The organism is Arthrobacter sorbitolis, assembly GCF_054510995.1.
This window is the reverse complement of sequence record NZ_JBTNDM010000013.1, coordinates 1-56994: the sequence shown is the minus strand read 5'-3', so window position 1 is coordinate 56994 and position 56994 is coordinate 1. Positions and strand designations below refer to the sequence as shown.

Genomic DNA, 56994 nt, shown 5'->3' with positions numbered 1-56994 from the left:
GATGTCGGCGAGGGTCACGGGGAGGGGGGCGCCGTCCGGGAAGTCGGGCGCCGGCGGCGTGCTCGGGTCCGGCGTCACGCTCGCGCTCGGGGTGGAAGGGGTCACGACGGTCTGCTCGGTCACTGGGAGGTCTCTCTGTGGAGGGCTGGCGCCGACGCGGCGGCGGGAGGTCCCGGGGTGCTGGCCGGCGACGCGGAGTCCTGCTCCGCCGTCGCCGGCCCGCTAATGACCCTCGTTCCGGGCCAGCCCTCCCGCGCCACGACCGGGTCGTACTCCCACGCCCGCTGCGCGATGTAGCGCACGGAGGTGTTGAGGACCGCGAGGAGCGGGACCGAGAAGAGCGCACCCGGGATCCCGGCGAGCAGTGTCCCGCCCGCGACCGCGAGGACGACCGCGAGGGGGTGGAGGGCGACGGCCGGTCCCATGATGAGCGGCTGGAGGATGTGCCCCTCCACCTGCTGGACCACGAGGACGATCGCGAGCATCACGAGGGCATTGACCCACCCGTTGGCGACGAGCGCCAGCAGGACGGCCACGGAGCCCGTGGCGAGGGCCCCGACGATGGGGATGAAGGATCCGAGGAACACGAGCACGCCGAGCGGCAGCGCGAGCGGCACACCGATGATGGCCGCCCCGACGCCGATCCCGACGGCGTCGACGGCGGCGACGAGCATCTGCACCCGGACGTAGCTGGCCATGGACGTCCAGCCGCGCCGCCCCGCGCCGTCGACCGCCGCGCGTGCCCGGGGCGGGGTGAGGCCCACGAGGAAGCGCCAGATGCGGCCGCCGTCGAGGAGGAAGAAGATCAGGGCGAACACCGTGAGGAGGGTGCCGGCGGCCACGTGACCGGCCGTCGTGCCGAAGGAGAGCGCCCCGCTGAGGATCGAGGCACTGTTGTTCTGCACGGCGTTGCCGATGTCCCTGAGGTACTGGTCGATCTGCGACGTCGTGAGCTGCAGGGGACCCTGCGACAGCCAGTCCAGCACCTTCTGCACACCGTCCTGCGCCTCACCTCCGAGGCTGGTCACCCCGAGGGCGAGCTGACGGCCGACGAGCAGCAGCGCCCCCGTGATGACGCCGAAGAAGCCCACGAGCGTGATTGCGACGGCGAGCCCGTTGGGGACCTTCCGGCGCCGCAGGGCCTTCGTGAGCGGCATGAGCAGCGCGGCCACCAGGCCGGCGATCATGAGCGGGATGACGAGGAGGGAGATACGGCTCAGCAGGTAGATCAGCACACCGCTGATGGCGAGGACGAGCCCCAGCCGCCAGGACCAGGACGCGGCGATCCGCAGGGCGAGGGGGACGTCCGAGCGGTCCTCCGTGGCGTCCCCGCGCCCGGCTGCGCCGCCGGTGCCGCCCGGCGGACGCAGGCCGACGGGGTGCGGGGGCAGCGGTTCGGGCAGGGCGGCGGCGCCGCGGCTCACGACGCGCTGGATGGCGCGCTGAGGTTTCGCTCCGGGGAGACGCTGCATGGGCCAATCTTTCCATAGAAGGCCCGGGCGCCCGCTATCCGAGACGGGGCAGGATGCCCCACCTCGCCGAGAAGGAAGCACCCGGCGCCAGCCACTGCAGGCCCTCCCCCGAGTTGAAGGCATCGGCGGGGGCCGTCATCGGCTCGATCGCCACGGCCCTGCTGACCCCGGGGTAGATCGTGCTGATGTACACGTGGGCGTACGCGAACGCCGCGTCGGCCCAGAGGGTCACCCGGCGGCCGTCCGGCGCCGAGAGCACGTGCTCGTGGCGGCCGTCCACGAGGGCGAGGCCCGTGAAGGCGGAGTCGAACCGGATGTCGCCGATCCTCCGGCCGTCCCGCAGGTCGTGCTGCCCCGAGACGGCGGCCCGGCCGGTCGGGATCGACCGGTCGTCCGCCTCGAACACCTCGTCCGCCAGGAGGGTCAGGGTCAGCTCCTCGGTGGGGACGTCGGAGATCTTCAGGTAGGGGTGCGCGCCGAGCGCGAAGGGCGCGGGATCCGCCGAGAGGTTCGAGAGCTCCTGGGTCACGGTGAGCTGCTTCTCCGTGAGCTCGTACGTCGCCCGGTGCACCAGGTGGAAGGGATACCCGTGCTGCGGGAAGATCTCGGCATCGAGGACCACGCGGGAGTCCCCGATCGCCACGGCCCGGTAGCCGGTGTTCCGGAGGAGCCCGTGGATCGCGTTGCCCTTCGACGGCTCCGTGATGTCGAGGCGCTGCTCCTCGCCGTGCAGCGTCCAGCGCCCGTCGGCCACCCGGTTGGGCCAGGGGGCGAGCAGGATGCCGCCGCCGCCCGCGGGGATGTCGGCGTCGCCCCAGGTCTCGGTCAGCTCGACGCCGCCGTACTCGTAGGACCTCAGGGCGGCCGCGAGGCTCGCCACGACGGCGGTCGCGGAGCCGGCCCTCAGCGTGTAGTTGGTGCCGCTTGCCGGTCGGGTCTCCGAAGTCATGCTGCGATGCTACCGCCGGCCGGGAACCCGCCATCCAGGGCCCGACGGATGGCGCCGAGGCATATGATAGGTTTTGTTCGTTTTGGTGCGGACTCGTTCGAATACTCCGGCCATCCGCTGACAGGAGGACCATGCTCGCAGCAGAACGCCATGCGGCGATCCTCGACCGCCTGACCCGCCAGCCCGCGGTCCGCGTGAGCGGCCTCGCGGTGTCCCTGGGGGTCTCCGAGATGACGGTCCGCCGCGACATCGACATCCTCGAGGCCCGGGGCGCGCTCGTCCGGGTGCACGGCGGCGCGGTCCGCCCCGGCAGCCTCAGCTCGGTCGAGGCCGGCTTCGACGCGAACCGGACGCGGGGCGGCGAGGCGAAACGCAGGATCGCGGCCGCCGCCGTCTCCCTTCTGGCACCCGGCATGACGGTGTCGATCACGGGCGGCACGACCACCTATGCGCTGGCACCCCTCCTCCCCGGCATCGAGGGGCTGACCGTCATCACCAACTCCCTCCCGCTGGCCGACGAACTGCACCGGCTGCGCGCCGCATCGCCGCGCGACGCCGCACCGCAGGTCCTGCTCTCGGGCGGCCAGCTCACGCCGTCGAAGGCCCTCGTCGGCCCCCTGGCCACCGGCGCCATCGCGTCACTGCGTGCCGACCTGTGCTTCATGGGGGCGCACGGCGTGGACGCCGACGCCGGCATCACCACCCCCAACCTCGCGGAGGCCGAGACGAACCAGGCGTTCGCCCGGACCTGCGGGCAGCTCGTCGTCCTCGCCGACGCCACCAAGATCGGCGTCGTGAGCCTCGCCCGCGTCTCCCCCCTCGACGCCGCCGCCGCCCTCGTCACCGACCGGCAGCCGGGCGACGACTACGCGGCCCGCACCCGCATCCTCTGCGACCCCGTCCCCGACCCCCACCTGGAAGAGCGACCATGACCCTCATCACCCCCACCCGCCTGTCCGACGGGCGCGAGCTGATCTACTTCGACGCACGGGAGGAGAGCGCCGCGCTGCACCGGGACGCCGCGGCGACATCCGACACGCGCGGCCTGCCCGCACGGGGACCGGCGGGCACCGCACGCTACGACGCCCTGACCGGCGAGTGGATCGCCGTCGCCGCCCACCGGCAGTCGAGGACGCACCTCCCGCCCGCGGACCAGTGCCCCCTCTGCCCCACGACCCCCGCGAACCTCTCGGAGATCCCCACCGACTACGAGGTCGTCGTCTTCGAGAACCGCTTCTCGTCCTTCGGACCCGACCTCGGCGAGCTCCCGGCGGCCCCGGAGTGGGGTACGACGGCGACGGCATTCGGACGATGCGAGGTGGTCGCCTTCGACTCGGCGCACGAGGGCTCCTTCGGCTCGCTCACCCCCGAGCGTGCCAGGACCGTCATCGACGCCTGGGCCCAGCGCACCGAGGCGCTGTCGGCGATGCCCGGCATCAAGCAGGTGTTCTGCTTCGAGAACCGCGGGGCGGACATCGGCGTGACCCTGCTCCACCCGCACGGGCAGATCTACGCCTACCCGTTCATCCCGCCGCGCGCCGCGACGCTCGCGGCCAGGGCGTCGGAGTTCTTCGAGGCGTCCGGCGGCACGCGCACCCTCATGGGCTCCGCACTCGCCTCCGAGCGCGCGTCCGGGGACCGCATGGTGATCGAGGGAGAGCACCTCAGTGCCTTCGTGCCGTTCGCGGCCCGGTGGCCGCTCGAGGTGCACCTGGTCCCCCACCGCCAGGTCGCCGACATCACGGGCCTCACGGGTGAGGAGCGCGACGAGCTGACCACGGTCTACCTCGAACTCCTCGGCCGGCTCGACGCCCTCTACCCGACCCCTACCCCGTACATCGCGGCCTGGCAGCAGGCCCCGATCGACGACCTGCTGAGGCCCGCGAGCTACCTCCACCTCCAGCTGACCTCGCCCCGCCGCGCCGCGGACAAGCTCAAGTTCCTCGCGGGCTCCGAGGCCGCGATGGGCGCCTTCATCAACGACACCACCCCGGAGAAGGTCGCTGAAGCACTCCGCAACGCGACTCCCGCTCCAGCACCTAAGGACCAGGCATGAACTCCACACCCCTCGACCTCGCGGCGGCCTTCGCCGAGCGCTTCGGCACCGAACCGGACGGCCTCTGGTCTGCTCCGGGGCGCGTCAACGTGATCGGCGAGCACACCGACTACAACGACGGCTTCGTGCTGCCCTTCGCCATCAAGCACTCGACGACGGTCGCGGCCGCCGTCCGGCCGGACCGGATCGTCCGGGTGGCGTCCACCTTCGCGCCCGACGACGCCCCCGTGACCGCCGACCTCGACACGCTCGAGGAGGGTGCCGTCGACGGGTGGGCGGCGTATCCGCTCGGCGTCCTGTGGGCCCTGGAGCAGTCGGGCTACCGCTGCCCCGGCATGGACCTCCTCGTCGACTCCTCGGTGCCCGTCGGCGCCGGCCTCTCCTCCTCTGCCGCGCTCGAGTGCTCCGTGGCCGTCGCCGCGAACGACCTCTCGGAGGCCGGCGTCTCGCGCCGCGAACTCGCGGCGATCGGGCAGCTCGCCGAGAACCGGATGGTGGGCGCCCCGACGGGCATCATGGACCAGTCCGCGTCCCTCCTCGGCGAAGTGGGCCACGCCGTCTTCCTCGACTGCCGCTCCGGGGACTCCCGGCTCGTCCCCCTCGACCTCGAGGGTGCCGGGCTCGAACTCATGGTCATCGACACGCGGGTCAGCCACTCGCATTCCACCGGCGGGTACGCGGCCCGACGACGCTCGTGCGAACTGGGTGCGGAGCTGATGGCCGTGCCGGCCCTCCGGGACCTCTCGGTCGAGGACCTCGCGGAGGCCGCGGGCGTACTCGACGAGGAGACCTTCCGGCGCGTGCGGCACATCGTCACCGAGAACGCACGGGTCCAGGACGCGGTGAAGGTGCTGACCAGCACGGGGCCGGCGGACCTCGGCCCGCTGCTCGTGGCCAGCCACGCCTCGATGCGCGACGACTTCGAGATCTCCTGCGCGGAACTGGACGCCGCCGTGGACGCCGCGCTCGACGCGGGCGCCCTCGGCGCCCGCATGACGGGCGGCGGCTTCGGCGGCGCGGCGATCGCCCTCGCGCGGGTCGGCGACGTCCCCGCCATCCGGTCGGCCGTCGAGAGGGCCTTCGCTGCCGCGGGCTTCCGCGCGCCGGTCGTCTTCAGCGTCCTGCCCGGCGCGGGAGCGGCACGCATCGCCTGACCGGACGCGACGACAGGAGAGGCCCGCAACCGGACGGTTGCGGGCCTCTCCTGTTCGGACACCGGGCGGGGCCCGGTGATGCCGGTGCTGGTTGCTGCTAGTCGCTGCTAGTCGCTGCTAGTCGCTGCCGCGGATGATCGCGATGATGCGGAGGATCTCGACGTAGAGCCAGACCAGCGTGACGGTGAGCCCGAACGCGGCGGTCCACGAGTACTTCTGCGGAGCGCCGTGGCGGACGCCGTCGCTGATCGACGTGAAGTCGATGATCAGCGAGAACGCGGCGAGGCCGATGGCCAGGATGCCGATGACGACACCGAAGGGGATGCCCGTGCCGAGGAAGTCGGCCCCGCGCAGTCCCCAGGGGTCGTCGTTCACGCCGAAGACCATGAGGCCGAGGTTCAGCAGCGAGAAGGCCGCGTAGCTGATCATGGCGATCATGAAGAACTTCATGGCCTTCGGGGTCGCGCGGACCTTGCCGCTCTTGAAGAGCGCGAGGGTCACGCCGAAGACGACCAGCGTCCCGAGGACGGCCTGCACGGCGATGCCCGGGAACATGGCCTCCAGGTACATCGTGATGCCGCCGAGGAACAGGCCCTCGAGTCCCGCGTAGGCGAGGATCAGCGCGGGCGACGGCTCGCGCTTGAAGGAGTTGACGAGGCCGAGCACGAAGCCGCCCAGTGCGCCGACCACCATGAGGGGGAGGGCGAGGCCCGGCAGGAGGAACGCCGGGACGGCCGCCCCGACGAGCACGACACCGAGGCACAGGAGCGTCTTGACGATGACGTCGTCGAAGGTCATGCGGCCGGTCTGCGCGGGCCCGGCCGACGGCTGGTTGTACATGTGCTCCAGCTGCTGCTGGTTCGCGACGGCCGTGCCGCCGTAGGTCATCGTCCCGAAGCCCGCGGTCTCGTTGCCGCGGGTAGCGGAACGGAAGTTCTTCCCGTTGAATACCGGATTGCCGCCAAGTGCCATTGTGAGTTCGTCCTCCATTAGGGGGCTGAGTGTTCGTCCAACCCTATCAATCCCAACGGTCCCGGCCGGGTTTCGTTCCCGGACGGCCTGTACACCACAGGGCCTACCGGACGCGGAATTTCAACTGGAAAGGCCCCTTGGTAAAACATTCGTTACCGAATCGCTACCTTGGCGGGATGCTTTTGCGGAAAGCCGAAACATGCCGCTAGTAACATGATCCCCACGTCCGTGACACTCGTCACAACTCTTGATCCCGGCGCCCGCCGCCGGGCCTGCCCCCACCGTGGAGGTTCCCATCTTGATCACCCTATCGACGCCTGCACGGATCAGGAGGTCGCTGCTCCTGGTGCTCGGCTTCCTGAGCATCGTGCTGCTCGGCGCCCCCGCGGCGCAGGCGTCCCCCGAGCTCCCCGATCCGGCACAGCACAGCACCGTGCTGCAGGCCCGGACCGCCGGGACCATCCAGGCCTCAGAATTCGACAACCGGATCGGCGGTGTCCTGCGCGGGGCCGACGGTCCCATCGCCGACGTCACGGTCACCGCGACGGGCAACGGCTTCGAAGGCGAAGCCACCTCCGGCCCCAACGGCGCCTGGAGCATCGGCGTGCCCGAGCAGGGCACCTACGAGGTGGCCATCGACGAGGACACCCTCCCCGAGGGCATCGCCCTCGCCGAGGGGCAGGAGAACCCCCGTCAGGTCACCTTCGCGAACACCTCCAGCGCCACGACGCTGTTCCTGTTCGGCGAAGGCATCGTCACGCAGCAGACCTCGTTCCTGGAGACCCTCGCCGAACGTGCCCTGGCCGGATTCAGCTTCGGACTCCTCCTCGCCCTCAGCGCCGTCGGGCTCTCCCTGATCTTCGGCACCACGGGCCTCACCAACTTCGCCCACGGCGAGATGGTGACCCTGGGCGCCGTCCTGGCGTTCGCCTTCGCGGGGGCGGGCCTCCCGATCGGCGTCGCTATCGTCCTCGCGGTCGTCGGCGGCGGGCTCCTCGGCTACGTGCAGGACGCCGGGCTCTGGAAGCCCCTCCGACGGCGCGGCACGGGCCTGGTGCCCATGATGATCGTGAGCATCGGCCTCGCCCTCGCCCTGCGGTACATCATCCAGTTCTTCTTCGGTGGGGCCACGCAGCAGCTGCCGGGCTCCCAGAGCGAGATCATCGACCTCGGGTCGGTGTCCATCTCCCGCAACAATCTGACGTCGCTCATCGTGAGCCTCGTGATCATCCTCGTGGTCGCGTTCCTGCTCCTGCGTACGCGCATCGGCAAGGCCACCCGCGCGGTCGCGGACAACCCCGCCCTCGCGGCGGCCTCGGGCATCGACGTGGACCGCGTCATCCGCATCGTGTGGGTCATCGGCGGCATGCTCGCGGCCCTCGGCGGCATCCTCTGGGCCTACTACCGGCCGGGCGTGTCCTACAACATGGGCCAGCAGATCCTGCTGCTCATCTTCGCCGGCGTCACCCTCGGCGGACTGGGCACCGTCTTCGGCGCGCTCGTCGGTTCCATCATCGTCGGGCTGTTCGTGGAGATCTCCACGATCTGGCTCGAGGCAGACCTCAAATACGTGGGAGCGCTGCTGATCATGATTCTCGTGCTCCTGTTCCGGCCGCAGGGTATCCTCGGCCGCCGAGAGCGCATAGGTTAGGGGCTCCCCATGGACTTCGGAAACATCCTCGTCAACGCCTTCGGCGAACTGATCAGCCCGACCACGGCGGCCTACGCGCTCGCCGCGCTCGGCCTCGCCGTCCACTTCGGCTACTCCGGCCTCCTGAACTTCGGCCAGGCCGGGTTCATGGCCGTCGGCGCCTACGGGTACGCCATCTCCACCCTCAGCTTCAACGCACCGCTGCCCGTGGCGGTCCTCGTCGCACTGCTGGCCTCGGTGGTCTTCGCGATCGTGCTCGGCATACCCACGCTGCGGCTCCGGGCGGACTACCTCGCCATCGTGACCATCGCGGCCGCCGAGATCATCCGCTACATCGTGACCACCAACGGCCTCACCGACGTCACGGGCTCCGCCAACGGACTCGCGGCGTTCGAGGGCGGCTTCTACGGCCTCAACCCGTTCCCTCCCGGCACCTACAACATCGGCCCGCTCGGGATGAACGAGCGCGACTTCTGGATCCGCATCGTCGGCTGGAGCGTCGTCATCATCGCCTGCCTCGTGGTCTGGCTCCTCATGCGCAGCCCCTGGGGCCGCGTGCTGAAGGGCATCCGCGAGGACGAGAACGCCGTGCGCTCCCTCGGCAAGAACGTCTACGCCTACAAGATGCAGGCCCTCGTGATCGGCGGTGTCCTCGGGTCGCTCGCGGGCATCATCTTCACCCTGCCCCGCGGGGCCGTGCAGCCGGCGAACTACGCGACGGAGCTGACGTTCTTCCTCTACACCTGCCTCCTCCTCGGAGGCATGGCCACCGTCCTCGGACCGGTCATCGGCGCGATGATCTTCTGGGTGGTGCTCTCGTTGACGCAGGGGCTGCTGTACGGCGCGATCGAGGTCGGCGCCATCACGTTCCTGTCCAACTCACAGGCGGGTCAGCTCCGCTACATCCTCGTGGGTGTGGCACTGATGCTGCTCATGGTCTTCAGGCCGCAGGGCGTCCTGGGTAACAAGAAGGAGTTGGCGTTCGCATGACCGGCAGCCACAGCAACAGCAATCCCGACGCCGCCGCGACACCGGGCGACGACGGACGGGCGGGCGGCGCGCACGCCGTCGGCGACGCGTCCACCGCGTCCACCGCGTCCGCCCGGTCCACCGGGCCGGCCGCCGCGCCGGTCGCATCCGCCGCGCCGGCAGCGCCGGCAGCGGCCGCGGTGCCCGCAGGGCACGACCACATGACGGACTCCGAGCCCATCACCACGGGCGAGGCGGGCCCGGGGTGCCCGAAGCGGGATCCCATCGTGATCGCCAAGAACGTGACGCGCAGCTTCGGCGGCATCAACGCCGTCGACGTCGAGCACCTCGAGATCCCCCGGCACAAGATCACCGCGCTGATCGGCCCCAACGGCGCCGGGAAGACGACCCTGTTCAACCTGCTGACCGGGTTCGACACCCCGAACAGCGGCGACTGGGAGTTCGACGGCAAGCCCCTCGCCAAGGTCGCCTCGCACAAGGTGGCCCGCATGGGCATGGTCCGCACGTTCCAGCTGACCAAGGTCATGGGCAAGCTCACCGTCATGGAGAACATGCGCCTGGGTGCCACGGACCAGCCGGGCGAGAGCCTCGCCCGGGCCCTGTTCAAGGGCATCTGGGGTGGCCGCGAGCGTGAGATCACCGAGCAGGCCGAGGTGCTGCTGACGAAGTTCAAGCTCGACACCAAGCGGGACGACTACGCGGCCTCGCTCTCCGGCGGCCAGCGCAAACTCCTCGAGATGGCGCGCGCGCTCATGGTGCGGCCCCGGCTCGTGATGCTCGACGAACCGATGGCCGGCGTCAACCCGGCGCTGACGCAGTCGCTCCTCGACCACATCAAGAACCTCAAGGCCGAGGGCATGACCGTCCTGTTCGTGGAGCACGACATGCACATGGTCCGGCACATCGCGGACTGGGTCGTGGTCATGGCCGAGGGCAAGGTCGTCGCGGAGGGCCCGCCGGACATCGTCATGAAGGACCAGGCCGTCATCGACGCCTACCTGGGGGCCCACCACGACGTGGACCTCGGCGACTCCACGGGCATCGAACGCCTCGAGGAGGAACTGGCCAACGACGAGGAGTCGGTGGTCGGCACCGAGAACGAGGGGATCCTCGGGCACGGCGTCACGGAGGTCGGCGGAACGCACGCCGCCGGTGCCGCACACAAGGATGAGGAGACGAAGTAATGGATGAATTCGAGGGCGACTCCGTCGTCAAGGTCACCGATCTCGTCGCCGGTTACCTCCCGGGGGTGAACATCCTCAACGGGTGCAGCATCGAGGCGCGCCGTGGCGAGCTCATCGGGATCATCGGCCCGAACGGGGCGGGCAAGTCGACGCTCCTGAAGGCGATGTTCGGTCTGGTGAAGGTCCACTCGGGAACCGTCGTGGTGCGCGGGCAGGACCTCACGGGGCTGAAGGCCAACAAGCTGGTCAGCCGGGGCGTCGGGTTCGTGCCGCAGAACAACAACGTCTTCAGCACGCTGACCATCGAGGAGAACCTCCAGATGGGCATGTACCAGCGGCCCAAGGACTTCAAGGAGCGCTTCGACTTCGTCGCGAGCCTGTTCCCCGAACTGGGCAAGCGGAAGGCGCAGCGCGCCGGTTCGCTCTCCGGCGGCGAGCGGCAGATGGTCGCCATGGGCCGGGCCCTCATGATGGACCCCGCCGTGCTGCTGCTCGACGAACCGTCGGCGGGCCTCTCCCCCGTCAAGCAGGACGAGACGTTCCTGCGCGTCCACGAGATCAACCGGGCCGGCGTCTCGGTGATCATGGTGGAGCAGAACGCCCGCCGCTGCCTGCAGATCTGCGATCGCGCCTACGTTCTCGACCAGGGCAAGGACGCCTACACGGGGACGGGCCGCGAACTGATGAAGGACCCGAAGGTCATCCAGCTCTACCTCGGCACGCTCGCGGACACCGCGTGAGGCAGCAGGACTGAGCCGGGAGTGACCCGGGAGTGACCCGGGAGTAGTCGGGGCGCGGAGCGCAAGGGATGGGCGGGGCCGGCAACGGGTCCGCCCATCCGTGCGTCCGGGCCGCTACGTTGGCAGGAGGGACGCCGGACGGCGGACCGCGAGGAGGGACGCCCCATGGCAGGACTGGCCAGCAGCGCGATCGGCACGGGCTTCGAGGTCGTGTTCCGCGGCATCAAGCGCGTGCGCCGGCACCGCCCGATCCACTCGCGGGGCCTGAGGCTGGCAGGGACCGCCGTGGTGCACGACCACGGCCTCACCAGCGGCATCCCGTGGATCGACCGGCCGGGCGAGGGTGCGGTCACGGCGCGGATCTCACGGTCCGCGGGGACCCCGGACGGGCTGCCCGACGTCGTCGGGCTCGCCCTGCGCCTCCACCATGCCGCTGGCGGGCCCGCCCCGTCGACGTTCTCCGACGTCCTGCTGTCCTCGACCGGCTGGTCCTTCCCCGGCCGGTTCGTGCTGGTGCCGAGGCTCGGCGTCTCGCGCGCGCCGCTGGGCACCATGATGCCGTACCGCGGCGAGTCCGGACCGGTGCTCCTCGCCGCGCGGACGCTGCGTCCTACGGGGCTCCCCTCGTCCCTCCGCGGCTTCGCCCGCACCCTCGGCGACGCGCCGTGGCAGCTCGGGCTGTACTTCGCCACGCCGCGCGGCCGCTGGCAACACTTCGGCACCCTCACGCTGCGCCTCGACCCGACCGGCGAGGAGAAGGACCTGCGGTTCGACGCCGTCCTCCACCCCCTCGCGGGCGCCGGGACCTACGACTGGGCACGGAGGGTGCGCGAGCCCTCCTACGCCCTCGCCAGGCGCGCGCCGGGCGACTCCTGACGGACCGCGGCTCTCCCCGACCCGGTTCTCCCCGAGACAGCACGAGGCCCCGGTCGCTCCCTCTCGAGGAGGGGCGGCCGGGGCCTCGTGCTGGAGTGCTCGCCCGGGACGTGCTCACCGCCGGCCGGAATGGCCGGCAGCGGCCCTAGAGCTTGCCGACCTCGGAACGGCTCGGCTGGGGCTTGTTGTCGGCGTCGTACTTGTAGATGCCGATGGCGGCCTCGGTGGGATCGCCCTTCTCGTCGAAGGAGACGGGACCGGAGATGCCGTCGTAGTCGATGTCCTCACCGTTGCGGAGCAGGGTCACGCAGCCGGCGAAGTCGAAGCACTTGGTGCCGTCCTTCGACACCGACTCGAGCTGCGCGGCGATCGCGGTACCCTCGACGCTTCCCGCGGCCTCGGAGGCGAGCGAGATGAGGTTCACGGCGTCGTAGCTCTCACCGGCGTAGGCGTAGCTGGTCAGCGCGGGATCGACGGTGGCGAGGGCTTCCTGGAACCCGGTACCGGTGAAGGGGCCGGGGATGGTGCCCTGCGCCCCCTCGAGCGTACCCGGATCCAGGTCCTTGCTGTAGTCGGAGGTGTTGCCGTCGACCATGAAGATCGAGCTGGCCTCGAGGCCCTTCGCGACGAGCAGCGGGACGATGCTCTTGGCCTCGTCGAAGCTGATCAGCACGATCGCGTCGGGCTTCGCCGCGGCGATCGCGTCCACCTGGCTGGAGAACTGCGAGTCGCCGGTGTTGAACATCTCGTTCGCGACGACCTGGCCGCCCGCACCCTCGACGGTCTCCTGGATGTTGCCCTGCAGGCCGGTGCCGTAGGAGTCGTTCAGCGTGATCATGCCGACGGTCTGGGCGCCGCACTCCATGATGTAGTTGCCGAGCGTACGGCCCTGGAGGACGTCGGACGGTGCGGTGCGGAAGTACAGTCCCTTGTCGTCCCAGTCGGTGAACTCCGGCGACGTGTTGGCGGGCGAGAACTGCACCACGCCGGCGCCGGTGATCTGGTTGATGACGGTCTTGGAGACGCCCGAGGACGCGGCGCCGACGATCGCGCTGACGTTCTGGGACAGCAGGTCCGTCACGGACTGGGTGGCGATGTCGGTGGTGGTGTCGCCCGAGTCGCGGTGCGTGATCGAGATGTCCTGGCCGAGGACGCCTCCGGCCTCGTTGACCTCGTTGACGGCGAGGTTGACGCCCGCGATCTCCGGCGGGCCGAGGAACGCGAGGGTTCCGGTCGTCGGCAGGATGGAGCCGAGCTTGAGCGGTTCGGGGCTGGTGGTCTTGCTGGCGGGCACGGCGGCGGGGTCACCCTTCTCGCCCTGCTCCTCACCTGCGCCCCCTTCGCTCTCCGGGCACGCCAGCGCGGACGTCGCCGCTGCGGCGCTGGTCTCGGCGTCGCCGCCTTCGGCCTCGGAACCGGTGGAACCGCCGCCGCCGCAGCCGGAGGCGAAGAGCGCGATGCCCAGACCCAGGGCCGCGACCTTGGCCGCTCGCGGGGCACTCTCCCCGATGCCGAAACGCACCGAGTTGCGTGTTGCAGTCATGAATTAGTCTCCTCGACCGAAAGGCTCTTACTGCCTTTGATGCTGTCGCCAGGTATTCCTGGCCTGTAGGAAAAGCTAATCCAAATTTGTGTCTGAGATAAGGGAATCGGGTTACATCCTTGTAACGCTCGTCACAGGGATCCCGTCGGACCCTTGACACCGGGCGCTGCACAGCTCCCTGAGTATTCCGGCCCGTGTCCGGCCGCCCGTGCCCCAGCAGGGACTCGAACCCTGACTGAACAGATTTTAAGTCTGCTGCCTCTGCCATTGGGCTACTGGGGCGGTTCCGCCGGATCAGCCTACCGCGGCCGGGCCGCCGTCCGGCGGGGAGATGCAGGACGACGGCGACCCCGGGGGGTCGCCGTCGTCGCTTCTGCGGTTCCTGGTGTCAGGCGGACGCCTTGGCCCCCGAGGCCTGTCCGGCCGGCGTCGGCGGTGCGCTCTGCAGGGCCGTGTCCTTCTTCGGCGGCGGGGTGGCCGCTTCGCGGAACTGGCGCTGCGGGGTCTGCAGGTCGGACAGCGGAGCGAGGTCGCGGCCGAACAGGAAGCTCATGCTCCAGTTGACGATGACGCGGGCCTTGCGCTCGTACATGGGCATCGCGAAGCCGTGGTAGCCGCGATGCGCCAGCCAGGCCGGGAAGCCCTTCATGCCGAAGCCCATGATGTTCGCGACACCCTTGAACTGGCCGAAGCCGGCGACGGCTCCGAGGTTGGTGTGGCGGTATTCCTTGACCTCACCCACGCCGTAGTTCTCGGCGAGGATGTTGGCGGCCAGGAGCTTCGCCTGGCGGACGGCGTGCTGGGCGTTGGGGACGCAGAAGCCTCCCACTCCCCCGCCGGTGAGGTCGGGCACGGCCGCGACGTCGCCGGCGGTCCAGGCGTGCCGGACGGGTCCGTCGTCGCCCGTGATGCGGAGCTCGGGGGTGGCGCGGACCCGGCCGCGCTCGTCGACGGGGAAGTCGGTGGACCGCACGACCGGGTTCGCCTGGACCCCTGCGGTCCACAGGAGCGTGTCGGTCTCGAACTCGTCGGCCGCGCTCTTGTCCGGCATGTTGATGAGCTTGAGGGTGCCGTCCTTCGCGCTGGAGAGCGAGGTGTTCAGCAGGACCTCGATCTCGCGGGAGCGGAGGTGCTCCACGACCCACTCGGCCTGCTCGGCGGTGACCTCGGGCATGATGCGGCCCATGGCCTCGACGAGGACGAAGCGGAGGTCGGAGCGGCTGAGGCGGCCGTTGGCCTTCACGGCGTCGCGGGCGGCGTCCTCCATCTCGGTGATGGCCTCGATGCCGGCGAATCCGCCGCCGACGACGACGAAGGTCAGCGCGCGGTCGCGTTCGGGGCCCTCGGGCATGACGGAGCCGGTCTCGATGCGCTCGAGCATCCTGTCGCGCAGCGCGACGGCCTCCTCGATGGTCTTCAGGCCGATGCCCTGGTCCTTGAGGCCGTCGATCGGGAAGGTGCGGGTGATGGAGCCGGCGGCGACGACGACGTCGGTGTAGCCGAGCTCGAAGGACTCGCCACCGCCCGTGGGCTCGATGGTGGCCGTGCGGCCGGCGTGGTCGATCGAGGTGACCTTGCCCGAGATCAGCTCCGTCTTGCGGAGGTGCTTGCGGTGGGACACGATCGCGTGGCGCGGCTCGATGCTGCCGGCGGCCACCTCGGGGAGGAAGGGCTGGTAGGTCATGTAGGGCAGGGGGTCGACCAGCGTGACGATGCCGCCGTGGTCCTTGACCTGTTTCTGCAGCCGGTGCGCGACGTACAGGCCGACGTAGCCGCCGCCGACGACGAGGATGCGCGGGCGGTCGGAGAAGTGTGGGTTCGATGCCATGCCCACGATGTTACCGGACTTTGTGAAAATCTTCACTAGCTCGGGAGGCATCCCGGAACCCGCCGGCGACCCCGCTCGTTCAGGCCCCCGGCGGGGAGGCCGGGCCCTCCGAGGGGCGGGCCGCGGCGTCCCGGGCAGGGTCCCGGACGGGGGTTCCGGAAGGGTCCGTGGAGAGGTCCGCGGGCGCCCCGGCACGCCGGTGCACACGTGCCACGTGCGCGGCTCCGCCCAGCAGCATCGCGAGCAGGAGGCCGCCGAAACCGAGCACCACGAACGCGGGGAGGTTGTGCACGGAGGTGAGGGGGTCCTCGGCCTGCGGGGCCGCCGGCGGCGGGATGACCTCCGCGGGTGGTTCGGCGGGGGCCGACGGTGCGGGGGCGGGCGTCTGCCCTCCCCGCCGGTAGAGCTCGATCCATTCGGCCATGCTGCCGAGCCGGTTCTCCGCCGGGACGGCCACGTCCTTGCCCACGGCGGCGGCGACGTCGAGGATCCCGTAGCCGTAGAGCGTGTCGAAGCCGGGGGTCCCGGCGTCCCGGGCCGTCCCGACGATCCGGTTCACGACCTGCGCCGCCGAGAGCTCGGGGTACCGCGCGCGGATCAGGGCGGCCACGCCCGACACGAGGGGCGCGGCGCCGGACGTGCCGGACCAGTCGGCGTAGAAACCGCCGGGGAGCCCGCCGACGAGGTTCTCGGACGGCGCGGCGACGGCGATGCTGATGCCCTCGCTGGAGGCCTCCGCGCTGGCGACCCCGGACCGGTCCAGCCCGGCGACGGCCAGGACGCCGGGGATGGTCGCGGGGGCGCCGACCTGCGTCAGGCCGCCGGCGCGGTTGCCCGCCGCCGCGACGACGACGACGTCGTTCTCCTCCGCGTACAGGAAGGCGTCGTCCCAGCTCTCCGGCCAGGCGGTGCTGGTGCTGCCGAGCGACATGTTGATGACCTCCGCGCCGTTGTCGACCGCCCAGCGGACGGCGTCGGGCACCTGCTGGTCGACCGAGACGCCCGCCGGGTTGGGGCCGCTGTTCTGGCCCTCGATGAAGACGGAGACGGCGAGCAGGTCGGCCTTCGGTGCGACGCCGACGATGCCGTCGGGACCCTCGCCGTACTGGCCGAGGGGCCCGTCTCCCGGGTCGGCGGGCGGGCTCGCGGGGGGCGTCGCCCTGCCGCTGCGCGCCGCGGAGGGGGCGGGGGCCGGTTCGGCGTCGGTGTGTCCGCGCCCGGCGAGGAGCGTGCCCACGAGGGTGCCGTGGCCGGCGACCTCCCCGATGCCGCGCTGCCCGCCGGGGTCGCCGGCGCCGGAGGCATCGGTGCCGCCGACGACGGCCCCGACGAGGTCGGGGTGGGTCCCGTCGATCCCGCTGTCGATGACCGCCACGGTGACGCCCTCGCCCTGCGTGCTCTTCCAGGCCTCGGTGATCCCGTAGTCCTCGAGCCAGTACTCCTTGTCGCGGACCTCGTCCGCGGCTGCGGGCACCGCCCCGGGCAGCAGGACGGCGAGGGCGACGGCGAACCCCACCCCGGCCCGGACCGACCGGCGCGCTCGACTGCGCATCAGCTCAGCCGACCCGGTCCGCGACGCTCAGCGCGATCCCGTCCAGGATGTCGTGCTCGCTGGCGAGCGCCGTCGTGACGCGTCCGTCCGTGACCGCGGCGACGCGCTCGACGACGGACGCCCAGATCAGGGCGCCCGCGCCGATCACGTCGACGCGCCCGGGGTGCATGTAGGGCAGCGCGGCCCGGGCGGCGCGGGGCAGGTGCAGGAGGTCCGTGGCCGCGGCCGAGATCGCGGCGATGGGGAGCTCGGCGCCGTGGATGCTCTCGGGCCGGTAGCCGGGCAGGTCGAGGGCGTGGGCCGTCACGGTCGTGACGCTGCCCGCGACGCCCACGATCTTCGTGATGCGGTCGAGGGGGACCTCGGCCGCGGCCTCGTCGATGAGGCGCCCCACCTCCGCCGTCATCGCCGTGATCTGGGCGTCGGTGGGCGGATCGTCCCGGAGGAAGCGCTCGGTGTAGCGGACGCAGCCCATGTCGGTGCTGCGGGCCGCGATCAGCCCCGCCGTCGTGCCCGCGACGAACTCGGTGCTGCCGCCGCCGACGTCGACCACGAGGACGGTCTCGTCCACGGCGGTCGCGAGGACGCTCACGGCCCCGTCGAAGGAGAGGCGCGCCTCCTCGTCCCCGGAGACGACCTCGGGCTCCACGCCGAGGCGCGCCCGGATGCCGTCGACGAAGTCCTGGCGGTTCTCGGCGTCGCGCGAGGCGGAGGTCGCGACGAACCGCAGGGGCGGATTGCCGTGCGCCTCGATGAGTGCCGCGTACTCCTCCGCCGCGGTGAAGGTGCGTGCGAGCGCCGCCTCGGACAGGCGCCCTGTCGCGTCGACGCCCTCGCCGAGGCGCACGACGCGCATGAGCCGGACGACGTCGGTCAGGGCGCCGTCCTCGCTGTCGGCGATCAGGAGGCGGATGGAGTTGGTGCCGCAGTCGATGGCAGCTGTGCGCATCAGGTCTCCTCGATGGGTACGGAGCGGCGCGGGCCGGCGGCGCCGGCGGGTCCGTCCGCGGTCGGTGGTGCGTGGGCGGCGTCGCGGCGGGCCGCGCGCTTGGCGTCGAGCTCCTCGGCGCTGAGGCCCTGCGTCCGGGTGTGCCTGCTGAGATCGGCGGAGGGTGCCTGGCCCGTGGTGTCCCACGCCCCCTCGCAGGAGCAGCGGTCGGGCGTCCACCACGTGGCTATCCGCGCGATCGCCTCGTCACCCAGCGGATTGACGCCGGGACCCGCGGCGAGGGAGTGCCCCACGAGGACGTGGAGGCATTTGACGCGCGTCGGCATCCCGCCGGCCGACACGCCGGCGATCTCGGGGACGTCGCCCGTCCCCGCGCGCTCCCCGACCGCGGCACGTGCGGCGAGGTAGGCCTCGTGTGCCGCGCGGTAACGGCCGGCCAGGGCCGGGTCGTCAGCGAGCCGGTCGGTCATCTCGGTCATGACCCCCTCGGCCTCGAGGCGGGACACCGCGGACGTGACGACGGGGTGGCTGAGGTAGTACGTGGTGGGGAAGGGGATGCCGTTGGACAGCCGCGGGGCGGTCGTGGCGACGAGCGGGTTCCCGCAGACGCAGCGGGCCCCGATCTCCACGACGTCGCGGACGGGACGGTTCAGCTGCCGGCTGAGGACGTCGAGGTCCCGCTCGCTCGGGGTCCTCGGGTCGGCTCCCGGGTGCCGGGGATGGTCGTGCTGGTCCTGCTGGGTCACGCTGTTCCTTCCTGGGACACCTCTCCGGGTGTCCTGGTCACGGCGGGCGCCCTGCCGGCTGCCGGCCGCTGTTCGCTCAATCCGTTGCCGCGCGCACGACCGAGCTCCAGAGGGAGTCGACCCAGGGCAGGTCCGCGGGTTCGGCGGCCGAGCCCTCGCCGGTGCCGTCCTCGATGCCCTCCCCGCCCTTCACCAGGTAGCGGGTCTCCCCCGGCATCACCAGGAAGATGCGCTCGCGTGCCTGCTGCTTGACGAAGGCCGGGTCGTCCCAGCGCGCCAGTTCGGACTGGTAGTCCGCCTGTTCCTGCTGCTGGCGGGCGATGTCCGCGCGCAGCGCGTCGAGCTCGCCCTGCTGCTGCAGGTACCGGCTGACCGACGGCGCGAGGAGCACGATCACCGCCACGAGGACGACGGCGAGGGCCAGCAGCCGCCCGGAGAAGGTCTTCGCCGGGATGGGGGTGGCTTCCTCGGCCGGCTGGATCGGGGACTCGGCGCGTTTCGAGCCGAGCCGTCCCCGGCGGATGCTCCCCGCCAGCTGGGACCGCTCGGCGGCGCGTGCCTCCGACGGGGAGGACGCGGCGGTGGGCCGGGACGCGTCGGGCCGGTGGGTCCCGGCGGTGCGTGGGTCCTTCGTGGCGGAGGGACCGGCGGCCCGCGGTGCGGAGGGCTTCCGCGGGGCTGCCCCGCCGGCGCGGGCCGGGGACGGGGTCGAACCGGACCGCGACGGAGCCGGCGCGTGGCCGGCTCCCCTGCCGTGGTCGGGGGTCGGGCCCTTGGCCGGTCCGGGGGCCGGCCGTTCCTCCGCCGCAGGCGTCGGACGGCCGGCTCGCGGCACGTTAGGGCGGCGGGCAGTCATGGAGCTCCTCGTCAACGCTTTCGCGTGTTGTCGCGTCGGGTCCCTCGCGGGGCCCGTTTAACGAGGGTAGCCGCCCTCCTGATCAACTGCCGATCAACTACGCCGTGAAACGCGGGAAGGCGCTGCGGCCGGCGTAGCGTGCGGCGTCGTCGAGCTCCTCCTCGATGCGCAGCAGCTGGTTGTACTTCGCCACGCGCTCGCTGCGGGCGGGCGCGCCGGTCTTGATCTGGCCGGCGTTGGTGGCCACGCAGATGTCGGCGATGGTGGTGTCCTCGGTCTCGCCGGAGCGGTGCGAGGTGATCGTCGTGTAGCCCGCGCGCTGGGCCATCGAGATGGCGTCGAGCGTCTCGGTCAGGGTGCCGATCTGGTTGACCTTGACGAGCAGCGAGTTCGCCGTCCGGGTCGAGATGCCCTTCGCGAGGCGCGTGGGGTTGGTGACGAACAGGTCGTCGCCCACGATCTGCACCTTGTCGCCGATCGACTCGGTGAGGTGCTTCCAGCCCTCCCAGTCGTCCTCGTCGAGGGGGTCCTCGATGGAGACCAGCGGGTAGTCGCGGACGAGCTCCTCGAAGTAGGCGCTCATCTCCTGCGTGCTGAGGGACCTCCCCTCGAACTGGTAGGCGCCGTCCTTGTAGAACTCGGAGGCGGCGACGTCGAGGGCGAACGCGATGTCCGTCCCGGGCGTGTACCCGGCGCGCTCGACGGCGGTGGTGATGAGGTCCAGCGCGTCGCGGTTGGACGGCAGGTTCGGGGCGAAACCGCCCTCGTCGCCGAGGCCGGTGGCGAGGCCCTTCTCCTTCAGCACGGACTTGAGCTCGTGGTAGACCTCGACGCCCCAGCGGAGGCCCTCGGAGTAGGACTGCGCGCCGAGCGGCACGATCATGAACTCCTGGATGTCGACGTCGGAGTCGGCGTGCGAGCCCCCGTTGAGGATGTTCATGAGGGGGACGGGCAGCACGTGCGCGTTCGGGCCGCCCAGGTAGCGGTAGAGCGGCAGGGCCGAGGACTCGGCGGCTGCGCGGGCGATGGCGAGGGAGACACCGAGCATCGCGTTGGCGCCCAGGTTGGACTTGTTCTCGGTGCCGTCCAGGTCGATCATCGCCTGGTCGATGGCGCGCTGGTCGGCGGCGTCGAACCCGAGCAGGGCCGGCTGGATCTGCTCGATGACGGCCTCGACGGCCTGCAGGACGCCCTTGCCGAGGTAGCGGTCCTTGTCGCCGTCGCGGCGCTCGTTGGCCTCGAACGCACCCGTGGAGGCGCCGGAGGGGACGGCCGCGCGGCCGAAGGTGTCGTCGTCGAGCAGTACCTCGACCTCGACCGTCGGGTTCCCGCGGGAATCGAGGATTTCCCTCGCGTGGATGGCATCGATGATGGCCATGGATTTGCTCCTCTTCGTTGGAGTGTAGGTATTCACATCGTGTTGGGACGTCTTTGTCAGAGCAACGGAGGTGTTGCTCCCAGCCTAGTTCACGCGCGTCCGGGCGTGGGCTGGATCACCGGCCCCGGGGGGCAGGGGACGGTTCAGGGACCGCCCGCGGCGTCGCGCCGGTAGTCCAGCACGGCGCGGCGGAGGGCACGCTCCGGGTCGATCCCCGCCGCGAGGGCGCGCCGGGTCAGGGCCAGCAGGTCGCGGCCGAGCTGCTCCTCGTCCGCAGTCCCGTCCGCAGTCCCGTCCGCAGTCCCGTCCGTCGCCGTGCCGGCGGGCTCCCCCGCCCGCCGGAGGGTCTTCGCCGCGAGGGCGAGCGCGGGCAGGGAGTGCGGGATGCCGTCGAAGGGCGAGGTGCGCGCCGGCCGTTCCTGCTGCTTGACGGCCTGCCAGGTCGCGACGATCTCCTCGACCGTCGCCGGGAAGCTCCCGCGCAGCGCACCGTCGGGAGTGAACACGTGCGGGTTGCGCCGGACGAGCTTCGCCGTCAGCCCGTCCGCCACGTCGGCGAACCCGAACGCCCCCTCCTCGGCCTGGAGCTGCGCATGGAGGACCACCTGGAACAGGACGTCGCCGAGCTCGCCCCGGAGTTCGTCCAGGAGCGCCGGGGACGGGCCCTCCGAGCGGACGACGTCGTCGACGGCCTCGTAGAGCTCGTACGTCTCCTCCACGAGGTACTCGAGCAACGCCGCGGGCTCGAGCGCGGCCGTCCAGGGGCAGTGCCTGCGGAGGAGGTCCACCACCTCGACGAGCCGCTCGACCGCCGCGCCCGAACCCGCGCCGGCGCCCGTCCTGCGGTCGGTCAGGCCGACGCCTGCCGGGCGGCCGCGTCGAAGCTCTCCGCGACGTACTGGGCCAGCGCCTCACGGTCCTCGAGGGGCAGGAACGCGGCGTCGACGGCGTTGAGCGTGAACTCGAGCAGGTCGCCGAGGTCGTACCCGAACGTCTCGACGAGCAGCTCGAACTCGCCCGTCAGGGTCACGCCGCTCATGAGGCGGTTGTCGGTGTTCACGGTGACCTTGAACCCGAGCTGGTAGAGCAGGTCGAAGGGGTGCGCGTCGATGGTGTCGCCGAAGGCCCCGATGGCGCCGGTCTGCAGGTTCGAGGACGGGCACAGCTCGAGCGGGATGCCGCGGTCCCGGACCCAGGACGCGATGCGCCCGAGGTTCGCGATGCCGACCTCCTCACCGTCGGCGGCCTCCTCGTCCTCGGATTCCTCGATCTCGATGTCCTCGGCGATGCGGACGCCGTGGCCGAGGCGCAGCGCGCGCCCTGCGACGAGGGCATCCTGGATGCTCTCGAGGCCTGCCGCCTCGCCCGCGTGGACGGTCACCGGGAACTGCTCACCGGCGAGGTAGGTGAAGGCGTCGGCGAAGCGCGAGGGCAGGAAGCCGTCCTCGGCGCCGGCGATGTCGAAGCCGACGGCGCCCCTGTCGCGGTGGCGGACGGCGAGCTCGGCGATCTCCTGGCCGCGATCGGCGTGGCGCATGGCGGTGACGAGCTGGCCGACCTGGATGACGCGGCCCGTGGCGATGGCCGCGGCGGCGCCCGCCTCGAGGCCCTCCTGGACGGCCTCGACGGCCTCGTCGAGGGTGAGGCCCTGCTGCGTGTGCTGCTCGGGGGCCCAGCGCACCTCCGCGTACACGACGCCGTCGAGCGCGAGGTCCTCGACGAATTCACGGGCCACCCGGATGAGGCCCTCGCGGGTCTGCATGACGGCGATGGTGTGGTCGAAGGTCTCCAGGTACCGCTCGAGCGAGCCCGAGTCCGCCGATTCCCGGAACCATGCGCCGAGGGACGCGGCGTCGGACGCCGGCAGCTCGTGCCCGATCCCGGCGGCGAGTTCGAGGATGGTGGCCGGCCGGAGCCCGCCGTCCAGGTGGTCGTGGAGGGAGATCTTCGGGAGGGTCAGGATGTCGATGGCGGCGTCGGGGACGGCGTCGTTCTGGGTCTGGGTCACGGTGCCAGCCTACGCGATCGGCCTCACGGCGGGCTCGTCTCGCGGGCCGGTTCCGGCTCGCCCCGGGACTCCGCGAGGGAGCGGTCGAGGGAGGCGTCGAGGGAGGCGTCGGGGGTCGCCCGGAGCGGGGTGGAGCCCCGGACGAGGGCGATCCCACGGTCCACGAGGAGACCGAGGAGGACGGCGAGGGTGACGGCCACCGCGACGCCGAGCAGGTGGTTGTGCTGGAACCAGGTCCCGGCGAGGGCACCGATACCCACCGAGTACGCCGCCCAGACGACCCCGGAGAGCGCGGTGAGGGCGACGAAGCGCCGCTGCGAGTAGCCCGTGGCGCCGGCGGTGAGGTTCACGGCGACGCGGCCGATCGGGATGAAGCGCGCCACGAGGATCAGCGAGGCGGCGCGCTTGGCGAGTTCGGTGCCCGCCCAGGCGAAGGAGCGCTGCATCCGGGGACGGCGCATCCAGCGGAACCGCGTGGTGCCGATGCCCCGGCCGAGGAGGTAGGCGATGTTGTCGCCCAGGAACGCGCCGAGCGCCGCGACGAGGACGAGCAGCCACGGGTTGGGCACGCCCTGCGTGAGGATGAGGGACGCGAGCCCGACGACGACGGACTCGCTGGGGAACGGCGGGAAGAAGCCGTCCACGATGCAGCAGACGAGGACCAGCAGGTACACCCAGGGCTGCTCGGCGGCAGCGAGCACGACATCGCTGATGCCGTTCAGTGCACTGGTGATCGCGTCCATGCCGGGCTCCTCCGTCGCGCCCGCGCGACGGCCCACCGGGTGCGTGGTGGCTGTCAGCACGGGATCTGACGCCGGATGCCGCTGGTCCGGTCGGACCGCGATGCGCTGCCGTGCGTCTGTCTACGACGCTACCGGCGCGAACCATCGTAGGTCGTCGGCCTTCCGGGCGACAGGGGCGGCGGCCGGTCTCACCCCGAAGGATGAGGCCGGCCGCCGATCCCCTAGGGGGGAACCCCGGGTTCCGGGCGGAGCCCGCCTAGGCGATGCGGTCGATGATGAGCTGCTGCGCGGGGCGGGACCCCTCGGGCGCGATCACGACGGCGTCGGCGAGGGCCTCCCGGGCGCGGTCGAACTTGTCGGGGGTGTCGGTCAGGAGCGTCAGGAGCGGCTCGCCCGCCCGCACCAGCGCGCCCGGCTTGGCGTGCAGGCGCACGCCGGCTCCGGCCTGCACCCGGTCCTCCTTGCGGGCACGGCCCGCACCGAGGCGCCAGGCGGCCACACCCACCGAGAGCGCGTCGAGGCCCACGAGGACGCCGTCAGCGGGGGCGAGAATGACCTCGGACTCCTTGGCGACCGGCAGGTCCGCCCGGGGGTCGCCGCCCTGCGCCTCGATCATCCTGTTCCAGACGTCCATCGCGCGTCCGTCCTTCAGCGCGGCCCCCGGGTCGGCATCGTGCACGCCCGCGCAGGCGAGCATCTCCTCGGCCAGACGCACCGTGAGCTCGACGACGTCGGACGGGCCGCCGCCGGCGAGGACCTCGACCGACTCCTCCACCTCGATGGCATTGCCGGCGGTCAGGCCGAGCGGGGTGCTCATGTCGGTCAGGAGCGCCACGGTGTTCACCCCGGCGTCCTTGCCGAGGGCCACCATGGTCTCGGCGAGCTCACGGGCCTGGGCGACGTCCTTCATGAAGGCGCCGCTGCCCACCTTGACGTCCAGGACCAGGGAGCCGGTGCCCTCGGCGATCTTCTTGCTCATGATCGAGGACGCGATGAGCGGGATGGCCTCGACGGTGCCGGTGACGTCGCGGAGGGCGTAGAGCTTCTTGTCCGCGGGCGCGAGGCCCGTGCCGGCCGCGCAGATGACGGCGCCGACGTCGGCGAGCTGGCGCAGCATGTCCTCGTTGCTGAGGTGCGCCCGCCACCCGGGGATGGACTCGAGCTTGTCGAGGGTGCCGCCGGTGTGGCCGAGGCCGCGGCCGGAGAGCTGGGGCACGGCGACACCGAAGACGGCGACGAGCGGCGCCAGCGGCAGGGTGATCTTGTCCCCCACGCCGCCGGTCGAGTGCTTGTCGCTCGTGGGGCGGCCGAGCGAGGAGAAGTCCATGCGCTCGCCCGAGGCGATCATGGCGGCGGTCCACCGGGAGATCTCCGCGCGGTCCATGCCGTTGAGCAGGATCGCCATGTTGAGGGCGGCCATCTGCTCGTCGGCGATGACGCCGCGCGTGTAGGCGTCGATGGTCCAGTCGATCTGCTCGGGGGTGAGCGTGCCGCGGTCGCGCTTGGTCCGGATGATGTCGACGGCGTCGAAGGCTTCGGTCATGGGGGATCCTCGGGGTTGTTCGGATGATGGTCGCGCTCCCGGCGGGGGCTTGGGAGCGGCAGGGGCGCGGCCTGGCCGGCCGCGCCCGGGGTCAGGCGAGGTGCTGCGGCCCGAAGGCGTCCGGCAGGACCTCGTCCATGGTGCGGATGCCGCTGACGGTCAGGAGCACCATGTCGGGTGCCCGGAACTCGTACAGCAGCTGGCGGCAGCGCCCGCACGGCATGAGCGTGTTGCCGTCGCCGTCCACGCAGCTGAAGGCCCGGATACGGCCGCCGCCGCTCATGGCGAGCGCGCTGACGAGGGCGCACTCGGCGCACAACGTCAGCCCGTAGGAGGCGTTCTCCACGTTGCAGCCGGAGATGATCCGGCCGTCGTCGAGCAGTGCCGCCGCGCCCACGGGGAACTTCGAGTACGGGACGTAGGCGTGCCGCATGGCCTCGGTGGCCGTGGCGGTGAGGCGCTCCCAGGGGATCTCCGTGTCGGTCATGTCGGGTTCTCCTAGCCCTTGATGTAGGGGATGCCGCTGGCTCCCGGCGCCCTCGAGCGGCCCACGAGGCCGGCGACGGCGAAGACCGTCACCACGTAGGGCAGCATGCGCAGGAACTGGTCCGGCACCGGGGTGCCGAGCAGGCTCAGGACGTTGGACAGGTTGGTCGCGAAGCCGAAGAGCAGGGCGGCGAAGAACGCGCCGATCGGGTTCCAGCGGCCGAAGATGAGCGCGGCGAGGGCGATGTAGCCCTGGCCCGCCGTCATGTCGCGGCCGAAGCCGGAGACGGCGACGAGCGTGAAGAAGGATCCTCCGACACCCGCCACGACACCGGCGAGCAGCACGTTCAGGAAACGCATCCGGTTGACGTTGACCCCGAGGGTGTCGGCGGCTTTGGGGTGTTCACCGACCGCGCGGGTGCGCAGGCCCCAGCGCGAGTGATACAGCGCCACGTAGACGACGGCGACCGCGATGTACATGAGGTAGCCGACGATGGTCTGCTGGAAGAGGATCGGGCCGATCACGGGGATGTCCGCGAGCAGCGGGATGTCGATCACGGGCAGGCGCGGGGGCGAGTTCCACCGCTCCGAGTCCTCGCTGAGGACGGCGGAGAACAGGAACCCGGTGAGCCCGGAGACGAGCACGTTCAGCACGACGCCGACGATCACCTGGTTCACGACGTACCGGATGCTGAAGACGGCCAGGACCAGCGACACGAGGACGCCGGCGACGGCCGCGGCGAGGAGGCCGACGAACGCGCTGCCGGAGAGCGACGCGGCGACGGCGGCCGCGAAGGCACCGAACAGCAGCTGGCCCTCGATGGCGATGTTGACGACGCCGGACCGCTCGCAGAGGACGCCGGAGAGCGAGCCGAAGATCAGCGGCACCGCGAGGGTCACCGACCCCGCCAGGAGCCCGTACAGGGCGACGTTCGGCGTGCGGGCGCTGCCCACGACCCAGGTCAGGAAGGCGACGAGGAACAGCACGGCGAAGACGGCCAGCACCCAGGTGGGGATCTTCCGTCCTGACCGCGTGCGGAGGATCGCGAGGACCGCGAGGGCGAGCATCGCGAGGGCCGCGATCCACCCGATCACGGGCGCGGACACGACGATCGAGGGCAGGACGATCGGGTCGTTCTCCTCCGACAGCCGGAACGTGACGTCGTTGCCCGGCGCGCCGAGGGCGAAAACCAGGAGGGCGAACAGCGCGACGACGGAGAGGATGATCGGGTTCTTCCAGCTGCGCACGCCGGCGTCACCGGTGCCGCGGGCGGGATTGCTGCTCTGGTCGCGAGCTGTGGTTGCTGTGCTCATGCTGCTGCTCCGGTCGAGGCTGGCGTGCGGGTCGTGGAGCCGCCCTTGCCGGCGCGCGGGGCGCCGGGTGCGGGGAGGCGGAACAGCGCGCGCACGAGGGGCGGCGCTGCGATGAAGAGGACGATGAGCGACTGCACCACGAGGACGATGTCGATGCTCGTCCCGGTGGAGGCCTGCATCGCGACTCCCCCGGCGCGGAACGCACCGAAGAGGATGCCCGCGGCGAAGGTGCCCCACGGCGACGAGCGGCCGAGAAGCGCGACGGTGATCGCGTCGAAGCCGAAGCTCGCGGCGACACCCGAGGTCAGGACCTTCTCCGTGCCCGACACCTGCGCCACGCCGGCGAGCCCGGCGAGGGCTCCGGCGATGGCCATGGCGAGGATGTAGCCCTTGCTGACGTTGACGCCTGCGGTGCGGGCGGCGCTCGCGTTGGCGCCGACGGCCCGCAGCTCGAAGCCGACGGTCGAGCGGTTCAGGAGCCACCACACGAAGACGGTGGCCAGCACGGCGACGACGAAGCCCCAGTGCAGGCGGAAGGCCGGGCCCAGCAGCGGCGGGTACAGCGCCGTCGCGTCGAGCTGGGGACTGATGGGGTTCGTGGATCCCGGCCGCTGGAACGCGGGGGTGCTGAGGAAGTAGAGCACCAGGTTCGTCGCGATGTAGTTGAACATGATGGTGAGGATGACCTCATGGGCGCCGGTGCGGGCCTTGAGGAGTCCCACGAGCCCGGCCCAGACGGCGCCGCCGACCATGCCCGCGAGGATCACGAGCAGCAGGTGGATGCCGGCCGGCAGGTGCAGGGTGAAGCCGATCCAGCCGGCGAACGTGGCGCCGATCAGGATCTGCCCCTGCGCGCCGATGTTGAAGAGTCCGGCCCGGAAGGCCAGGGCCACGCCGAGACCCGCGCAGATCAGCGGCGTCGCGACGGTCAGGGTCTGGGTCAGCGGGTAGACGACCCGGGTGAAGGTCTCCCCCTCGAGGTTGAGCACCGAGCCCTGGAACAGCGCCAGGTAGGCGCCGGACGCCGCGGTCCACGCCGCGGCCAGGGTGTCCTGGGGGCGGCTGAAGAAGTACGTGGACGCGCGTGCCACGTTCTGGTCCGTCACGGCGATGAGCAGGCCGCCGAGGATCAGGGAGAGCACCACGGACAGGAACGCGACGAGCGCGTTCCCCGTCATGATGCGCTGCAGGAGGGTCGAGTCCGGGGCGGGGCCGGTACCGAGGGCCGCGGCGGTCCCGGGCACGACCGGCGGCGGCAGCTCCCCTCCGGCGGTCTCGGCGGCGTTCTCGAGGCGCACCTCCTCCTGGCGGGCGGCGTCCTTCGCTTCCCGGCGTGTGTACGGTGCGCCGTCGCCGGTCGCCGGGGCTACCAGCCTGTCGTCCTGCGGGGTCACAGGTTTCCTCCTTGAACGTGGTGTGCCTGGGCCAGCGCCTCGTCGGCGGGCATGCCGGCCATCATGAGGCCGAGGACGTCGCGCGAGACCGCGCCGGGGACGATGCCCATGAGGCGGCCCCGGTACAGCACCGCGATGCGGTCCGCGAGCTCCAGGACCTCGTCGAGCTCCGTGGAGACGATGATGACCGGCGTGCCGCCGTCGCGCTCCGCGACGATGCGGCGGTGCAGGAACTCGATGGATCCGACGTCGACGCCGCGGGTGGGCTGCGAGGCGATGAACAGTTTGAGTGGCCGCGAGAACTCGCGGGCCATGACGACCTTCTGCTGGTTGCCGCCGGACAGGGTGCCCGCGGCGGCCGACGCCGACTGCGTGCGGACGTCGTACTCGGCGATCTTCTCGTTCGCGTTCTGCTCGATGGCCGACGGCGACATGGACAGGCCCTTCGCGAAGGGGGCGTCGTCGTACCGGTTGAGGATGAGGTTCTCGGCCACGGAGAACGTGCCCACGAGCCCCTCGACGCTGCGGTCCTCGGGGACGAACCCGACGCCGGCGCGGATGATGTCCTTGACGCTGCGGCCGACGAGTTCGTTCCCGCCGAGCGTGATGGATCCCGTGACGTGGTCCTGCAGGCCCATGATCGCCTCGGTGAGCTCGGTCTGGCCGTTGCCCTGCACGCCGGCGACCGCGAGGATCTCACCCTCCGCGACATCGAAGCTGAGGCCGTCGACGACGCGCTGGCCGTTGGCGGCCTGGACCGTGAGGTCGCGGACCCGGAAGGTCACCTCGCCCGGGGTGGCGGGCTCCTTGTCGAGCGTCAGGCTGACGGACCGCCCGACCATGAGGGACGCGAGCTCCGTGGTGGGGGCGCTCGGGTCGGCCGTCCCGACCACCTTGCCGCGGCGGACCACGGTGATGACGTCGGACACGGCCTTGACCTCGCGCAGCTTGTGCGAGATGAAGACGATCGACTTCCCGTCCGCCTTCAGCTGCGCCATGATGCCGAGCAGCTCGTCGGTCTCCTTGGGCGTCAGGACGGCGGTCGGTTCGTCGAGGATCAGCACCTCGGCGTCGCGGACGAGGGCCTTGATGATCTCGACGCGCTGCTGCACGCCGACCGGGAGGTCCTCGACCACGGCATCGGGATCGACGTCGAACCCGTACTGGTCGGAGATCTGCCGGATGCGCGTGCGTGTCTCCTGCAGGTTGAGCATGCCGCCGGCCTTCGTGGCCTCGTTGCCGAGCGCGACGTTCTCCGCGACGGTGAAGACCGGCACGAGCATGAAGTGCTGGTGCACCATGCCGATGCCGGCGGCCATGGCGTCACCGGGGCCCTTGAAGGTGACGGGCCTGTCGTCGACGCGGATCTCCCCCTCGGTGGGGTCGTAGAGACCGTAGAGCACATTCATGAGGGTGGACTTGCCGGCCCCGTTCTCGCCGAGCAGGCTGTGCACCTGTCCGGGTTCCACGACGAGGTCGATGGAGTCGTTGGCCACGAGCGATCCGAAGCGCTTCGTGATGCCGATCAGTTCGAGTTTCACAACTCAACCAGCCTGTTCTGTTGTGGTGTCTTCATGGCGGGGGCGTGCGGAAGCCATCGGAAAGGATACCGGGTGCGGCTCCGCGGCACGCGGGACCAACGCAGACCGCCTTCCTCCCTGCGGGGATCCGCAGGGAGGAAGGCGGCGTGGATGCGGTGCTGGTGCTACTGGGGGCTGGCGGCCGAGTCGACCGTGATGTCGCCCGAGATGATCTGTTCCTTCAGCTCGTCGAGCTTGGTCTGCAGATCGGCGGGGACGTTGGCCTCCTGGTCGTGGAACGGCGCGAGCGCCACTCCGCCGTTCTCCAGCGTGCCCACGTACGGGGTGTTGTCGAAGTTGCCCTCGACGTCGGTGCTGATGACGTCCTCGACGGCGTCGCCCATGAGCTTCATGACCGAGGTGAGGATGAACTCCTCGCCCTTGCCCGCGGTCTCGTAGCCGTCGGAGTCGACCCAGATCGCCTTGACGTCCTTGCCCGCACCGTTCGCCTCGATGACGGCGTCGAGCGTGCCCGAGCCGACCGGACCCGCGACCGGCATGATGATGTCGGCGCCCTCGTTGATGAAGTTCTGGGTGTTGGTCTTGCCGGCGGCCGCGTCCTCGAAGTTGCCGACGAAGGTGCCGTTCTGGCTCTCCTTGTCCCAGCCGAGGAGCTGCACGTCGCCGCCCGTCTCCTCGTTGAAGTAGTCGACGCCCTCGGCGAAGCCGTCCATGAAGATGGTCACCGTGGGGATGTTGATGCCGCCGTAGGTGGCCACCTTGCCGGACTCGCTCGTCGCGGCCGCCGCGTACCCGGCCAGGAAGGCCGCCTGCGCCGTGTCGTAGATGATCGGCTTGACGTTCGGCAGGTCGATCGAGTTGTCGTCGACGATCGCGAAGTTCGAGTCGACGTTGGCCTCCGCCGCGGCCTTCGTGGTGTCGGCGAGCAGGAAGCCCACGGTGACCGTGAGGTTGCAGCCGGCCTGGACCATCTGGTCGACGTTCGGGCCGAAGTCGGTCTCGGCCTGCGACTCGGCCTGGTTGATCTTGATGCCCAGGTCGGTCTCCGCCTTCTTCAGTCCCTCGTAGCTGGACTGGTTGAAGGAGCGGTCGTCGAATCCGCCGGAGTCGGAGACGATGCAGCCGAGGTAGTCGGTGTTCGCCTCGGCGCTGGCGCCGCCGCCGGACGACTCCTCGGCCGGCGGCGTACCGCAGCCGGAGAGGACGAGGGCCGATACGCCGAGAACGGCGGCGGACAGGCCGGTTCCGCGCGAAAACTTGCGCAGTGAGTTCTTCAAAATGCCTCCAGGAGAGAAATGCGCCACGGGACGAGTACCAGTGAGTGACCATCCCGGGTCTCATGCGATCCGGGGCTCTGTTATCACTGGAAGACCGTGGCGCCGCGACACCGTCGGTGCAGCACGTATGCGAACATCCTAAGGGCCAAGTGACGGAGAGCACTACACGGGCGGGCCGGCGCCGGGGATCGTTCGGGTTTCGTTATGCACGGCGCGCCCGGCCCCCGAAGGAAGGGGGCCGGGACCTCAGACGTCCTCGCCGAACACGACCTGGAGCGCGGCCGCGGCCATCACGCGGATGCCGCAGCCGATGGCCCGCTCGTCGGGTGCGTAGTCGCCCCGGTGCAGGTCGAACGTCTCGCCGCCCGGTGTCCTCGTCCCGAGCCGCATCATGGCGCCGGGGACCTCCTGCGTCATCCACGCGAAGTCCTCGCCGCCCATCGACTGCGGCGTCAGGACGACGGCGTGGGAGCCGAGTTCGGCGCGTGCCGCGGCCTCCAGGATCCCGGTCTCGAGCTCCTGGTTCACCACCGGCGGCACCCCGCGGATGTGCTCGAGCTTCACGTCCACGCCGAACGGGGCCGCCACCTCGCGCACGGCCCGGTCGAGCATCTCGCCCGCCGAGTGCCAGGCCTCGCCCTCGAGGCAGCGGAGGGTGCCGGACATGAAGCCGTGGGCCGGGATGGCGTTGGGTGCGGAGCCCGCGTGGATCTGCCCCCAGACCACGGACACCGCGCTGCGGACGTCGATCCGCCGCGACAGGACGGCGGGCACGTTCACGGCGATGGAGGCGAGCGCGAAGACGAGGTCCTCGGTCAGGTGGGGGCGGGACGTGTGGCCGCCCCTGCCGCTGAGCTCCACCCGGATGGTGTCGGACGCGGACGTGATGGCCCCGATCCGCGTGCCCACCAGGCCGACGTCGATCCTCGGGTCGCAGTGCAGCGCCAGGATGCGCGGGACGCCGATGAGGACCCCCTGGGCGATCACGTCCAGCGCGCCGCCGGGCATCAGCTCCTCCGCGGGCTGGAAGATGATCCTCACGGTGCCGGGCAGCGCGGCCTCCGCGTCGAGGTCGGCGAGGACGAGGGCGACGCCGAGCATGACGGTGGTGTGGATGTCGTGCCCGCAGGCGTGCGTGACCCCCGTGGACGCGGACTCGAAGTCGAGGCCCGTCTCCTCGATGATCGGCAGGGCGTCGATGTCCGCGCGCAGCGCCAGGCGGATCGGCCCCCGGCCGACGTCGACGAACGCGCCGGTGCCCTCGAGGCGCTGGGGTTCGAGCCCCGCCTGCTCGAGCCGGGCGACGAGGACGTCCGTGGTGCGGTGCTCCTTGTAGGACAGTTCCGGGTGGCGGTGCAGATCGCGGCGGACCTGGACGAGCTCGTCGAGGAGCTGCCCGAGGGAGGCTCCTACCCGGGAGGTCGGCGGACTCTGCGTGATGAACGTTTCCACTCCCTCAGCCTACCGACCGGCGGGCGGGCGGCCCCACCCGGGTTCCGGGTCGCGTCGGAGTTCGACAGATCGCCCTCCTGCAGGGCCCCCGCCCTACAGGACGTCGGTGTCGCCGCTGGCGCGCAGCCGCTCGACGGCCTTCTTGACCTCCTGGGCGTGCTCCTTCGTGGTGACGAGCAGCGCGTCGGGGGTGTCCACGATGACGACGTCGTCGATCCCGATCAGCGCGATCACGCGCTTGGTGTCGGACACCACGATGCCGGAGGCGTTCTCGGAGAAGACGCGCGCGCCCTCCCCCATCACGGTGAGCTCGCTGTTCTCGTCCGCGGGATTCAGCCGGCCGATCGCGGCGAAGTCGCCGACGTCGTCCCAGTTGAACTCGCCGGGGATCATGGCGACGTCGCCCGCGGCGGCGGCGGGCTCGGCGACGGCGTAGTCGATGGCGATCTTCGGGAGGGTCGGCCAGACGCGGCGGGCCACCTCGACGCGCTGCGGCGTGTCCCACGCCTCGGCGATCTCCATCAGGCCGGCATAGAGGGTGGGCTCGTTGGCGGACAGGTGCTTGAGCATCAAATCCACCGGCGCCACGAACATGCCCGCGTTCCACGAGTAGTTGCCGCTCTCGATGTACCCGTCGGCGACCTCCTGCGAAGGCTTCTCGACGAACTCGATGACGGCGCGGGCGCTCGGCGCACCCGCGGCCGCGAGCGGCTCCCCGGCACGGATGTAGCCGAACCCGGTGGAGGCGTGGGTCGGCTTGATGCCGATCGTGACGATGTACCCCCGGGCCGCCGTGTGGATGGCCTCGCGGACGGCGTCCTGGAAGACCTCCACCGGCGCGATGACCTGGTCCGCGGCGAACGATCCCATGATGATGCCCGGGTCCCGCTGGTGGAGGATCGCGGCGGCCAGCCCGATCGCGGCGCCGGAATCCTTCGGCTCCGACTCGAGGACGAGGTTCATGTCCTCGATCTCGGGCAGCTGCGCGAGGACGGCCCCCCGGTGCACGATCCCGGTGACCACCATGATGCGGCCGTCGCACAGGGGGCGGAGGCGGTCGTAGGTGGCGCGGATCAGGGTGCTTCCGGAACCGGTGAGGTCATGCAGGAACTTCGGCGCGGCGGCCCGGGAGAGGGGCCACAGGCGCGTGCCGGTGCCTCCCGCGGGAATGACGCCGTGGAAGCGGTCCAGCGCGTTGTCAGGGGTCTGGGCAGCGGCCCTCTCGGTATTCATCGCTTCCACGGTAACCGACATGCACCGGCGGGCCCGGCCGTGTGGCGCCGCAGGTTCCGCCCCGGTGTTAACAAGGTCACAGGTGAGGGACACCTAAATTGAACCGGGACTGTCACCGGCCTAGATTATTCTTATCTGAAGAGTGCTGTCGCACCGGCGTAATCCCTGCGTATATCGCGCTAACGCCCATGCGATGCAGGGAGGTAATTTCAATGCCGAAGACACTGACACCAGCAGGCACCCTCTACCGTGGCCGGGAAGGCCAATGGTCCTGGGTGGCCCACCGCATCACCGGGGTCGTGATTTTCTTCTTCCTCCTCGTGCACGTGCTGGACACGTCGCTCGTCCGCGTGTCGCCCGAAGCGTATGACGCGGTCATCGCCTCCTACAAGAACCCGATCATGGGCCTCGGGGAACTGGGTCTCGTCGCGGCCATCGTGTTCCACGCCTTCAACGGCATCCGGCTCATCCTCGTGGACTTCTGGAAGCAGGGCCCCAAGTACCACCGCCAGATGCTCTGGGGCGTCGTCGGCCTCTGGGCCCTCGTCATGATCGCCTTCTCGATCCGCCATCTCACGCACGTCTTCGGAGGTTAGTACCCATGGCTACCCCAATCATCGAAAGCCCCCGCTCCGGACGCGTCGCACCCGGGTACTCGCGGACCACCCCGTCGCGCAGCAACTTCGAGATGATCGCGTGGCTGTTCATGCGGATCTCGGGCGCCATCCTCGTCGTGCTGATCTTCGTCCACCTGTACGTGAACCTCGTGGCCGGTGACGGCATCAGCGGCATCGACTTCGGCTTCGTGGCCGGCAAGTGGGCCAGCCCCTTCTGGCAGATCTGGGATCTGACGATGCTGTGGCTGGCCATGCTGCACGGCACCAACGGCATCCGCGTCATCATCAACGACTACGCGGACAAGAACAGCACGCGGATGTGGCTCAAGGGGGTCCTCTACACGTCGACCGTCGTGATCGTCGTCCTCGGCACCCTGGTGATCTTCACCTTCGATCCCTGCCCCGTGATCGACGGCGTGGCCCACGTCGCGGACTACTGCCCGACGCCGTAGCGCCGGCGCAGTAGCACCCACTCCGCAGCATCCGCTCGGTAGTACCTGCCGGTCCCCGGCAGCCCCCGCAGGGCGGGCCCGCCATCGTGCCCGCCCCGCCCGGTTCCAACAGAAAGAGCGACCAGCATGCAGGTCCACAAGTACGACGTCGTCATCGTCGGCGCCGGTGGCGCAGGGATGCGCGCAGCCATCGAGTCGGGGCAGCGAGCCCGCACGGCCGTCCTGACGAAGCTCTACCCCACCCGCTCCCACACGGGTGCCGCGCAGGGCGGCATGTGCGCGGCCCTCGCCAACGTCGAAGAGGACAACTGGGAGTGGCACACCTTCGACACCGTCAAGGGCGGCGACTACCTCGTCGACCAGGACGCGGCCGAGGTCATGGCCAAGGAGGCCATCGAGGCGGTCCTCGACCTCGAGAAGATGGGACTGCCCTTCAACCGCACCCCCGAGGGTCGCATCGACCAGCGCCGCTTCGGCGGCCACACCCGCGACCACGGCAAGGCACCCGTCCGCAGGTCCTGCTACGCCGCGGACCGCACCGGGCACATGATCCTGCAGACGCTGTACCAGAACTGCGTCAAGCACAACGTCGAGTTCTACAACGAGTACTACGTGCTGGACCTGCTCATGGTCGACCAGGAGGTGACGGTCGACGGCGTGACCCGCATCGAGAAGCGCGTGGCGGGCGTCGTCTCCTACGACCTGGCGTCGGGAGAGCTGCACATCTTCCAGGCGAAGTCGATCGTCTTCGCCTCCGGCGGCGTCGGCAAGGTCTACAAGACCACCTCGAACGCCCACACCCTGACCGGCGACGGCATGGGCATCGCGTTCCGCCGCGGCATCCCCCTCGAGGACATGGAGTTCTTCCAGTTCCATCCGACCGGCCTCGCCGGGCTCGGGATCCTCCTGTCCGAGGCGGCCCGCGGTGAGGGTGCGATCCTCCGCAACTCGGAGGGAGAGCGCTTCATGGAGCGCTACGCCCCCACCATCAAGGACCTCGCCCCCCGCGACATCGTCGCGCGGTCCATGGCCAACGAGGTGCGCGAGGGCCGTGGCGCCGGCCCGAACAAGGACTACGTCCTCCTGGACCTCACCCACCTGGAGCCCGCGCACATCGACGCGAAGCTCCCCGACATCACCGAGTTCGCCCGCACCTACCTCGGTGTGGAGCCCTACACGGAACCGGTCCCGGTCTTCCCCACGGCGCACTACGCCATGGGCGGTATCCCGACCAACATCAAGGCCGAGGTACTGGCGGACAACGACACGGTGGTCCCCGGGCTGTACGCGGCCGGCGAGGTCGCCTGCGTGTCCGTCCACGGGTCCAACCGGCTCGGGACGAACTCGCTGCTCGACATCAACGTGTTCGGCAAGCGTGCCGGCATCGCGGCCGCCGAGTACGCCCTCACCGCCGATTTCGTGGAGATCCCCGAGAACCCGACGGTCGAGACCGAGGAACTCCTCAACCGGGCACGCAGCTCCGAGGGCGGGGAGCGCGTCGCGCTGATCCGCAAGGAACTGCAGGACATCATGGACGCCAATGTCCAGGTGTTCCGTACCGAGGAGACCCTGCTCGAGGCGCTCCGCGTCATCGATACGCTGGAGGAGCGCTACACGCGCATCACCGTGCAGGACAAGGGCAAGCGGTTCAACCTGGACCTGCTCGAAGCCGTGGAGCTCGGGTTCCTCCTCGACATGGCGAAGGTCATGACCGCGGCGGCGCTGCATCGGAAGGAATCCCGCGGCGGACACTTCCGCGAGGACTATCCTGAACGTGACGACGAGAACTTCATGACCCATTCCATGGCCTACAAGGACCCGAGCGCCACGGCAACCAGTGGCGTCCGCCTTGAGACCAAACCGGTGATCTTCACCCGATACCAGCCCATGGAGCGAAAGTACTGATGAGCACCGAAACGATGGAAAAGGAGCCGGCCTCCAAGGTCGAGCTCGCGCCCGGCGTCGGCGGTGGCGGAGAGATCCCCACGTTCGACATCACCCTCAAGGTGCGCCGCTACGACCCGGAGGTCTCGGACGAGGCGCACTGGGACGAATGGCAGCTGACCATGTACGGCACGGACCGCGTGCTGGACGCCCTGCACAAGGTCAAGTGGGAGCACGACGGCTCGGTGTCGTTCCGGCGCTCCTGCGCGCACGGCGTGTGCGGCTCGGACGCGATGCGGATCAACGGCCGCAACCGGCTCGCCTGCAAGACCCTGCTGAAGGACCTCGACACGTCCAAGCCCATCCTCGTGGAGCCCATCAAGGGCCTGCCGGTGGAGAAGGACCTGATCGTCGACATGGAGCCGTTCTTCCAGTCCTACCGGGAGATCATGCCGTTCCTGGTCAGCAAGGGCCACGAGCCCGCGAAGGAGCGCCTGCAGTCCGCCGAGGAGCGCGACCGCTACGACGACACCACCAAGTGCATCCTCTGCGCGGCGTGCACATCCTCGTGCCCCGTGTTCTGGACCGACGGGCAGTACTTCGGCCCGGCGGCGATCGTGAACGCGCACCGCTTCATCTTCGACTCGCGGGACGACGCCGGGGACATGCGCCTCGAGATCCTGAACGACAAGGAAGGTGTCTGGCGCTGCCGGACCACCTTCAACTGCTCGGAGGCCTGCCCCCGCGGCATCCAGGTCACGAAGGCCATCTCCGAGGTCAAGCAGGCGATCCTGACCCGCAAGATCTGACCGGCACGACGAACTGCCGCCGGTGCTACCGGCGCGAGAAGGGCGGCCCGCCATTCCGGGGGCCGCCCTTCTCCGCGCCCAGGGGGCATCGACGGCAGGTCAGGGGCCGGTCGTCCGCTGCGCGCGGCCCTTCCGGCGGCTGCGCTGCCACAGGGTCCCGGCCTTCGCCTGAAGGTCGCGATCGGAGGCGACGCCGGCGTCCGCCGTCCCGATGGCGCACCAGGCGGTGGCCAGCAGGTAGACCTGGCTGAGCAGGAAGAACCAGATGAACAGCGCGAGGATCACCGCGAAGGACAGCAGGAGCGGGTTGTTGCCGAAGCCGGCCAGGATCTGCGCCGAGAACGTACGGAGCAGCGTGGTGCCCAGCCCGGCGATGATCGCGCCCTGGAACAGGATCCGCCGCGGCATCTCGATGGCCGAGGTCGTGCGGAACAGGACCACGGCCACGAGGATGTCCAGCAGGATCATCGCCGCGAAGCCTGCCGCCTGCGTCAGGATCTGGCTCGCGGCGTTCAGCTGCAGGACGGTGAGGAGCGCCCCGACGGTGTTGTTGGCGATCACCCCGAGTGCGGTCGTCACCACCATGATGACCCCGAGCAGCGCGAGCGTCCCGAGGTCCTTGACCCAGAGGACCACAGGCGGGACCGCGACGGGCTGCAGAGCGAAGATGCCGCGCATGGCCTGCCTCATGCCACCGATCCACCCGAGCGCGGTCACGACCATCACCGCCGACGAGACGACGATCGCCCAGCCGAGCCCGCTGGTGACCTCGAAGAGCCGCTCGGCGGTCACCAGGCCGTTCTCGCCGCCCTCCTCGCCGATGAGCCCGGGCACCGCCCGGTCGATGGCGTCGACCGCGAGTTGGCGCAGGTCGACGTCGCCCGCGATGACGATGCCGAGGGCGGCGAACGCGACGACGAGGAGCGCGGCGATGGCGAAGAACAGGCGGTAGGCCAGTCCCGCGGCCATGAGGGGCCCGCGCCGCTCGTTGTACAGCAGGACCACACGGACGACGCGCAGCGTGAAGAACCGGCACAGGAACAGATCGACCCGCGCCAGGAGGAGCTCGGTACCCCCGACCCCGGAACGGGTCAGCCGGCCGACCTTGACCTGCGCCTCGATGGCCCTGCGCTGCAGGTCGGGCAGGTTCGCCGGCGACGGCTGCTCAACCCGCGGCGGCTTCGGAGCTGTCAGCGTCCTCGCCAAAGCGCAGCTCCTCCCTGAGTTTCCACAAGCCGGACGGCACGTGTTCGTACAGTCCCATGGTCCGTACCTCGAAGGACGCCTCGAACCCGTGGAGCACGTCGGCGGCGGCGTCCAGCCCGGCCTCCGAGACGTCGTGCGCCACCGTGACGTGCGGGTGGAAGGGGAACTCGAGGTCGCGGTCCAGCGGTCCGGCCTGGAGTCTCGCATGCAGCTCCACGCACTCGTCGAAGCCCTCCACGAGGTTCAGGAACACCACCGGCGAGACCGGCCGGAAGGATCCGGTACCGCGCAGCCGCACCGTGAAGGGACGCTGCCGGCGCGCCACGGCCCGCACGTGCTCGATGGTCTCCTCCCAGTCGGTCGCCGGGGTGGTGGTGATGAGCGTGATGTGGGGCGGCACGACCGCCGCCATGGGATCGCCGAAGGACGCCCGCCAGGACTCCAGGTCGCCGGCGAGCGGTTCGGGGATGGGGATGGTGACACCCACGCAGCTACCGCTGGGTCGGGGGCGGGTCAGGGCCGTCACCGCTCCGTGGGGCTGCCCGGTCGAGGTGCACATGGATCAGAGGGCCCCCGCGCCGGGGAGGAAACCCACCCTGGCGTAGACGTCCGCGAGCGTGGGGGCGGCGAGTTCGCGCGCCTTCGCGGCGCCCTTCGCCAGCAGACGGTCGAGTTCGGCGGGGTCGGACAGCAACTCCTCGGCGCGCGTCCGCACGGGCGTGAGGGCCTCGACGACGACCTCCGCCAGGTCCACCTTGAGGTGCCCGTACATGCGCCCCTCGTACTCGGCCTCGAGGTCCGCGAGGGTGCGGCCGGACAGGGCCGAGTAGATGGTCAGCAGGTTCGAGATCCCCGGCTTCTCCGCCGGGTCGAACCGGATCTCGGTGCCGGCGTCGGTGACGGCGGACCGGATGCGCTTGGCCGTGGTCTTCGGGTCGTCGAGCAGGTTCACGAGACCGGCAGGCGACGGACCGGACTTGGACATCTTCGCCGTCGGGTTCTGCAGGTCGTAGATCTTCGCCGATTCCTTCTGGATGAACGGCTTCGGGAGCACGAACGTCTCGCCGTACCGCGTGTTGAACCGCTGTGCCAGGTCGCGGCTGAGCTCCACGTGCTGGCGCTGGTCCTCGCCGACGGGGACGCCGTCCGGCTGGTAGAGCAGGATGTCGGCGGCCTGGAGGATCGGGTAGGTGAAGAGGCCGACGCTGGAGAGGTCGGTGCCCTGCTTGGAGGCCTTGTCCTTGAACTGGGTCATGCGGGACGCCTCGCCGAAGCCGGTGAAGCAGTTGAGCACCCAGGCGAGCTGCGCGTGCTCGGGGACGTGGGACTGCACGAAGAGCGTGGCCCGGTCCGGGTCGACGCCCCCGGCGATGTACTGCGCCGCCGTCAACCGGGTGCGCTGCGCCAGTTCCTGCGGGTCCTGGGGGACGGTGATGGCATGGAGGTCGGGGATGAAGAAGACGGCGTCGTAGGTCTCCTGGAGGCGTACCCAGTGGACGAGCGCACCGAGGTAGTTGCCGAGGTGCAGCGAACCCGCGGACGGCTGCATGCCGGAGAGGATGCGCTGGCGCCGGCCGGTGGCCGATGCGGGCGGGGGAAGAGTCATGGGGGGCTGTCCTGGGTCCTAGATCTGGTAGTCGACGACGAGCGGGGCGTGGTCCGAGAACCTCGTGTCCCAGCTCGGCGCCCTGTCGACCTCGGCGGTCACGGCGCTCTTCGCCAGGGCCTGCGTGGCCAGCTGGTAGTCGATGCGCCAGCCCGTGTCGTTGTCGAAGGCCTTGCCCCGCCAGGACCACCACGTGTACGGCCCGTCGACGTCCCCCGCGAGAAGCCGGGCGACGTCGAGGAAACCGCACTCGTCGGAGAGGAAGCGGTCGAAGTAGGCGCGTTCCTCGGGGAGGAAGCCGGCCTTCGTGAGGTTGCCCTTCCAGTTCCTGATGTCGAGCCGGGTGTGGCCGACGTTGAGGTCGCCCATGACCACGGCGTGGTCGGCGCCGTCCCTGAGCCCGGGCAGCCGGGCCGTCATCGCGTCGAGGAAGCGGAACTTGTCGTCCTGCTTCTGCGTACCGACCTCGCCGGAGTGGACGTAGGCGCTGACCACGGTGAGGCCGGCGCCGTCGACGTCGAAGTCCGCCTCGACCCACCGGCCGGCGGTGTCGAAGTAGCTGTCGCCGATGGAGGTCCGCGTCGCGACGGGTGCCTTGCGCGAGGCGATGGCCACGCCGGCCCGCCCCTTGGCCTCGGCCTCGGTGTGGAGGATGTGCCAGTCCTCTCCGAGGAGGCTGCGGACGACGGCGTCGGGCGCGCGGACCTCTTGCAGGCAGAGGATGTCGATGGCACGCCCGTCCAGCCACTCCTGCATGCCGCGCTTGTAGGCGGCGCGGATCCCGTTGACGTTCACGGAGGCGATGCGCAGGCTCTCCTGCGGAGGATTCGGTGCCGGATTCACCCGATCAACCTTACCCCGGAGGGTATCCCCCGGACCTCCCGGCGAGACGCCGCTCACTCGACGACTGTCCCCTCGACAGGACCCTCGGTCGACCCCTTCATGAGGGAGCGGGCGTTGTGCGAGGTGATCTCGATCGTCTCGAGTGCGCGCTCGACCATCCCCTCGTCCCTGCCGAGATATTCGCGGACGACCCCGACCTGCACCTGCACGATCTTGAAGCTGTGGTCGAGTTTCAGGTCCCGTGCGCGGTCGGCTGCGGCGGGACCGGCGGGTGACTGACCGGCCGGCCCGAAGGCGGCATGGCCCTGCAGGCGCACCGCCGCCTTCCGCGCCGCCGAGCGTAGGCTGAGGACCACGAAGCTGAAGATCAGGAGCCACCCCAGCGAGATGATCACCACCAGCCAGCCGATGACGTCGTTCTGGTTCGCCGCGAAGACCACGGCGACCAGGAACACGACCAGCATCACGGCCATCCCCGCGCTCCCCATGCGCATGCTCACCGCCCGGCCAGCCGGTCGGTCATTGCTCCCTAGTGTCTGCATGGGATCCATTCTTCCGTATACCCGGGCCCTCCCCCGTGCCTTCCACCGCTGGCGAACTGTCAGGATTCTCGAAGTTCTCTCCCAACTCCGCCCATCCGTGATGCCCATCACCGCGAAGTACTGACATGCGCGCCCCACAGCGCGCCTCACTCGCACTACGGAGGAACTACCCATGAACAAGAAGATGCGTTTCCTGGCAGTACCCGCCCTGGCCATCAGCGCCGTCGCCCTGGCCGGCTCCCCCGCGATGGCGGCCGACGCCAGCTACTCCTCGACCCTCGGTCAGCTGAACGGCACCACGGGCACCGGCACGATCACCGTCGACGTCGTCGGCGACCAGGCCACGGTCAACCTCCAGGTCTCCGGTCTCGCCCAGACCTTCATGGACGCGCCGTACCCGCACGTCCAGCACATCCACGGTGGCGCCAAGGGCGTCTGCCCGACCCCGGCCAACGACGCCAACGGTGACGGCATCGTGAACGTCGCCGAAGGTGCCCCGGGCTACGGTGACATCCAGACGACCCTGACCACCTCCGGTGCCACCACGCCGGCCGAGGGCCTCAACCTGGCACTCGGTGGCCAGGGTGGAACCTACTCCATCCAGCGCACCATCACGCTCGACGCCGCGACCCAGAAGTCCCTCGAGGACGGCGTCGCCGTCGTCGTCGTGCACGGTCTGGATCCCGCGACCGCAGGCGTCCCCGCAGAGGTCTTCAACAGCCCCTCGGAGCTCAACCCGGACCTGCCCCTCGGCGCCACCTCCCCCGCCCTGTGCGGAACCCTCGTCCAGACCCAGATGGGCGCCATGCCGTCCGGTGGAGCTGACACCGGTGTCGCCACCGAGTCCTCCAACTCGACCGGCATGATGGCCCTCGGTGGCGGACTCGTCCTTGCAGCAGCAGCCGGCGGAACCTTCGCCGTCCGCCGCCGCGCAGCGCAGAACGCCTGATCCTGGTCGCTCGTGACCAGTAGAGCAACCGACCACCGCTGGGGCCTGACGGCCCCGGCGGTGGTCGCCCTTTTCCTCCTCGCCGGCTGCGGTTCCGCGGACGGCCCCTCGACGACCGCGCCGTCACCGACCGCGCCGTCACCGGCCGCGACTTCCTCGACCGCGGCACCGAGCGCCGCGCCCTCGGCTGTTCCGTCCGCCGCACCGCCGGCAGCCGCGGCGCCCGCCGCCCCGGCCCAGCCGGCTGTCCTTCCCGCCTCCGCACCGGTGACCCTCGAGATCCCGTCGATCGGTGTGCGGACGGACCTGCTCCGCCTCGGCCTCCGCGAGAACAAGAGCCTTGAGGTGCCGCCCGATGGCCCGGGCGCCCCCGCGAGCTGGTACGACCAGTCCCCCACCCCCGGCGATCGGGGTCCTTCGGTGATGCTCGGCCACGTCAATGCGACCGATGGCGGCAAGGGTGTCTTCGCCGATCTCCGGGCGCTGAAGTCCGGCGACCGGATCAGCGTCGCGCGTGAGGACGGGACGACGGCGGTCTTCGAGTTCCAGCGCGGTGAGGCCTACCAGAAGGACGAGTTCCCGACCGTCACGGTGTACGGCAACACCCCGGGCTCCGAGCTGCGTCTCATCACGTGCGACGGCTACAACCCGGACACCGGCGCTTTCGACGACAACTACGTCGTGTACGCCACCCTCGTCCTCTAGCAGGAAGCCCGGCACCCTGCCCGGCCTGAGGTGATGCTAGGCGGAGGCCGCCCGACGCTCCGCCGCGTCGACGACATTGGTCAGCAGCATCGCCCGGGTCATCGGGCCGACGCCCCCGGGGTTCGGGGACAGCCATGCGGCCACCGACGCCGCCGCGGGGTCGACGTCGCCCGTCAGCCTCGCCTTGCCGGTCGCCGGGTCCTGGACGCGGCTGACCCCGACGTCGAGCACGATCGCACCGGGCTTGAGGTGCTCCGCCGTGATCATGTGCGGGATCCCCGCCGCGGCGACGACGACGTCCGCGCGGCCGAGGTGATCGGCGAGGTCGACGGTGCCGGTGTGCGCGAGCGTCACGGTCGCGTTGACCTGCTTGCGCGTCAGCAGCAGTCCCAGTGGACGCCCGACCGTCACCCCCCGCCCGACCACGAGCACGTCGAGCCCCTTGAGCGCGACGTCGTGCCGGAGCAGGAGCTCCACGATCCCGTGCGGCGTGCACGGCAGCGGCGAGCCCATGGGCGCGTTGACGTTCAGGACCAGCTTCCCCAGGTTGGTGGGGTGCAGGCCGTCGGCGTCCTTCGCCGGGTCGATGCGCTCGAGGATCGCGTTGGTGTTGATGTGCGTGGGCAGGGGGAGCTGCACGATGTAGCCGGTCGTGGCGTCGTCGTCGTTCAGTTCGTCGAGGACTGCCTCGAGCTCCTCCTGCGTGATCGTGTCGGGCAGGTCCCGCCGGATCGAGGTGATCCCGACCTCGGCGCAGTCGCGGTGCTTGCCGGCGACGTAGGAGGAGCTGCCGGGATCGTCCCCCACGAGGACCGTCCCGAGCCCGGGCGTGACGCCGCGCTCGCGCAGCGCCGTCACACGCTCGGCGAGTTCGGCCTTGATCCGGGCTGCGGTCGCCTTGCCGTCAAGGATGCGGGCTGTGGTGCTCATGGGAATCGTCCTCGTCCAGTTGCTCGTCCAGTTACGTGTCCGGCTGCGTGTCCAGTTGCTCGAGCAGGAATGCCTTGCCGCGGTCGCAGCAGCCGGTGAAGCAGCACTCCGGAGCGGGGATGTCGAAGTCCGTCGATGCGGCGGCCTGCGAGGTGAGGGCGCCGGGCGGGAGGTCGACTACCACTCCTCCTGGCCCGGGTAGAGCGGGAAGTCGGCTGCGAGCGCGGATACGCGGGCGCGGAGCGCCTCGACGTCGGGGGCGGGCTTCAGCGCGGCCGCGATGATCTCGCCCACTTCCGTGAACTCGGCGGCTCCGAAGCCTCGGGTGGCGAGCGCGGGGGTGCCGATGCGGAGGCCGGAGGTGACCATCGGCGGGCGGGGGTCGAAGGGGACGGCGTTGCGGTTGACCGTGATGCCGACGGAGTGCAGCACGTCCTCCGCCTGCTGGCCGTCCAGCGACGAGTTGCGCAGGTCCACGAGGACGAGGTGGACGTCGGTGCCGCCGGTGAGCACCGATACCCCGTGCTCGGTGACGTCGGAGGCGGTGAGGCGCTCGGCGATGATGCGCGCACCCTCCATCACGCGGTCCTGGCGTTCCTTGAACTCGGCCGAGCCGGCGATCTTGAAGGCCGTGGCCTTGCCCGCGATGACGTGCATGAGCGGCCCGCCCTGCTGGCCGGGGAAGACGTTCGAGTTGATCTTCTTCGCCCACTCCTGCTTGGCGAGGATCACGCCGGAGCGGGGCCCGGCGAGCGTCTTGTGCACCGTGGAGGTGACGACGTCGGAGTACGGGACGGGGCTGGGGTGCACGCCCGCGGCGACGAGCCCGGCGAAGTGCGCCATGTCGGTCCACAGGAGTGCGCCGACCTCGTCGGCGATGGACCGGAAGGCGGCGAAGTCGAGCTGGCGCGGGTAGGCCGACCAGCCCGCGATGATCACCTGGGGCTTCTCGGCCAGGGCCTGCTCGCGGACACGCTCCATGTCGAGGCGGTGGGTGTCCTCCTCGACGCCGTAGGCCGCGACCTCGTAGAGCTTCCCGGAGAAGTTGAGCTTCATGCCGTGGGTGAGGTGCCCGCCGTGCGCGAGGGACAGGCCCATGATCTTGTCGCCCGGCTTGATCATGGCGGAGAGGGCGGCGGCGTTGGCCTGCGCGCCGGAGTGCGGCTGGACGTTCGCGAACTCCGCCCCGAACAGGGCCTTGACGCGCTCGATGGCGAGGTTCTCCGCCACGTCGACATGCTCGCAGCCGCCGTAGTAGCGGCGGCCGGGGTAGCCCTCGGCGTACTTGTTGGTGAGGACGCTGCCCTGGGCCTCGAGGACCGCGCGGGGCGCGAAGTTCTCGGAGGCGATCATCTCGAGGGTGTCGCGCTGTCGCGCGAGCTCGTCGCGGAGGACGGCGGCGATCTCCGGGTCCACCTCGGACAGGGGCGCGTTGGTGACGGAATCGGCGGCAGCGTGGGACGGGGCCATGGGCGAGGTGGTCATCGGTCGATCCTTCTCTGGGTTCCGCAAGGGGTCAGCGTGTCGCGGACCGGCGGATCGATGTCCGCCCGGCCGCTCATGGAACGTGACCCGCGGCCCAGGCGTGCGATCCGTGGTCTGCACTGGAAGGCCAGGCTCTCCCGGAGGATCCTGGTTCCGCGCCGCTTCCTGGTGGTTGCCCACCCTACGCCAGTCGCGACGCTCCCATGCTAGCTGCACTGCACGCCGCGTCGCCACCGGCGCCCGTGCCGCCCGGAATAGGGCGGAACCGGAGGCGGTTCCCGTCAGGAGACCGGCGTGCCGACGGGCGGGCGCCGCAGCGAGGAGTCGGACGGCATGCGCGGGACGGAGCAGCAGGAAACGGCGGGGTCCCTGGTCCGCCGGGTGCGGGTCGTTGTGATCGGCGCCGGCCAGGCGGGGCTGAGCAGCGCCTACTACCTGGCCCGGCGGGGCCTCGCCCCGCACCGAGACGTCGTGGTCCTCGACGCCAACCCGGCCCCGGGCGGGGCGTGGCTGCACCGCTGGCCCTCCCTGACCTTCGACTCCGCCCATGCGCTGCACAGCCTTCCCGGCTTCCCCCTCGGGACGCCGGATCCGCAGGAGCCGGCCTCCGCCGTCGTGAACCGCTACTACGGGGCGTTCGAGCGCGAGTTCGGCCTGCCGGTGGTCCGGCCGGTCTCCGTGCTCCGCGTCGAGCCCGAAGGACCCGGCAAGGAGGGCCCCCTCAGGATCACGACGACGGGAGGCACATGGATCGCCGACGTCGTCATCAACGCGACGGGCACCTGGGACCGCCCGTACTGGCCCTACTACCGAGGGCGGGACGTGTTCGCCGGACGCCAGCTGCACACGCACGACTTCCGGTCGGCGGCCGAGTTCGCCGGGCAGCGCGTCCTCGTCGTCGGCGGCGGGACCTCCGCCGTGCAGTTCCTGCTGCAGCTGGCGGAGGCCGGTGCGAGGACCGCGTGGTCCACGCGCCGACCGCCATCCTTCACCCGTCGTGCGTTCGACCCCGAGTGGGGTCGGGAGGTCGAGGCGGAGGTCTCCGCGCGGACGAGCGCCGGCCTCCCTCCGGCCAGCGTGGTGTCGGTCACCGGCCTGTCACTCACCCCGCAGTACCAGGCGGGGATCGACGCCGGCATCCTCGTCTCGCGCGGCCCCCTCACCGGGCTGCGCAAGCATTCGGCGGTCTTCGCCGACGGCTCCGAGGACCCCGTCGACGCGGTCCTCTGGGCGACGGGCTTCAGGGCCGCGCTCGACCACCTGGCCCCCCTGCGGCTCCGGGAACCGGGCGGCGGCATCCGGGTCGACGGCGTGCGGGTGGCGAAGGAGCCCCGGCTGCTGCTCGTCGGCTACGGCGCCTCGGCCTCGACGCTCGGTGCATCCAGGGCCGGCCGTGCGGCGGCGATCGCGGCGACGGACGAGCTGCGCGGCCTCGCGCCCGGCCCGGAGGCTACCGGTACGCTGGCTTAGGTGGACTCCCCCGACGCATCTTCCTCGTACTCCCTCACGCTGTCCTGCCCCGACAGGCCCGGGATCGTCCACGGCGTCTCCGGCGCCCTGGTCGGGGTCGGCGCGAACATCACGGAGTCGCAGCAGTACGGCAGCCCGGACACCGGCACCTTCTTCATGCGGGTCGAGCTCACCACGGGCGCGGGCCTGCAGGACCTCCGCGCGGCCCTCGAACCCGTGGCCGCGGGCTTCGGCATGCAGTGGTCGCTCACCGCATCCGCCCGCCGCACCCGGACGCTCATCATGGTCTCGAAGGCTGCGCACTGCCTCAACGACCTCCTGTTCCAGCACCGCTCGGGCACTCTGGCCATCGACATCCCGGTCATCGTGTCCAACCACCGGGACCTCGAGGGACTCGCCGCGTTCTACGGCATCGAGTTCCACCACATCCCCGTCACGCAGGAGACCAAGCAGGACGCCGAGGATGCGCTGCGCGCCCTCATGGACCAGCACGACATCGAGCTGGTGGTCCTCGCCCGCTACATGCAGATCCTCAGCGACGGGCTCTGCGAGGACCTCCGCGGCCGCGCCATCAACATCCACCACTCGTTCCTGCCCTCCTTCAAGGGCGCCCGCCCCTACCACCAGGCCCACGCGCGCGGCGTCAAGCTGATCGGCGCCACCGCACACTACGTCACGGCGGCACTCGACGAGGGCCCGATCATCGAGCAGGAGGTCATCCGCGTCGACCACGCGCGCACCGCCGAGCACCTGGCGTCGATCGGGCGCGAACTCGAGGGACGCGCCCTGGTGCAGGCCGTGCAGTGGCACGCGGAACGGCGCGTACTGCTCGACGGGCGCCGCACGATCGTCTTCAACTGACACCTGCTGGCCTAGGCTGGCGGCATGGCACACCTCATCACGTTCCGCGGGAAGACCCCCGACCTCGGCGCCGCCGCGTTCACCGCCCCCACGGCCTCCCTCATCGGCGAGGTCACCCTCGGAGACTCCGCGAGTGTCTTCTACGGCGCGAGCGTCCGCGCGGACACCGCGCCCATCTCCGTCGGGAACGGCACCAACCTGCAGGACAACGTGGTGGTCCATGCGGACCCCGGCTACCCCGCGCGGATCGGGAACGGCGTCAGCGTCGGGCACGGCGCCGTCGTGCACGGCTGCACCATCGAGGACGACTGCCTGATCGGCATGGGCGCCACGGTCCTGAACGGAGCCGTGATCGGAACCTGCTCCCTGGTCGCGGCGGGCGCCGTCGTCCTCGAGGGCACGGTGGTCCCGCCGCGCTCGCTCGTCGCGGGGGTGCCCGCGAAGGTGCGGCGGGCACTGGACGACGACGAGGTCCAGGGGATCCGCGACAACGCCGATCGGTACACAGCACTCGCGAACGAGCATCGTCAAGCGTTAACTTCTTGACTACAAGGCCGGCCTGGGGCAATCTTGGGATCATGCCCGCAGAAATCCCCTCGACGGCGAGGACACCCCTGAGCGCCGCGCTTCCCAAGCCCGGTTCCCAGTCCGCACTGCGCGAGCAGAACCAGCGGCGTGTCATCGCAGCGCTGATGAGCGGAGGATCGCAGACGCAGGCGGAACTCTCCCGGCAGACCGGGCTGTCCACCGCCACCATCTCCAACATCGTGAAGGTCATGGCCGCCACGGGCATCGTGAACACGGCGCCGACCACGAGCTCGGGGCGCCGGGCGCTCTCCGTGATCCTCAACGACAAGGGCCAGGTCGCGGCGGGCATCGACATCGGCCGGCGCCACCTCCGCGTGGTCCTCGCCAGCCCCAACTACCGGGTCCTCCAGGAGGCCTCGGTCAGCCTCCCGCCAGGACACAGCGCCGTCGAAGGGCTCCGCGCGGCCTCCGACCTCCTCGACGCCCTCCTCGCCAACGGAGGCATCGACCGCCGCGCGCTCCTCGGCGCGGGCATCGGTATCCCCGGGCCCATCGACCGTCGCACCGGGACCGTGGTGCAGGGCGCCATCCTGCCCGAGTGGGTGGGCATCAACATCCACGACACCTTCGGGGAACGGCTGCAGGTCCCGGTCTTCATCGACAACGACGCGAACCTCGGCGCACTCGCCCAGGTGACCTGGGGTCCGCACAGTGCCGTCGAGAACCTGCTGTTCATCAAGGTGGGCTCGGGGATCGGTTCCGGGATGGTCCTCAACGGGTCGCTGTACTACGGGAACGTGGGGGTCACCGGCGAGCTGGGCCACACCACCATCAACGAGCACGGCGTCATCTGCCGGTGCGGTAACCGGGGCTGCCTCGAGACCGTCGCCTCCACCTCGACGATGATCGAACTGCTCAGCCGCGGCAGCACGGAGACCGTCGACACGCAGCGCATCATCGAGTGGGCGCTGGCCGGCGACACCGCCGCCCTCCGCGTCATCGACGACGCCGGCGCGGCCATCGGGCGGGCCCTGGCCCACGTCGCGAACATGATCAACCCCGAGACCATCGTCATCGGCGGGCCGCTGACGAGTCTCGGCGACATCCTCCTCGAGCCGGTCCGGCGCGGCCTGGCCCGCCACGCGGTCCCCATCATCGGCGAGACCACCGGCGTCTGCATGTCCTCCCTCGGCGACCGCGCGGAGGCGCTCGGCGGTGCCGCCGTCGTCCTCGCACAGCCGGGCCTCTCGCCCGCCTTCGCCAGCACGGCGTAACGTTCTCATCTCTATTTACTGTATGTTTGCGTTAAACACTTGACGACAACACCCTTCAACGTGTTCAATTCTTTCGGGCCGAGGTTGGGCCTGCACCAAGACAACGCCGTCACTGCGGGAGGCTCCATGAACAACCACACCATCCTTGAGATGCGCTCCATCACCAAGGAATTCCCGGGAGTCAAAGCCCTCTCCGACGTGTCCCTCGAGGTACGGGCGGGCGAGATCCATGCGATCTGCGGGGAGAACGGCGCCGGCAAGTCCACCCTCATGAAGGTCCTCTCGGGGCTCTACCCCCACGGCGACTACACGGGCGAGATCATCTTCCAGGGCGAAGAGGTCCAGTTCAAGGACATCCGGTCCAGCGAAGCCGCGGGCATCGTCATCATCCACCAGGAACTCGCGCTCATCCCCGAACTCTCCATCGCCGAGAACATCTTCCTCGGCAACGAGCCCACCCGCTTCGGGGTGATCGACTGGGACTACGTCAACAACACCACGCTGGAACTCATGGCGCGCGTCGGCCTCAGCGAGGACCCGATCACCAAGATCAAGGACATCGGCGTCGGCAAGCAGCAGCTGGTCGAGATCGCCAAGGCCCTCAACAAGTCCGTGAAGCTGCTCATCCTCGACGAGCCCACCGCGGCCCTCAACGAATCCGATTCCCAGCATCTCCTGGACCTCATGGCCGGGCTGCGCTCCAAGGGCATCTCGTGCATCATGATCTCCCACAAGCTCAACGAGATCGAGCAGATCGCCGATTCCATCACGATCATCCGTGACGGCAAGTCGATCGAGACCCTGCACGTCAAGAACGACGGCGTCGACGAGGACCGCATCATCCGCGGCATGGTCGGCCGGTCCCTCGAGTCCCGCTTCCCGGACCACACCCCGTCCATCGGCGAGACCTTCTTCGAGGTCCGTAACTGGACGGTCGGCCATCCGACGGTCTCCGACCGACTGGTCTGCAAGAACTCGAGCTTCCACGTCCGCCGGGGCGAGATCGTCGGGTTCGCCGGCCTCATGGGCGCAGGGCGCACCGAACTGGCCCGCTCCGTCTTCGGCCGCTCGTACGGCACGTTCAAGTCCGGGCAGATCCTCATCAACGGCAAGGAGGTCACGCTGCGCTCCGTGCCCCAGGCGATCGACGCCGGGCTGGCCTACGTGACCGAGGACCGGAAGTCGCTCGGGCTGAACCTGCTCGACGACATCAAGACCACCACGGTCTCCGCGGACCTGAAGAAGATCACCCGCGGGCTCGTGGTCGACAGGGACGAGGAGTTCCGCGTCGCCGAGGAGTACCGCCAGACGCTGCGGACCAAGACACCGAGCGTCAACGAGGGCGTCGCGAAGCTCTCCGGCGGGAACCAGCAGAAAGTGGTCCTGGCGAAGTGGATGTTCACCGACCCCGACCTGCTGATCCTCGACGAACCCACCCGCGGGATCGACGTCGGCGCGAAGTACGAGATCTACGGCATCATCCAGAAGCTCGCCGACCAGGGGAAGGGCGTCATCGTCATCTCCTCGGAGCTGCCGGAACTGCTCGGCCTCTCGGACCGGATCTACACGATCTTCGAAGGCTCGATCACGGGCGAACTGACCCGTGACGACGCGAACCAGGAATCACTGATGAAACTCATGACCGCCAGCAGGAAATCTGCCTGACCGTAGCATCCAAGGAAAGACACCATGAATTCCCTCAAACAAATCTTCGGCGGGAACACCCGCCAGTTCGGGATGATCTTCGCCCTGGTCGCGCTCGTCGTGTTCTTCCAGTGGCGCACGGGCGGGAAGACGCTCACGTCCGGCAACATGATGAACCTCTTCAACGGCAACTCGTACATCCTCATCCTGGCCATCGGCATGGTGCTCGTCATCATCGCCGGCCACATCGACCTGTCGGTCGGCTCCATCGCCGCGTTCGTCGGCATCGTCGTCGCCATCGCGATGCGCGACTGGGGCATCCCCTGGTACATGGGCGTCGTGCTCGGCCTGCTCCTCGGCGCGGTGATCGGCGTCTGGCAGGGATTCTGGGTGGCCTACGTGGGGATACCGGCGTTCATCGTCACCCTCGCCGGCATGCTCATCTTCCGGGGTGCCAACCAGGCGGTCGGTGACTCGAACACCGTCCCCGTCCCCGAGGGCTTCCAGTACCTCGGTGCGGGCTACCTCCCCGAGGTCGGACCGAACACCGGCTACAACAACCTGACCCTGCTCATCGGCCTCGCCCTCGTCGCGTTCGTCGTCTACAGCGAGTTCAAGAACCGCCGCAAGCTCGAGAAGATCAACGCCGACCTGCCGCCCATGTGGGTCCCGATCGTCAAGCTCGCGCTGCTCTCCGCCGTCATCCTCTACGCGACCTACCTGTTCGCGACGGGCCGTCCGGGCACCTCCTTCCCGATCCCCGGCATCATCCTCGGCATCCTCGTCATCATCTACGCCTTCATCTCGAACAAGACGATCCTCGGCCGCCACGTCTATGCCGTCGGTGGCAACCGCCACGCAGCCGAGCTGTCGGGCGTGCAGAGCAAGCGCGTGAACTTCATGGTCATGATGAACATGTCGATCCTCGCCGCCCTCGCCGGGATGATCTTCGTCGGCCGCTCGACCGCATCGGGGCCGTTCGACGGCACCGGGTGGGAGCTCGACGCCATCGCCGCCGTCTTCATCGGCGGTGCGGCAGTGACGGGCGGCGTCGGAACCGTGGTCGGGTCCATCATCGGCGGCCTCGTCATGGCCGTCCTGAACAACGGACTCCAGCTGCTGGGCATCGGCGCCGACCTCACGCAGATCATCAAGGGCCTCGTGCTGCTCGTCGCCGTTGCCTTCGACGTCTACAACAAGATCCAGGGCAAGCCGTCCATCATCGGCCTGCTCACCAGGAACTTCGGCGGAGGTGGCGGCGCGAAGAAGCCCACCACTCCCGCACCCCAGCCCGCCCCCACGGAGCAGGCTGTCGGAACGAAGGAAGTCATCTCCCACGACGTCTAGGGTCCAGCTCCATCGGGTCCCCGGGCATCAGAGCTCCATCCGTCCAGAAGCAAGAGAAAGAGAATGCACATGCGTAAGTTCGCAAAATCCCTCGCAGCGATCGCTGCCATATCAGCGCTGACGCTGACCGGGTGCGGCCGTGAAGAGACGGCCCCAGCAGCCGAGGGCGGCGACGGCGCCGCCGCCGGCTTCGAGACGGGGTCCGCCATCGGTATCGCGCTCCCGCAGAAGACCTCCGAGAACTGGGTCCTCGCCGAGACGCTCTTCAACGACGGCCTCACCGAGGCCGGCTACGAACCGAACGTCCAGTTCGCCAACGGCGGTGTCTCCGAGCAGCAGAACCAGATCAGCTCGATGATCACCAACGGTGTCAAGGTCCTCGTCGTCGGAGCCATCGACGGCGCGCAGCTCGGCACCCAGCTGGCGCAGGCCAAGGAAGCCGGCATCACCGTCATCGCCTACGACCGCCTCCTCACGAACACCGAGAACGTCGACTACTACGTGGCGTACGACAACTTCCAGGTCGGTGAGCTGCAGGGCCAGGCCCTCCTCGACGGCATGAAGGCCGCGAAGCCCGAAGGACCGTACAACATCGAGCTGTTCGCCGGCTCGCCCGACGATGCCAACGCGAAGGTGTTCTTCGACGGCGCGATGAGCATCCTGCAGCCCGAGATCGACAACGGCAACGTCGTCGTCGTGTCGGGCCAGGAGACCTTCGAGCAGGCCGTGACCCAGGGCTGGAAGGCGGAGAACGCCCAGCGCCGCATGGACACCCTGCTCTCCGGCAGCTACGGCTCCACCGAGCTCGACGGGGTCCTCTCCCCCAATGACACGCTCGCCCGCGCCATCCTGACCTCGGTCCAGGGTGCCGGCAAGCCCGTCCCGGTCGTCACCGGGCAGGACTCCGAGGTCGAGTCCGTGAAGTCCATCATGGAGGGCAAGCAGTACTCCACCATCAACAAGGACACCCGCGCGCTCGTCGAGCACGCCATCGAGATGGTCGGCAACCTGCAGGCAGGCGAGGAGCCCGAGATCAACGATCCCGACTCCTACGACAACGGCGTGAAGACCGTTCCCGCCTACCTCCTCGAGCCGCAGATCGTGACGAAGGAGAACGCAGCGGAGGCCTACGCCAACGACCCGACGCTGTCCGCGCTCACGAAGTAGCGTACGAACCAGATCCGTCCGGCAGCGCCACCGAGAAGCACCCCGGCCCTCGGCCGGGGTGCTTTTTGCTGCCACGGGGTGTCGGTGACGAGCGCCATTCCTGCTTCCCCCTTCTGCGGATGCTGGACGCGGCACCCGGGGACGGTAAGGATGGATTCATGAACCCACAGAACCGCATCGCTGTTCCCCCCTGCGCCGAAGCAGGAGCTCCCAGCCCCATCGTCGCCACCGGCCGTCCCCTGAAGTGGGGCGTCATCGCCACGGGTGGGATCGCCTCCAAGGTCACCCAGGACATCGCCCTGCTGGAGGACGCCGTGCTCCACGCGGTGAGCTCGCGCAGCGCGGACAGCGCCGCCGCCTTCGCCGAGCGGTTCGGCTTCGCCACGAGCTACGGGAACGACGGCGGGACGGCGGGGTACCAGCGTCTGGTGGACGACCCCGAGGTGGACGTCGTCTACATCACCACCCCGCACGGCCAGCACTACGAGGTCGCGAAGGCGGCCCTGACGGGCGGGAAGCACGTGCTCTGCGAGAAGCCGTTCACCATCAACGCGGCGGAGGCCGAGGAACTCGCGGCGCTCGCGGCCGACCGCGGGCTGTTCCTCATGGAGGCCGTGTGGACGCGCTTCCTCCCCAGCGTCAATCGGGCCTGGGACGTCATCCACTCGGGGGAACTGGGTGACATCCGGTGGGTGCAGGCCGACCTCGGCTTCGCTGCCCCCGAGGATCCGGGCAGCCGCCTGTGGGACCCGAAGGCCGGGGGTGGGGCCCTGATGGACCTCACCGTCTACCCGCTCACCTGGGCGCTGGGCTCGCTCGGCTTCCCCGACGCTGTCTCCGCCGTCGGGACCCTCAACGACGACGGCGTGGATCTGCAGGCCGCCGTGACCCTCAGCTACGGGAGCGGGGCATACGCCCAGCTGTCATCGTCGTTCATCGCCGCCTGCCCGGGGCAGGCGACGGTCTGCGGATCCAGGGGCTGGCTGAAGACCGGCGGCGGGAACCTCCACAATCCGAAGACACTGACGATCAAGGCCGGGCAGGACGAGGCCCGGGTGGAGGAGTTCGAGCAGGTCGGCGCCGGGTACACCTACGAGCTGCGCGAGGTGACGCGCTGCATCCAGCAGGGGCTCACCGAGAGCCCGACCATGCCGGTCGGCGACACGGTGGAGACCATGCGGCTGCTCGACGGCGTCCGGGCGCAGATCGGCCTGCGGTACGAGAACGACGCCGCCTGACGGATCGTCGGGACCGGCGCTCGCCGAAGGACAGGCCCCCGCAGCCTTCGCTGCGGGGGCCTGTCCTTTCTGTCGTACCTGGACCGGCCTAGGCACGTGCCTTCGAGCGGCGTGCAACAACCAGACCGCCTGCGCCGGCCAGGAGCAGGAGCGATCCGAGGAGCAGGATCTGCTGCTCGGCGAATCCGGTGGAGGCCAGGGCCTTCGGGGTGCTGCCGGCCACACCTGCTGCCGTGGTGACCTTCACGCCGTTGCTCGCCACGGAGATCGTGCCGGGTGCGGCGTCGGTGACGGTGCCGCCGAGCGTTCCCGCGGTGTCGGTCCTGTTCGTGCCGCCGTCGTTCGTAGTGCCGTCGGGAGTGTTGCCGGCGCCGGCGCCACTGCCGTCGCCTCCGTCGTCCGAACCGTCACCAGTGCCACGGTCGGGGCCAGCGGTTCCTCCGTTGTCACCGGGCGCCGGGACCTCGGGGGCGACGGGTGTCGTCGGGTTGGTCGGGGTCGGGGTCGGGGTCGTCGGAGTGGTCGGGGTCGCCGGAGTGGTCGGAGTCGTCGGAGTCGTCGGATCGACGGGAGTTCCTGCACCTGCACTGCAGTCAGTGCTGCGATTGCCCAGGAGGGCGACACCGTTGCAGCTCACATTGACCGGCACGACGACCTCGGGAGAGATCACGTTCCCGGTCAGGACGCCGCCATCGGTCGAACCCCCGCTGGAGCCGCCGTTCGTGCCGCTGGTGGAGCCACCGTCCGTGTTGCCGGTCGAGCCCGTCGTGCAGTCAGAGGCACTGTCGCCCAGGAGGGCGGCACCGTTGCAGCCGACATTGACCGGCACGACGACCTCGGGAGAGATCACGTTCCCGGTCAGGACGCCGCCGTCGGTCGAACCCCCGCTGGAACCATCGTTCGTGCCGCTGGTGGAGCCACCGTCCGTGTTGCCGGTCGAGCCCGTCGTGCAGTCGGAGGCGCTGTCGCCCAGGAGGGCGACACCGTTGCAGCTCACATTGACCGGCACGACAACCTCGGGAGAGATCACGTTCCCGGTCAGGACGCCGCCGTCGGTCGAACCCCCGCTGGTGGAACCACCATCCGTGTTGCCGGTGGAGCCGACAGTGGTTCCGCCGGTTGAGCCCGTCGTGCAGTCAGAGGCACTGTCCCCCAGGAGGGCGACACCGTTGCAGCCGACATTCACCGGCACGACGACCTCGGGAGAGATCACGTTCCCGGTTAAGAGGCCGCCGTCGACCGCCGGAGCGGGAGCCGGAGCCGAACCGCCCGTCGAGCCCGTCGAGCCCGTCCCACCGGTCGAGGACGAATCGCCGAGGACGGCCACCGAATTACCGGACACGTTCACCGGCACGACGACCTCGGGAGAGATCACGTTCCCGGTCAGGATCCCGCCGTCGACCGCCGGAGCGGGAGCCGGAGCCGAACCGCCCGTCGAGCCCGTCGAGCCGGTCCCACCGGTCGAGGACGAATCGCCGAGGACGGCCACCGAATGACCGGACACAGGCACCGGCACGACGACCTCGGGAGAGATCACGTTCCCGGTCAGG

General features: G+C 70.2%; 53 protein-coding genes and 1 tRNA gene (1 of these 54 only partly in view). 22 read left to right on the top strand and 32 right to left on the bottom strand.

The genetic code is table 11. From position 1 onward, the window contains the following. The 3 genes in view from ilvA to ACX80K_RS16070 are tightly spaced (at most 41 nt apart) and all read right to left on the bottom strand, a layout consistent with a single transcriptional unit that may run on beyond the window. Window positions 1–78, bottom strand: the 5' end (the start) of a protein-coding gene (gene ilvA / locus ACX80K_RS16080) for a threonine ammonia-lyase (RefSeq protein WP_459272912.1). It extends 1212 nt beyond the left edge of the window; 78 of the gene's 1290 nt are visible here — the first part of the coding sequence; its start codon is at window positions 76–78; the stop codon falls past the left edge of the window. Window positions 79–119: 41 nt separating this feature from the next. Further along, window positions 120–1472, bottom strand: a complete 1353-nt coding sequence (locus ACX80K_RS16075; RefSeq protein WP_459272898.1) for an AI-2E family transporter — start codon at window positions 1470–1472, stop codon at window positions 120–122. 34 nt (window positions 1473–1506) lie between these two features. Next, on the bottom strand, window positions 1507–2421 hold the full coding sequence (locus ACX80K_RS16070; RefSeq protein ID WP_459272897.1) for an aldose 1-epimerase family protein: 915 nt from the start codon (window positions 2419–2421) through the stop codon (window positions 1507–1509). 131 nt (window positions 2422–2552) lie between these two features. On the opposite strand from ACX80K_RS16070, the gene ACX80K_RS16065 reads away from it, so the two are divergent. From ACX80K_RS16065 to galK, 3 genes are read left to right on the top strand one after another with little or no spacing between them, the layout of a single operon-like run. After that, the gene (locus tag ACX80K_RS16065; RefSeq protein WP_459272896.1) at window positions 2553–3353 is read left to right on the top strand and encodes a DeoR/GlpR family DNA-binding transcription regulator; all 801 of its coding nucleotides are present in this window, start codon (window positions 2553–2555) and stop codon (window positions 3351–3353) included. Continuing rightward, window positions 3350–4477, top strand: a complete 1128-nt coding sequence (gene galT / locus ACX80K_RS16060) for a galactose-1-phosphate uridylyltransferase (RefSeq protein WP_459272895.1) — start codon at window positions 3350–3352, stop codon at window positions 4475–4477. The genes ACX80K_RS16065 and galT overlap by 4 nt, the downstream gene beginning before the upstream one ends. After that, window positions 4474–5631, top strand: a complete 1158-nt coding sequence (gene galK, locus ACX80K_RS16055; RefSeq protein WP_459272894.1) for a galactokinase — start codon at window positions 4474–4476, stop codon at window positions 5629–5631. The genes galT and galK overlap by 4 nt, the downstream gene beginning before the upstream one ends. A gap of 117 nt (window positions 5632–5748) precedes the next feature. Here galK and ACX80K_RS16050 read toward each other — a convergent pair whose 3' ends face one another. After that, window positions 5749–6603, bottom strand: a complete 855-nt coding sequence (locus ACX80K_RS16050; protein WP_459272893.1) for a Bax inhibitor-1/YccA family protein — start codon at window positions 6601–6603, stop codon at window positions 5749–5751. 298 nt (window positions 6604–6901) lie between these two features. On the opposite strand from ACX80K_RS16050, the gene ACX80K_RS16045 reads away from it, so the two are divergent. From ACX80K_RS16045 to ACX80K_RS16025, 5 genes are all read left to right on the top strand, one after another. Next, window positions 6902–8254 (top strand): branched-chain amino acid ABC transporter permease, encoded by a 1353-nt coding sequence (locus tag ACX80K_RS16045; protein ID WP_459272892.1) that lies wholly within the window; start codon window positions 6902–6904, stop codon window positions 8252–8254. 9 nt (window positions 8255–8263) lie between these two features. Next, window positions 8264–9244 (top strand): branched-chain amino acid ABC transporter permease, encoded by a 981-nt coding sequence (locus tag ACX80K_RS16040; RefSeq protein ID WP_459272891.1) that lies wholly within the window; start codon window positions 8264–8266, stop codon window positions 9242–9244. Between the two features lie 200 nt (window positions 9245–9444). After that, on the top strand, window positions 9445–10428 hold the full coding sequence (locus tag ACX80K_RS16035) for an ABC transporter ATP-binding protein (RefSeq protein ID WP_459272911.1): 984 nt from the start codon (window positions 9445–9447) through the stop codon (window positions 10426–10428). Then, window positions 10428–11168 carry an ABC transporter ATP-binding protein gene (locus tag ACX80K_RS16030; protein WP_459272890.1) on the top strand — a complete coding sequence of 247 codons (741 nt, stop codon included), beginning with the start codon at window positions 10428–10430 and terminating at the stop codon, window positions 11166–11168. Before ACX80K_RS16035 ends, ACX80K_RS16030 begins: the two co-directional genes overlap by 1 nt. 165 nt (window positions 11169–11333) lie before the next feature. Beyond that, complete coding sequence (locus ACX80K_RS16025) at window positions 11334–12044, top strand: hypothetical protein (protein WP_459272889.1); 711 nt, start codon at window positions 11334–11336, stop codon at window positions 12042–12044. Window positions 12045–12189: 145 nt separating this feature from the next. On the opposite strand, the gene ACX80K_RS16020 is transcribed toward ACX80K_RS16025, so the two are convergent. The 19 genes from ACX80K_RS16020 to ACX80K_RS15930 all read right to left on the bottom strand — a co-directional run bounded on the left by ACX80K_RS16020 (window position 12190) and on the right by ACX80K_RS15930 (window position 33887). Next, on the bottom strand, window positions 12190–13587 hold the full coding sequence (locus ACX80K_RS16020) for an ABC transporter substrate-binding protein (RefSeq protein WP_459272888.1): 1398 nt from the start codon (window positions 13585–13587) through the stop codon (window positions 12190–12192). Between the two features lie 209 nt (window positions 13588–13796). Further along, window positions 13797–13869 (bottom strand) — tRNA-Leu (locus tag ACX80K_RS16015). A 106-nt stretch (window positions 13870–13975) separates the two neighbouring features. Then, window positions 13976–15415 carry an NAD(P)/FAD-dependent oxidoreductase gene (locus ACX80K_RS16010; protein WP_459272887.1) on the bottom strand — a complete coding sequence of 480 codons (1440 nt, stop codon included), beginning with the start codon at window positions 15413–15415 and terminating at the stop codon, window positions 13976–13978. Between the two features lie 79 nt (window positions 15416–15494). Further along, a complete protein-coding gene (locus ACX80K_RS16005; RefSeq protein ID WP_459272886.1) occupies window positions 15495–16967 on the bottom strand; it encodes a S8 family serine peptidase in 1473 nt (490 codons plus the stop codon). Window positions 16968–16971: 4 nt separating this feature from the next. Beyond that, window positions 16972–17919, bottom strand: a complete 948-nt coding sequence (locus ACX80K_RS16000) for a Ppx/GppA phosphatase family protein (RefSeq protein ID WP_459272910.1) — start codon at window positions 17917–17919, stop codon at window positions 16972–16974. Next, window positions 17916–18662: a DUF501 domain-containing protein gene (locus tag ACX80K_RS15995; protein ID WP_459272885.1), complete on the bottom strand. Its 747-nt coding sequence runs from the start codon at window positions 18660–18662 to the stop codon at window positions 17916–17918. The genes ACX80K_RS16000 and ACX80K_RS15995 overlap by 4 nt, the downstream gene beginning before the upstream one ends. A 76-nt stretch (window positions 18663–18738) precedes the next feature. After that, window positions 18739–19518, bottom strand: coding sequence for an FtsB family cell division protein (locus tag ACX80K_RS15990; protein ID WP_459272884.1), 780 nt, complete (start codon window positions 19516–19518; stop codon window positions 18739–18741). Between the two features lie 97 nt (window positions 19519–19615). Beyond that, on the bottom strand, window positions 19616–20896 hold the full coding sequence (gene eno, locus ACX80K_RS15985; RefSeq protein WP_459272883.1) for a phosphopyruvate hydratase: 1281 nt from the start codon (window positions 20894–20896) through the stop codon (window positions 19616–19618). A gap of 143 nt (window positions 20897–21039) precedes the next feature. After that, window positions 21040–21684, bottom strand: coding sequence for a MazG nucleotide pyrophosphohydrolase domain-containing protein (locus ACX80K_RS15980; protein WP_459272882.1), 645 nt, complete (start codon window positions 21682–21684; stop codon window positions 21040–21042). Window positions 21685–21746: 62 nt separating this feature from the next. After that, window positions 21747–22904, bottom strand: a complete 1158-nt coding sequence (locus ACX80K_RS15975) for an adenosine deaminase (protein WP_459272881.1) — start codon at window positions 22902–22904, stop codon at window positions 21747–21749. A 23-nt stretch (window positions 22905–22927) separates the two neighbouring features. After that, the gene (locus ACX80K_RS15970) at window positions 22928–23626 is read right to left on the bottom strand and encodes a DedA family protein (RefSeq protein ID WP_459272908.1); all 699 of its coding nucleotides are present in this window, start codon (window positions 23624–23626) and stop codon (window positions 22928–22930) included. Between the two features lie 277 nt (window positions 23627–23903). Then, window positions 23904–25190: a thymidine phosphorylase gene (locus tag ACX80K_RS15965; RefSeq protein ID WP_459272880.1), complete on the bottom strand. Its 1287-nt coding sequence runs from the start codon at window positions 25188–25190 to the stop codon at window positions 23904–23906. 91 nt (window positions 25191–25281) lie between these two features. Further along, window positions 25282–25677: a cytidine deaminase gene (locus ACX80K_RS15960; protein ID WP_459272879.1), complete on the bottom strand. Its 396-nt coding sequence runs from the start codon at window positions 25675–25677 to the stop codon at window positions 25282–25284. An 11-nt stretch (window positions 25678–25688) separates the two neighbouring features. After that, window positions 25689–26990 carry an ABC transporter permease gene (locus tag ACX80K_RS15955; RefSeq protein ID WP_459272878.1) on the bottom strand — a complete coding sequence of 434 codons (1302 nt, stop codon included), beginning with the start codon at window positions 26988–26990 and terminating at the stop codon, window positions 25689–25691. Next, window positions 26987–28384, bottom strand: a complete 1398-nt coding sequence (locus tag ACX80K_RS15950) for an ABC transporter permease (protein ID WP_459272877.1) — start codon at window positions 28382–28384, stop codon at window positions 26987–26989. The genes ACX80K_RS15955 and ACX80K_RS15950 overlap by 4 nt, the downstream gene beginning before the upstream one ends. Beyond that, window positions 28381–29925: an ABC transporter ATP-binding protein gene (locus tag ACX80K_RS15945; RefSeq protein WP_459272876.1), complete on the bottom strand. Its 1545-nt coding sequence runs from the start codon at window positions 29923–29925 to the stop codon at window positions 28381–28383. Before ACX80K_RS15945 ends, ACX80K_RS15950 begins: the two co-directional genes overlap by 4 nt. Window positions 29926–30089: 164 nt before the next feature. After that, window positions 30090–31202: a BMP family lipoprotein gene (locus ACX80K_RS15940; RefSeq protein WP_459272875.1), complete on the bottom strand. Its 1113-nt coding sequence runs from the start codon at window positions 31200–31202 to the stop codon at window positions 30090–30092. A 246-nt stretch (window positions 31203–31448) separates the two neighbouring features. Further along, a complete protein-coding gene (locus ACX80K_RS15935; RefSeq protein ID WP_459272874.1) occupies window positions 31449–32654 on the bottom strand; it encodes an amidohydrolase in 1206 nt (401 codons plus the stop codon). Between the two features lie 93 nt (window positions 32655–32747). Next, entirely contained in the window at window positions 32748–33887 is a 1140-nt protein-coding gene (locus ACX80K_RS15930) for a mannose-1-phosphate guanylyltransferase (RefSeq protein ID WP_459272873.1), read from the bottom strand. 212 nt (window positions 33888–34099) lie between these two features. Between ACX80K_RS15930 and sdhC the strand changes: the two genes are divergently transcribed. From sdhC to ACX80K_RS15910, 4 genes are all read left to right on the top strand, one after another. Beyond that, window positions 34100–34483 (top strand): succinate dehydrogenase, cytochrome b556 subunit, encoded by a 384-nt coding sequence (gene sdhC / locus ACX80K_RS15925; RefSeq protein WP_104180158.1) that lies wholly within the window; start codon window positions 34100–34102, stop codon window positions 34481–34483. Window positions 34484–34488: 5 nt separating this feature from the next. Further along, entirely contained in the window at window positions 34489–34956 is a 468-nt protein-coding gene (locus tag ACX80K_RS15920; RefSeq protein ID WP_459272872.1) for a succinate dehydrogenase hydrophobic membrane anchor subunit, read from the top strand. A 126-nt stretch (window positions 34957–35082) separates the two neighbouring features. Beyond that, window positions 35083–36861 (top strand): succinate dehydrogenase flavoprotein subunit, encoded by a 1779-nt coding sequence (sdhA, locus tag ACX80K_RS15915; RefSeq protein ID WP_104180160.1) that lies wholly within the window; start codon window positions 35083–35085, stop codon window positions 36859–36861. Next, window positions 36861–37649: a succinate dehydrogenase iron-sulfur subunit gene (locus ACX80K_RS15910; RefSeq protein ID WP_459272871.1), complete on the top strand. Its 789-nt coding sequence runs from the start codon at window positions 36861–36863 to the stop codon at window positions 37647–37649. The genes sdhA and ACX80K_RS15910 overlap by 1 nt, the downstream gene beginning before the upstream one ends. 99 nt (window positions 37650–37748) lie before the next feature. Here the strand turns inward: ACX80K_RS15910 and ACX80K_RS15905 are convergent, their stop codons facing one another. The 5 genes from ACX80K_RS15905 to ACX80K_RS15885 all read right to left on the bottom strand — a co-directional run bounded on the left by ACX80K_RS15905 (window position 37749) and on the right by ACX80K_RS15885 (window position 41846). Continuing rightward, the gene (locus tag ACX80K_RS15905; protein ID WP_459272870.1) at window positions 37749–38855 is read right to left on the bottom strand and encodes a YihY/virulence factor BrkB family protein; all 1107 of its coding nucleotides are present in this window, start codon (window positions 38853–38855) and stop codon (window positions 37749–37751) included. Continuing rightward, window positions 38815–39342 (bottom strand): 2'-5' RNA ligase family protein, encoded by a 528-nt coding sequence (locus ACX80K_RS15900; RefSeq protein ID WP_459272869.1) that lies wholly within the window; start codon window positions 39340–39342, stop codon window positions 38815–38817. The genes ACX80K_RS15905 and ACX80K_RS15900 overlap by 41 nt, the downstream gene beginning before the upstream one ends. A 75-nt stretch (window positions 39343–39417) precedes the next feature. Next, window positions 39418–40461 (bottom strand): tryptophan--tRNA ligase, encoded by a 1044-nt coding sequence (gene trpS / locus ACX80K_RS15895; protein ID WP_459272868.1) that lies wholly within the window; start codon window positions 40459–40461, stop codon window positions 39418–39420. Window positions 40462–40479: 18 nt separating this feature from the next. Continuing rightward, window positions 40480–41304 (bottom strand): exodeoxyribonuclease III, encoded by an 825-nt coding sequence (locus ACX80K_RS15890; protein ID WP_459272867.1) that lies wholly within the window; start codon window positions 41302–41304, stop codon window positions 40480–40482. Window positions 41305–41357: 53 nt separating this feature from the next. After that, on the bottom strand, window positions 41358–41846 hold the full coding sequence (locus ACX80K_RS15885; RefSeq protein ID WP_459272866.1) for a hypothetical protein: 489 nt from the start codon (window positions 41844–41846) through the stop codon (window positions 41358–41360). Window positions 41847–42018: 172 nt separating this feature from the next. Between ACX80K_RS15885 and ACX80K_RS15880 the strand changes: the two genes are divergently transcribed. Then, window positions 42019–42795 carry a hypothetical protein gene (locus ACX80K_RS15880; protein WP_459272865.1) on the top strand — a complete coding sequence of 259 codons (777 nt, stop codon included), beginning with the start codon at window positions 42019–42021 and terminating at the stop codon, window positions 42793–42795. A gap of 12 nt (window positions 42796–42807) precedes the next feature. After that, entirely contained in the window at window positions 42808–43500 is a 693-nt protein-coding gene (locus ACX80K_RS15875) for a class F sortase (RefSeq protein ID WP_459272864.1), read from the top strand. A 36-nt stretch (window positions 43501–43536) separates the two neighbouring features. Here the strand turns inward: ACX80K_RS15875 and ACX80K_RS15870 are convergent, their stop codons facing one another. The 3 genes from ACX80K_RS15870 to glyA are packed head-to-tail and all read right to left on the bottom strand — an operon-like array spanning window position 43537 to window position 45915. Further along, on the bottom strand, window positions 43537–44430 hold the full coding sequence (locus tag ACX80K_RS15870; protein WP_459272863.1) for a bifunctional methylenetetrahydrofolate dehydrogenase/methenyltetrahydrofolate cyclohydrolase: 894 nt from the start codon (window positions 44428–44430) through the stop codon (window positions 43537–43539). A gap of 31 nt (window positions 44431–44461) precedes the next feature. Continuing rightward, window positions 44462–44614: a hypothetical protein gene (locus tag ACX80K_RS15865; protein WP_459272862.1), complete on the bottom strand. Its 153-nt coding sequence runs from the start codon at window positions 44612–44614 to the stop codon at window positions 44462–44464. After that, window positions 44608–45915, bottom strand: a complete 1308-nt coding sequence (glyA, locus tag ACX80K_RS15860; protein ID WP_459272861.1) for a serine hydroxymethyltransferase — start codon at window positions 45913–45915, stop codon at window positions 44608–44610. Before glyA ends, ACX80K_RS15865 begins: the two co-directional genes overlap by 7 nt. 333 nt (window positions 45916–46248) lie before the next feature. Here glyA and ACX80K_RS15855 point away from each other — a divergent pair, with 333 nt between their 5' ends. From ACX80K_RS15855 to ACX80K_RS15820, 8 genes are all read left to right on the top strand, one after another. Then, the gene (locus ACX80K_RS15855; RefSeq protein WP_459272907.1) at window positions 46249–47385 is read left to right on the top strand and encodes an FAD-dependent oxidoreductase; all 1137 of its coding nucleotides are present in this window, start codon (window positions 46249–46251) and stop codon (window positions 47383–47385) included. Next, on the top strand, window positions 47386–48246 hold the full coding sequence (gene purU, locus ACX80K_RS15850) for a formyltetrahydrofolate deformylase (protein ID WP_459272860.1): 861 nt from the start codon (window positions 47386–47388) through the stop codon (window positions 48244–48246). Window positions 48247–48270: 24 nt separating this feature from the next. Beyond that, window positions 48271–48792: a gamma carbonic anhydrase family protein gene (locus ACX80K_RS15845; RefSeq protein ID WP_459272859.1), complete on the top strand. Its 522-nt coding sequence runs from the start codon at window positions 48271–48273 to the stop codon at window positions 48790–48792. Window positions 48793–48824: 32 nt separating this feature from the next. Continuing rightward, on the top strand, window positions 48825–50048 hold the full coding sequence (locus ACX80K_RS15840) for an ROK family transcriptional regulator (RefSeq protein WP_459272858.1): 1224 nt from the start codon (window positions 48825–48827) through the stop codon (window positions 50046–50048). A 126-nt stretch (window positions 50049–50174) separates the two neighbouring features. Next, window positions 50175–51713: a multiple monosaccharide ABC transporter ATP-binding protein gene (gene mmsA, locus ACX80K_RS15835; RefSeq protein ID WP_459272857.1), complete on the top strand. Its 1539-nt coding sequence runs from the start codon at window positions 50175–50177 to the stop codon at window positions 51711–51713. 24 nt (window positions 51714–51737) lie between these two features. Then, window positions 51738–53039, top strand: coding sequence for a multiple monosaccharide ABC transporter permease (gene mmsB / locus ACX80K_RS15830; protein ID WP_459272856.1), 1302 nt, complete (start codon window positions 51738–51740; stop codon window positions 53037–53039). A 69-nt stretch (window positions 53040–53108) separates the two neighbouring features. Further along, complete coding sequence (locus ACX80K_RS15825; RefSeq protein ID WP_459272855.1) at window positions 53109–54206, top strand: substrate-binding domain-containing protein; 1098 nt, start codon at window positions 53109–53111, stop codon at window positions 54204–54206. Between the two features lie 158 nt (window positions 54207–54364). Next, on the top strand, window positions 54365–55444 hold the full coding sequence (locus tag ACX80K_RS15820) for a Gfo/Idh/MocA family protein (RefSeq protein WP_459272854.1): 1080 nt from the start codon (window positions 54365–54367) through the stop codon (window positions 55442–55444). Window positions 55445–55532: 88 nt separating this feature from the next. Here ACX80K_RS15820 and ACX80K_RS15815 read toward each other — a convergent pair. Continuing rightward, window positions 55533–56994 (bottom strand): hypothetical protein (locus tag ACX80K_RS15815; RefSeq protein ID WP_459272853.1); only part of this gene is annotated, 1462 nt, incomplete at its 5' end.

What these genes read in the sequence shown, in the direction of transcription:
- ACX80K_RS16075 (WP_459272898.1), bottom strand. Translation starts at nt 1,472, where the DNA reads ATGCAGCGTCTCCCCGGAGCGAAACCTCAGCGCGCCATCCAGCGCGTC.
- ACX80K_RS16070 (WP_459272897.1), bottom strand. Translation starts at nt 2,421, where the DNA reads ATGACTTCGGAGACCCGACCGGCAAGCGGCACCAACTACACGCTGAGG.
- ACX80K_RS16065 (WP_459272896.1), top strand. Translation starts at nt 2,553, where the DNA reads ATGCTCGCAGCAGAACGCCATGCGGCGATCCTCGACCGCCTGACCCGC.
- galT (WP_459272895.1), top strand. Translation starts at nt 3,350, where the DNA reads ATGACCCTCATCACCCCCACCCGCCTGTCCGACGGGCGCGAGCTGATC.
- galK (WP_459272894.1), top strand. Translation starts at nt 4,474, where the DNA reads ATGAACTCCACACCCCTCGACCTCGCGGCGGCCTTCGCCGAGCGCTTC.
- ACX80K_RS16050 (WP_459272893.1), bottom strand. Translation starts at nt 6,603, where the DNA reads ATGGCACTTGGCGGCAATCCGGTATTCAACGGGAAGAACTTCCGTTCC.
- ACX80K_RS16040 (WP_459272891.1), top strand. Translation starts at nt 8,264, where the DNA reads ATGGACTTCGGAAACATCCTCGTCAACGCCTTCGGCGAACTGATCAGC.
- ACX80K_RS16035 (WP_459272911.1), top strand. Translation starts at nt 9,445, where the DNA reads ATGACGGACTCCGAGCCCATCACCACGGGCGAGGCGGGCCCGGGGTGC.
- ACX80K_RS16030 (WP_459272890.1), top strand. Translation starts at nt 10,428, where the DNA reads ATGGATGAATTCGAGGGCGACTCCGTCGTCAAGGTCACCGATCTCGTC.
- ACX80K_RS16025 (WP_459272889.1), top strand. Translation starts at nt 11,334, where the DNA reads ATGGCAGGACTGGCCAGCAGCGCGATCGGCACGGGCTTCGAGGTCGTG.
- ACX80K_RS16020 (WP_459272888.1), bottom strand. Translation starts at nt 13,587, where the DNA reads ATGACTGCAACACGCAACTCGGTGCGTTTCGGCATCGGGGAGAGTGCC.
- ACX80K_RS16010 (WP_459272887.1), bottom strand. Translation starts at nt 15,415, where the DNA reads ATGGCATCGAACCCACACTTCTCCGACCGCCCGCGCATCCTCGTCGTC.
- ACX80K_RS16005 (WP_459272886.1), bottom strand. Translation starts at nt 16,967, where the DNA reads ATGCGCAGTCGAGCGCGCCGGTCGGTCCGGGCCGGGGTGGGGTTCGCC.
- ACX80K_RS15990 (WP_459272884.1), bottom strand. Translation starts at nt 19,518, where the DNA reads ATGACTGCCCGCCGCCCTAACGTGCCGCGAGCCGGCCGTCCGACGCCT.
- eno (WP_459272883.1), bottom strand. Translation starts at nt 20,896, where the DNA reads ATGGCCATCATCGATGCCATCCACGCGAGGGAAATCCTCGATTCCCGC.
- ACX80K_RS15965 (WP_459272880.1), bottom strand. Translation starts at nt 25,190, where the DNA reads ATGACCGAAGCCTTCGACGCCGTCGACATCATCCGGACCAAGCGCGAC.
- ACX80K_RS15960 (WP_459272879.1), bottom strand. Translation starts at nt 25,677, where the DNA reads ATGACCGACACGGAGATCCCCTGGGAGCGCCTCACCGCCACGGCCACC.
- ACX80K_RS15955 (WP_459272878.1), bottom strand. Translation starts at nt 26,990, where the DNA reads ATGAGCACAGCAACCACAGCTCGCGACCAGAGCAGCAATCCCGCCCGC.
- ACX80K_RS15930 (WP_459272873.1), bottom strand. Translation starts at nt 33,887, where the DNA reads ATGAATACCGAGAGGGCCGCTGCCCAGACCCCTGACAACGCGCTGGAC.
- sdhC (WP_104180158.1), top strand. Translation starts at nt 34,100, where the DNA reads ATGCCGAAGACACTGACACCAGCAGGCACCCTCTACCGTGGCCGGGAA.
- ACX80K_RS15920 (WP_459272872.1), top strand. Translation starts at nt 34,489, where the DNA reads ATGGCTACCCCAATCATCGAAAGCCCCCGCTCCGGACGCGTCGCACCC.
- sdhA (WP_104180160.1), top strand. Translation starts at nt 35,083, where the DNA reads ATGCAGGTCCACAAGTACGACGTCGTCATCGTCGGCGCCGGTGGCGCA.
- ACX80K_RS15910 (WP_459272871.1), top strand. Translation starts at nt 36,861, where the DNA reads ATGAGCACCGAAACGATGGAAAAGGAGCCGGCCTCCAAGGTCGAGCTC.
- trpS (WP_459272868.1), bottom strand. Translation starts at nt 40,461, where the DNA reads ATGACTCTTCCCCCGCCCGCATCGGCCACCGGCCGGCGCCAGCGCATC.
- ACX80K_RS15885 (WP_459272866.1), bottom strand. Translation starts at nt 41,846, where the DNA reads ATGCAGACACTAGGGAGCAATGACCGACCGGCTGGCCGGGCGGTGAGC.
- ACX80K_RS15880 (WP_459272865.1), top strand. Translation starts at nt 42,019, where the DNA reads ATGAACAAGAAGATGCGTTTCCTGGCAGTACCCGCCCTGGCCATCAGC.
- ACX80K_RS15870 (WP_459272863.1), bottom strand. Translation starts at nt 44,430, where the DNA reads ATGAGCACCACAGCCCGCATCCTTGACGGCAAGGCGACCGCAGCCCGG.
- glyA (WP_459272861.1), bottom strand. Translation starts at nt 45,915, where the DNA reads ATGACCACCTCGCCCATGGCCCCGTCCCACGCTGCCGCCGATTCCGTC.
- ACX80K_RS15855 (WP_459272907.1), top strand. Translation starts at nt 46,249, where the DNA reads ATGCGCGGGACGGAGCAGCAGGAAACGGCGGGGTCCCTGGTCCGCCGG.
- ACX80K_RS15845 (WP_459272859.1), top strand. Translation starts at nt 48,271, where the DNA reads ATGGCACACCTCATCACGTTCCGCGGGAAGACCCCCGACCTCGGCGCC.
- ACX80K_RS15840 (WP_459272858.1), top strand. Translation starts at nt 48,825, where the DNA reads ATGCCCGCAGAAATCCCCTCGACGGCGAGGACACCCCTGAGCGCCGCG.
- mmsA (WP_459272857.1), top strand. Translation starts at nt 50,175, where the DNA reads ATGAACAACCACACCATCCTTGAGATGCGCTCCATCACCAAGGAATTC.
- mmsB (WP_459272856.1), top strand. Translation starts at nt 51,738, where the DNA reads ATGAATTCCCTCAAACAAATCTTCGGCGGGAACACCCGCCAGTTCGGG.
- ACX80K_RS15825 (WP_459272855.1), top strand. Translation starts at nt 53,109, where the DNA reads ATGCGTAAGTTCGCAAAATCCCTCGCAGCGATCGCTGCCATATCAGCG.
- ACX80K_RS15820 (WP_459272854.1), top strand. Translation starts at nt 54,365, where the DNA reads ATGAACCCACAGAACCGCATCGCTGTTCCCCCCTGCGCCGAAGCAGGA.